This window comes from Flavobacterium aquiphilum, from assembly GCF_027111335.1.
GTDB classification, from domain to species: Bacteria; Bacteroidota; Bacteroidia; order Flavobacteriales; family Flavobacteriaceae; genus Flavobacterium; species Flavobacterium aquiphilum.
This window is the reverse complement of sequence record NZ_CP114288.1, coordinates 2,018,092-2,075,762: the sequence shown is the minus strand read 5'-3', so window position 1 is coordinate 2,075,762 and position 57,671 is coordinate 2,018,092. Positions and strand designations below refer to the sequence as shown.

Sequence of the window (57,671 nt, the reverse complement as noted above, 5' to 3'; positions counted from 1 at the left end):
AGAACCTTTTCCAATTGCAAATTGTTCTCTTGCAAATTCATGCCCTTTTTCAACTAAAGGAGTGTCATACTTCGAAAATGCATAAACATTTAAAAAATATTCTGAACCAGCATCAAACGCGCCATAATCCAGCTTAATTTCTTTTGTTTCTTCAGGATTGACATCCAAATTAAACTCGCCTTCTTTTACCTTCAACCCATTTTTAATCAATTCCCATTTAAAAGTATAATTAGAAAGATTGGTGAATCTAAAATAATTTTTAATCAATAAATCCGTCTCATTTTTTAACTCAAATTGAATATCCTGATATACTTTTTTAACTTCCAACAAACCTGGATGAGGAATCCTATTAGCGGACACCAAACCATTAGCACAGAAATTTTCGTCATTGTGCAAATGGGCACCTCCTAAATCTCCTCCGTAAGCCCAAAATTCAACTCCTTTTTCATTTTTAGTTTTTATTCCCTGATCCACCCAATCCCAGATGAACCCGCCTTGCATGTGTTTACTGCTATTGATAATGTCCCAATACTCCTGAAAATTTCCGCTGCTATTCCCCATCGCATGCGCATATTCACACATAATGTATGGACGCTTTTTATCAGCATTTGCATAATCCTTCATGCTTTTAATACCTGGATACATCGGACAAACAATATCCGTATTTCTATTTTCCCCTGCTTGCTCAAATTGAACAAATCGCGTCGAATCCATCTGTTTTAGCCAATCGTAGGCATCGTAGAAAACAGGGCCATTTCCACACTCATTTCCCATTGACCAAATTATAATCGAAGGATGATTTTTATCAAATGCAAACATTCTTTTTATTCGATCAAGATGCGCAGGAGCCCATTCCGGTAAATATGCCGGATGCTTTGACTGATCAAACCAATTCTGCCATTCGGCTCCCATTCCATGTGATTCAATATTCGCTTCGTCAACCACATAAAAACCGTATTCATCACACAAATCATAAAATTGAGTATCATGTGGATAATGGCACATGCGAATTGCATTAATATTAAACTCCTTCATTAACTGAAGATCTTTTAACATTAATTCTTTATTTGGTACGTGTCCGTTTACATCATCATGTTCATGAATATTCACCCCTTTTACCAAAACTGCCTTGCCATTAACCAACAATTGAGCATCTCTAATTTCTACTTTTCTAAACCCTGTTTTTTTAGAAACAATTTCAACAATTTTTCCTTTATTGTCCAATAATGTAATGGTATAGCGGTACAAATTAGGAGTTTCGTTATTCCATTGTTTTACATTGTCAATTGTTTTTGAAAAACTGATTTTTGGGTCTTTGTCGTTTACCTTTTTGTTTTCAGAATAAACTACTTTTCCTTCTTTGTCAAATAATTCCACTTTGACAACAGGGCTTTTTATTTTGTTATTTTCAAAATATTTTAAAGTAACATCAAGGTTAAAAATCCCATTTTTATATTGATTATCTAGTTCGCTTTTTACAAAATAATCCCAAATAGTAACCTTAGGCATTGCCTGCAAATAAACATCACGCTCGATACCACTTAAGCGCCAAAAATCCTGATCTTCTAAATAACTTCCGTCATGCCAGCGAAATACCTGAACCGCAATTAAATTATCACCTTTCTTTAAAAAAGAAGTAATATTAAATTCGGCTGCTGTTTTTGAAGCTTTTGTCATTCCCACTTCTTTTCCGTTCAGGAATACTCTGGCATAACCAGAAATAGAACCAAAATGAAGTATAATTTCTTTGTCATTCCAAGAATCGGCTACTGAAAAATGACGTCTATAAGTAGCTACAGGATTATAATCACCATTTATGAAAGGAGGATTTTTAGGAAATGGATAGGTTATATTTGTATAAATAGGAATATCATATCCCTGCAACTCCCAGTTAGAAGGCACTTGGATATTTTTCCAATTAGCATCATCCAAGTTTGTTGTATAAAAATCCATTGATCTTTGAGAAGGGTTTTTAACAATGTTGAATTTCCAGCTTCCATTCAAACTTTGATACAATTCTGATTTTTGAGGATTATTGTTCTTTAGCTCAGCTTCATTACTAAATAATAAAAAGGAACTTCTGCCCGCCTCTTTTCCCCGATCAAGTATTTGAGGATTTTCCCATTCATTGGACTGAGCATAATTTATCTGTGCTCCTAAAAACAAAGCAACTGCTAAAACAATTTTCTTCATATAATTATTTTTGATTTTCTAATTTTAATTCTAGTCAAAAAATTGTCATCCCAAATTAGCTTAATGAAGTACACTTATAAAAAACCATTAAACAAACCATCCTAAATAGTAGCCAAAAAATAAAAATAGCTTTAAATAAGGAATGACAAAATTTTATATTACAAATTTAGATTTCGCTATAAAAGACATGAGGGGCATAATCGCAAAAAAGAAGGGGCATATCAATATACCCCTAAAAAAACGCAGCTTAAATCAGCTTACATTCATCTAATTTCAACATTCTTTAATTCAAAAAGAGGAAGAAAAGGAAAGTTGTTTTTTACCAAAATCAAAAACTATTTATAGTAACATATCTAAATTCTGTTTAACTTTATTTGGAAATAGCTATCAAAATGTATTTTTTTAGTACCAATTTTGTATTTGTATTTCGGTTATATTTTCCACTTCGCAAAACAGAGGTTTGCACCTATAAATATAATATAGAAAAAATCAGGGTGAATTGAAAAATTTCAATTCACCCTGATTGCAATAGATTTTTAAAAATTCGTAAGCAGAATAATTTCTTCATTCCAGAAATTACTGCCAAACTATCTCATCTCAGAAAATTATATTTTAAGCAAAATTATACTCCACTGTAAATAGTAAATCCTCCGTCAACAGTTACTTTTGAACCTGTAACAAATTTTGAAGCATCGCTCAACAACCAAACCAAAGCTCCATTCAATTCTTCTGGTTTACCAAAACGTCTGAATGGCGTATTTTGAATAACCGAATCTCCTCTTGATGTTAAACTTCCATCGGGGTTCGTCAACAAAGTCCTATTTTGTTCTGTAAGAAAGAAGCCTGGAACGATTGAATTCATACGAATCTTATCGCCATATCGGTTGCAAAGCTCTACCGCAAACCATTTGGTGTAGGAATCGATTGATGCTTTAGCCAAACTATATCCTAAAACTTTGGTCATTGCCTGTACCGTTGCCACAGATGAAATATTAACAATACTGCCACCTTCTGTATTGTTTTTCATCACTGCACCAAAAACTTGCGTTGGTAAAATAGTTCCAAATAAATTCAAGTTCATCACCTGTTGTAAAGCTTCCATATTCAATTGAAAAACATCCTGTTCCGGCTGAATAACAGCATCTGGGATATTTCCTCCTGCTGCATTTACCAATCCGTCAATTCTTCCATATTTGTCAAGAACCAAATCACGGGCTTTAACCAAATCGGCCTCATTCGTCACATCAGCTATCAAAGCAATGGCTTCTCCTCCTTGTTCGTTGATTAAATTAACTCGTTCATTGGCTACTTTTTCATTTCGGCCCAATAGACATACTATTCCGCCGGCTGCGGCAATTGCCTCCACAAAGGCTCCTCCTATTATTCCTGTTGCTCCAGTGACAACAATAACTTTTTTTTCTAGTGTAAAATCGATCTTCAAATTTGTAGTTTTAGTTTTTTTTGTCTATTCCATTAAAAATACTACTAAACCTCGCGCTCCATGTGCCCCCAATACAAGGGATTGTTCGATGTCAGCAGTTTTTGATGGCCCGGCAATAAAAGTTCCAAAACCATATTCTTGACTACCTATCCGATCATAAGCTTGATGCATAGTAGCTACAATATTATGCTTATTTACGACAATAGCCAAATATTGTGGTATAAACGCTGAAACTCTTTGACCCAAAATAGCGTCGGTTACCCAAAGTGCCGAATTTTCGGCAACGCCAAAATGTGCCTTAACCAAAGTCAATTCTACATCTTCCAAAGAATGTGGATCGACATCCAACCAATCTGTCTTTGCAATTTCGGACAGTTCCGGTATAGTCGTGATTATTCTTTTATCTACGGCGTAATTTTTCTTTACAAAGTCAATTATATCGTGATAATCTCTGACTTCAACAAAATCACCACCAATACCCTTTAAAACCGTTTTATATTTTTCGAGTATGTCAAAACTTTCAGAACCCAAAACATTCAAATCTGGCAATTCACTAACAAATGCTGGCTGATTTTGCTTTACTTTTCGTAATATTTCAACTTTACTACTCATTGTTTTTCCCTTTTGATTCTCTTGAATTTTTCTTATACCAATCTCTAAATGATTCTTCCGGTACTTCGGGCATTTCCCTGTTATCATACCATTTGTTTAAACCATTATTAACCATGATAGGTGCATTTTTCATTACAAATTTCCCCATTTTACCTGCCAAATTAAATACGGTAGGACTTGCCAAAACGGTTGCCATTGTATTCATGGCAATTGTTTTTGCTGTTGGGGTATGCCCTTCTTTTACCAACACCTGTCGCCATTTGTACAATTGATCATGGATATCAATTTTTACAGGACATACATTGGTACAAGAACCACAAAGCGTACTTGCAAACGGTAAATCGGCATTTTTGCTCATATCCAAATTAGGAGCCAAAATAGAACCAATAGGACCTGCAACCGCGTTATGGTAACTATGTCCACCACTGCGTCTATAAACCGGACAAGTATTCATACAGGCTCCACAACGGATACATTTCAAAGAATTCCTGAAATCTTCTCTTCCCAATTGTGTTGTTCTGCCGTTATCCACAATAACAATGTGCATTTCCTGCCCTTCTCTCGGCTTTTTAAAATGACTGGAAAAAGTGGTTATTGGTTGTCCTGTAGCACTTCTAGCTAATAATCTAAGAAAAACACCAAGATGTTTGCGCTGCGGAATCAATTTTTCAAATCCCATACAAGCGATATGCACATCGGCAAGATGAGCTCCCATATCAGCATTTCCTTCATTGGTACAAACCACAAACTCACCGGTTTCTGCAACAGCAAAATTCACCCCTGTTAAAGCCACTTTCCTCGTTAAAAAAGTATCCCTCAGGTGCAATCTTGCGGCTTCGGTTAAATATTGCGGATTGTTGTTCCCTTTCTCTGTTCCTAAATGCTCGTGAAAAGTTTCGCTTACATCTTCTTTTTTAAGGTGAATAGCGGGTAAAACAATATGGCTGGGCGGTTCATTTCTAAGTTGAACAATACGTTCTCCCAAATCGGTATCGATTACATCAATCCCTTTTTCGGTTAAATATTCATTCAGATGACATTCTTCGGTAAGCATCGATTTGGATTTAACCATCTGCTTAACACCATGCTTTGCAATTATAGAATGTACAATTTCATTGTGTTCTTTTCCGTCGGCAGCCCAATGAACGATAACACCATTTTTAAGAGCGTTCTCTTCAAATTCCACCAGATAATCATGAATATTCGAAAGAACATTATTCTTAATCTTAGACGCTGTTTCTCTCAGTAATTCCCAATCCGGAATTTGATGAGCTGCTTTATCACGTTTCTCCCGAACGAACCAAAGTGTTTCATCATGCCAATCTACCCGTTTCCCATCCTTGTTAAAACGAGCGGCAGCTTCACTGTGTTCTACTATTTTTGTTGAAGACATCTTTTTGTTATTTACAAATTAAAAAAATAGAAATCTTGACTATTCTTTTTTGACGTTATTCTTTTTTAATTATTTACAAAATTCAAGAGATTTTCATGAATATTGTCCTTCTCTTTAATTTCTGTTGCTTTAACATTTTTAAGAAATACATTTTCTACCGGAAGCTCTTTTTGTCCCAAAACTCTAGATATAAACTTTACATTGGTAGCGCTTACATTTTCGAGATGTATATTTTTTATCGGAGTGAACCTGCGTTCAATAGTTGGAACCAAATCCCTCCATTGATACAACACATCGGTTTCGATTCCTAATATTCCTTGATCAATTTTACCTGAAGTCACATTGCTCATGTAAATATTGCTTACATATCCACCTCTGCGTTCATTGGTTTTTATGAACAATAAGTGATTCAATTTTGCTCCGTCAACAACATTGCAGTTATCGATAAATACATTTTCAACTCCGCCAGACAATTCACTTCCGATTGCCACTAATTGATGCCCATTTTTGACCGTACAATTGCGAATGACAATATTCTTTGATGGTGTATTCAATTTCCAAGCATTTTTTCCACAACCCGATTTTATCGCAATTGCATCATCTCCTTGGTCAAAAACACAATTTTCGATTAATACATTCTGGCTCATTTCCGGATCAACACCATCGTTGTTATGGCCATGCGCGTAAACTTTAAGATTTCGGAGTACAACATCTTTGGACAAAAAAGGATGGATTGACCAAAAAGGGCTATTGGTAATCGAAATTCCGTCCATCAAAATATTGGTACAACGATTAAACTGAATGAATTGAGGACGAAGATGCGCGGTATCGTTAACCATCATCCTCTCTTTCATCGGTTTATCATAAGAGGCAAGGTAATATAATCGCTTAAGGCTTTCCATGTGAGGCTTTGGGCGTTTGAACCATTCTGTCCAAACATCCATTTTGGCTTTCAATTCACCTTCACCAGTAATAGCAATATTTTTGCATTGATAGGCATAAACCAATGGCGAATAATTAAGACATTCGTAACCTTCCCAAGTGCTGTTTACGGCAGGCAAATAATCTTTTGGATCTTCGGAAAAAAGTAAAACAGCACCTTTTTCCAAATGCAAATTCACATTACTTTTAAAATGAATTTTACCCGTTAACCATTCCCCTTTAGGGATAACGACAATTCCTCCACCTATTTTATTGGCTTTGTCTATTGCCTTGTTTATAGCATTGGAAATTTTAATTTTATCTCCTGAAATGGCGCCAAAATCAACGATTGAGAATTTTTTGCAATTGCTAAATTCCGGTATTTTGATAGCCGGCATCTCAAAAGGAGCCTTTACTATTACTTCTGTTAAAGGTACCGAAGCTTGATTTTTCTTAAAAGACAGAAAAATAACTGAAAGAAAAAATACCAAACCTATTGTTGTTTTTTTAATCATTGCAGTGTTTTTCAGTTTAAAAAACTAAGAGTTAAACGATTATATTTCTATTTAATTTGCTGCCGAATTTAATATTTCAGCGATATGGATTGTTTTTATTGGGCTTTTTTGCCTTTTCAAAATACCATCCAAATGCATCAAACACGACATATCAACTCCAGTTATATAGTCCACTCCTTGTCGTTCATGGTCTTTCACACGGTCTTGCCCCATCTTTACTGAAACGGCTTCTTCGGTTACACAAAAAGTTCCTCCAAAACCGCAACATTCGTCTTTTCGGGTCAAAGAAACCACATCAATCTCTTTGATTTTACTTAACAACTGTCCAGGTTTAGAGAAAAAAGGCGCATTCAATTCGGTCATTTGAGAAAGTTTCAAACCTCGTTGTCCATGACAGCTTTGGTGAATACCAACTCGAAATGGGAATTTCGCATCTATGCTTTCCACTTTCAAAACATCGGTAATAAACTCTGTCAATTCATAGACTCCTTTCCTCATTTTTGAGGCAAGTTCTTCCCTGTTTTCGTCATGTAAATGATCTTTTACATGCAACACACAACTTCCAGAAGGGCAAACTATATAATCGTATTTAGAAAAATTGTCAATAAAATTTTTATCACAACCTTTGGTTAAATGTTCATAACCACTATTGGCCATTGGTTGTCCGCAACAGGTTTGGTCAAGCGGAAACTCAACTGTACATCCCAATTTTTGTAATAATTCATAAGTAGCAATTGCTACTTTTGGATAAAATTGGTTTACATAACAAGGTATAAAAAGTCCGACTAGCATACTATTTTAATGTTTGTAAAATTTCAAATCAATTAAATCATTTTGGATAGGCTTAGGATTCCAGCTATCATGAATTGCCAACGCAGCGCCCAAAGCACTCGCCTGAGCCATCGATGCAGCATACACTTCCATGTCCGGATAAGCTTCTGCCAGCAAATTCATAAAAAGGGAATTTTTACTAAAACCACCATCCACAAAAATCTTTTTCACAGGACTATTATGAATTATCAAATTCGTTGAAGAAACCTGTTGTTCAACCAAATCAAGCATCAATTGGTGATAAGCAATTTCATAAGTTTTGAAATCGGAAAGATTTCTTATTCCAAAAGCACATTCTTTTAATATTCCTGAGCTTGCCTTTTTTGAAAAAACGATTGAATAGTTAATTGCTCTTAAGTTTGCGGCAATTTTTTTATCGTAATACACTTCTTTGTAAGTATCCAAAGGGACATTAAAGTGTTCAGCCAGTCTTTTGGTTTGTACCTCATGTACATTCCCAGAAAATAAACGAGCTGCTTTTACCGGTTTTTCAATGTATTGCAGATAACACAAACAATCAGCCTCTAATTCATCAAACGTTAATTCTTTATTATTGAAAGGGTTTAACGAAATACTCCAGGTTCCCGTTGACAACAAAACAAAAGGTTCTGTAAAGTTTGCAGTATAAGGAATAATGGCTGAAGAACTATCATGCAATCCGCCACCTACCAATAACCCATCAGCTGTTTTGATAGTATCTTTGCCGTAATGGAATGGCGGAATCTTTTCGATTATGTGCTCTTTTTTAAGCCATTTGTGATACTTCATCTTTTTGAAATTCCAAAGATTTGTATGACAACCAACACTTGTAATATCTGTAAAAAACTCTCCCGTCAAAATAGAGCTAAGATATTGTGGCAAATGCAAACAATATTTTACTTTCTCAAACAAATCAGGTTTCTCTGCTTTCAGCCTATAAATTTGCATGCCCGAATTAAGGCTTCCCAAAACCGGGGAAGCCGTTTTCAGAGCAAACTCTTGTTTTCCTTTGTACTTTTTATAAAATTCCTCTTTTAGATCTTCGGGATAATCCTTCAAATAATTATATAGAGGCGTCAAAGCATTTCCTTGGTCATCTACATAAACAAAACTAGCCCCATAAGTACTAAAATTGACTGCTTTTAAGACATAGTTCGTCAGATTTTTTATTTCTGATAATTGTTCCAGCATCCAGTTTTTTAGCAACACTATATTTTCGCAGGGAAAACCGTCTTCATCCACCGTTTCTTCAAAATTCACTGATTTTTCCCAAACAATTTTATAGTTTTCGTTGAACAAAAAAACTTTCTTGTTGGTTTTACCAATATCAAAAATTGCGACTACATTCATTATAGTATTTTTTACAAGCCTGTAGCCATAGTTTTTAATCCTCTTTCACCGATTAGATTCCCTCTAACGTCAAGACTGCGGTACAATGCTACCGGATTTAATGCTGCTCCTGCACGTAAACGGGCTTCGGCTACTAAAGCACGAACATCTGTACGGAAAGCATTTTGTAAAATTTCTTGTGCTTTTACGACGTCATTTTCTTCCTGAGCAATTTCCAATGCTTTTCTGTCCACAGAAAGTGCTTGAGCATAAGCAATCATAATTGCTTCAACAGATTGCAATAGATCTTCCATCGGATCTTTAATATTGTGAGAAGCATCAATCATCCAACCCAAATCTTTGGCATGATTCATTCCTCTTGCATCCATACCTTCAACTAATTCATTGAAAATAAGGAATAATTGATATGGTTTTAAAGCTCCGGCAGTTAAATCATCATCACCATATTTTGAATCATTAAAGTGGAATCCACCTAATTTTCCTTCCATCAATAATATAGAAACGATTTGCTCAATGTTAGCATTTGGCAAATGATGTCCTAAATCAACCAATGTTTGAGCTCTATCACCTAATTTTTTCACATAAGAATAAGATTGTCCCCAATCAGCAACTGTAGTAGAATAGAAATTTGGTTCAGCACATTTGTACTCCAAAAATAATTTCCAGTTAGAAGGCATAGCTTCGTAAATTTCTTCCAAACTTTCCAGCGTGTTTTGGTAAGCTTTACGGAAATTTAATTGTCCAGGGAAAGAAGATCCATCAGCTAACCATACAGTTAAAGACTCAGAACCCAATTCGATTCCTTGCTTAATAACCTCAATATTGTGTGCAACAGCTTGTTTACGAACCGCTTTGCTTACATTTTGCAATGAACCGAATTTATATGAATGAGCTTGGTTCGCCTGATCCTGAAAAGTATTTGAGTTAACTGCATCAAATTTCAAATTATGTTGAGCAGCCAAAGCTTTTATTGCATTTGCATCTGTTGGGATATCCCAAGGAATGTGTAATGATATTGCTCCTGATGAATTATTTAAGGCGTGTAACAAACCTACGTCTTCAATTTTTTCTTCCAAAGAACGTGGTTCACCACCTCCTGCAAAACGTCCAAATCTAGTTCCTCCTGTCCCTAAAGCCCAAGATGGAATTGCGATTTGAAAATCGACTAATTTTTTAATAATGGCTTCTGATTCTGCAATTTCTGATGCAGTAAAAACCAATTTATTTTGATGTGCCTTTAATAACTTCTCATTATGAGATTCTATATTGTTTGATCCTATTATCATGGTATTATTTTTTTATGGAGTTTAAAATCTCCTGGTTAACTTACTATTTTTACACTTCAACTTATTCGAATAAACTAAACTTTAATTTATTCTTTTTTTTATATAAAAATAAGTCATTTTTAATTTCCTCTAGTTAAATATGCCTATTTTGAAACTTACTCCTAAGAAAAATCTTGGTCTTTTATTAGCTCTAAAAAAAACCTAACGCCCGACATTACTGTCGGACGTTAGATAAACAAAAACCACTTTGTTTAACCAAAACCTAAATTATTTAAACTATCTGTAAAAGCCCATGGACACTCCGCCGTCAACATTCAGTGCGTTTCCTGTCGATTTACCCAACAGACCACCAACGAATGCGAAACAAGCGTTTGCAATGTCATCTGGCAATATAATTTCGTTCAATAAGGTGCGTTTTGCGTAGTAGGCAGGCAATTCCGCAACTGTAATACCATACGCTTTGGCACGTCCTTCTGCCCAACCTCCAGACCAAATATTCGAATCCGAGATTACCGCATCTGGGTTTACCGTGTTCACACGGATTTTGTCCGCTCCTAGTTCTGCTGCCATTAAGCGCGTCAAGTGTGCCTGAGCTGCTTTGGCCGATCCGTAACCAGGGTTGTTTGGTCCTGCAACCACCGCGTTTTTAGACACGATGTTTACGATGTCACCACCAAATCCTTGTTTACGCATTATTTCGATTCCCGCTTTAGAAACAATAAATTGTCCTTTTACCAAGATATCATACAATCTGTCCCATTCTTCCAAAGTATGGTCTGCGATTGATTTGGAGATACTGATTCCCGCGTTGTTCACGATGATATCGGCTCCACCAAAAGCAAGACAAGCTTCGTCCAATGCTTTTTCAGTGCTTTCAGTGTCTGTTACGTTCAACAATGTGCTTGAAACAGCATCTTTTCCGAACATTTTTACAAACTCGGCTGTTGCTCCTTGCAAACGCTCTTCGTTGATATCGTTGATCACCACACAAGCTCCCTCTTGGGCAAACTTTTTGGCAATTGCCTTACCAATTCCTCCTGCCGAACCGGTAATCAAGGCTACTCTTCCCGACAAGGATTTTGGTTTTGGCATACGTTGCAATTTGGCTTCTTCCAACAACCAATATTCGATATCGAAAGCTTCTTGGTGTGGCAATGAAGTATATTCTGAAACAGCCTCAGCCCCTTTCATTACGTTCACTGCATTGATATAGTATTCCGATGCCAAGCGTGCCATGGTTTTGTCTTTGGCAAACGTAAACATTCCTACTCCAGGGTATAAAATAACCACTGGGTTTGGGTCACGCATGGCTGGTGAGTTTGATTTTTTGCAGGTATTATAATAATCTTTATACATGGCTCGGTAAGCTTCGAAGGCTGGAGCCAATTTGGCTTTAACCGCAGCAACATCCGATACATCTTCGTTTGGATCCAACTCCAACACTAGCGGACTGATTTTGGTACGCAAGAAGTGGTCCGGACAAGAAGTTCCCAATGGCGCCAATTTAGTCAAATCATTAGAATTGATAAATTCCAAAACTCTTGCGTCATCGGTATAATGACCGATCATTTGACGCTCTGAAGAACAAAAACCTCTCAAGATTGGAGCCACTTTCGCAGCTTGCAATTTGCGGTCTGCTTCAGGAAGGCTGTCAATTTTCTTTCCTCCAAAAACAGGGCGTTTTTGTCCGTAATTACTTTCCAAGTATTCGGCACATTTCTCGATTACCTCAAGCGTGTTGATATAACTTTCGTAAGCAGTGTCTCCCCAGGTAAACAAACCGTGAGACCCTAACATGATACCTCTTAATTTTTTTCCGTTTTTAGCGGCTTCTTCCAAACAGCTTCTTAGTTGAAGCCCCAAGTCAAAACCTGGACGTTGCCAGCCTACCCAACCAATTTCACCGTTAAATAATTCTTCGGTGATTTTTTTTCCGTCTTTGGCCGCAGCAATCGCGATAGCCGCATCCGGGTGTAGGTGGTCAATATGTTTAAATGGCAAAAAACCGTGTAAAGGTGTGTCGATCGATGGTGCTTTGGAAGCCAAATCAAAAATACAGTGGTTGAACAATTCCACCATTTCGTCTTCAAATTCTATCCCTCTGTACACGTTTTCCAAATTGCGCAATCTCTCTAAATACAAAGCTGCACAACCTGATTTGGTCAACGTCCCGATGTCCCCACCCGAACCTTTGATCCACATTACTTCTGAATCGGCTCCTGTCAAAGGATCCTTGTCTATTATTTTTACAGAGGTGTTACCTCCACCGTAATTTGTTAATCGCAAATCGGCTCCCAATAAATTCGAGCGATAAATAAAAAGAGCTACTTCATCTCCGGCCAACTCCTGTGCTTTGGCTTCATCCCAAAGGTAGCTTACATGTTGAAAAGTCATTTTTTCTGTGTTACTATTTGACATCGTTTTTTTTGTTTTTTTTGTTTTTCCTCTCCCCAACCCTCTCCACACGAGCGGCAGCGAACTGGCGAAGCAAAGGAGAGGGGGACAGATCGTGCTATTTTAATATTTTCTAAATTTTATTATAAGGAATTTCCAATCCCAACCAATACTATCGACAACATAATCAAGCCTATTCCCAAAAGGAAAGTACTGAATGTTTTTTTGGAAACTCCTGTCCATTCTTTCAAATAAAAGCCCCAGAAATTGGCAGTTAGAATGATAGTTGACATATGTAAAATCCATGAACTTGCTCCGTTACCCAATTTACTTTCTCCCATTCCATAGAAGAAAAACTGCAAGAACCACATCGTTCCCGCAATGGCAGAAAACATAACATTCTTAGCAATTGGAGTATTGGTATTTGTATAATCCTTGAAAGTTTTATTTCTAAAATTAAGGTACATACACCATATAAAATTGGTAGTTAATCCTCCCCAAAGTACTACTATATAAGTAACATTATTTTGAAACAATGGATTACATCCTTGAACAATTGCAGCTTCAGCCATTGGTTTTCCAGCTTCGATTCCAAAATTGAAAAACGAACTCAAAATACCAGACACAACGGCAATAATAAGCCCTTTTACCAAACTGAATTCTTGCTCGTTATTACCATCTTCAATTCCAAAATCCTTTTCTTTTAAAATCCCTGCTCTTCCTGAAAAGGCTATTCCAATAACACAAACCAAAACACCTACCAATACAAGTCGCCCACCTGTAGAAGCAAGCATATCGGTAAAGGAAACTTTACCTTCGGTTGGATAAAAATTATAGTAAATAGAAGGTACCAAAGCACCAAAAGTAGAACAGAATCCTAAAACGATTGAATTTCCTAATGACATTCCCAAGTAACGAACTCCCAATCCATAAGTCAAACCTCCAATACCCCAGATGAGCCCCATTAAATAAACAACAGTTTTTATTGTAGATGAAGAAGCGCTAATTATTTCCGGAAAATTTGGTATGGTCAAATAAGCCGCCAAAGGAGGTACAATTAGCCAGGAGAAAAAACCTCCTACCAGCCAATAGCTTTCCCATGCCCAATCTTTCACTTTCTTGAAAGGCATATAAAAACTCCCTGAGGAAAACCCTCCTATAGAGTGAAAAATAATTCCCAGTAATGATTCCATTTAGTTATTTAATTTTTAGGTTAGTTTAATAGTTAATCAGCTTTGTAAAATAATAGAAAGTAGAAAAGAAAACTATCCTGTACTGTCCTTTTCTGAATTAAGATTTATCTTAATCTTAGAAAAATATCGAAAGAAGTATCAAATTTTAATGAAAAAATAAATTTAAAATCTTTATTTTAGCAATCTATTAGCAAACGATTTCGTCTTTTTTACGATCTTTTTCATTATATAAAAAAAAGAGTACAAAACGTAGAAACTTACTTGATCGAACCAATACTTTTTTATTAAAAAGATTAACTACTCATTAGATTAACCATTTTATATTCAATTTGGATTTACAATAAAGATTACACATTAATATAGTGAGTATAATTCCGAAAATATGAATTTGATTAAATTAATTAAAATAGATGATGACTCCAGGGTTCCTAAATACAAGCAAATTGTAGATTCTATTCTGTACAACATCAGCAATGGTAATTTAAAAATCAATCAAAAAATTCCATCAATAAATAGCTTTAGCGAAGAGTTTTACATCTCAAGGGATACTGTTGAAAAAGCGTACAGCATCCTTAAAGAGCGAAAAATAATTTCTTCAATCAGAGGTAAAGGCTATTACATTACCCGTACAAAACTGGAATCCAAAGTAAATGTTTTATTCTTATTCAATAAATTGAGTTCGTATAAAATGAAAACATATAGTGCTTTTATAAATACTTTGGGAGCGAATGCACATACAGATTTACATATCTATCACTGTGACGAAAGCTTATTTTTAAATTTATTGGACAAATTTGAAGGAGCATATGATTATTATGTAATAACCACACATTTCAAATCAGAAGACCTAAAACATATAAGTTACACCGACAATGTTGTAAAAGCTATCCGAAAGATCCCAAAAGAAAAACTTATCATAATGGATAATACAAAAATTGGGATTGAAGGTGAAGTTATCACCATTTATCAGGATTTTGAAAACGACATTTACAATGCCTTGAAACAAGGACTTCATAAAATTGCTAAATACGAAAAACTGATCCTTGTTTATCCAGAAAAAGCGGTATATCCTTATCCCAGACGAATTTTACATGGATTTAAAAAGTTTTGTATCGAACACGAAATAAACTTTGAGATTCTAAATGAAGTTTACGAAGATATAATCTTGAGAAAGGGTGATTTATTTATTACTATTGAAGAATCCGATTTGGTTAGCTTAGTCAAACAAGTCAGGGATAAAAAGCTTGTTTTAGGGGAAGATATCGGAATTATCTCTTACAATGACACTCCATTAAAAGAACTTTTGGGAATCACCGTCGTCTCAACCGATTTTAATGTGATGGGAGAAACTGCCGCCCACATGATTCTTAACAAAGAAAAAGGACAAGTAAAAGTCCCTTTCAATTTTATAGACAGAAATTCTATTTAAAAGTTTTTAAGTTACTAAGATTCTAAGTTGCTAAGCCTCATAGAATCTTAGCAACTTAGTAACTTACCTACTTCTTCAGCGGAACCAGTACAATATTAGGTTGAGGAGCTGGCTTCATTCCATTCCCCATGTAAAAACCTGTATGCGGAGGCTGATTATAACCAATGTTTTGCCAGGCAATGCTTAAACGATATTGCGGATCATGCATCAAAGTATATTGCCTCACCGTCGTGGGTATTGTTGTAGAATAAATTCGCAATTCCTTATTATCCGAGCTTCTTAGGATCAATTCCTCTCTCCAATCTCCGAGAATATCAGCCGATAATGCCGGAGTTGATTTAGTTCCATTATTTGATGCTGCCCCGGTAGCCGTAAAGAGCCTTCCACTTCCATATTTATCAATATAATTCGAATTGAGCAATTCTCGCGAAGTATCCCCATCCCAATAAATCAAAAAGTTAGTCGAGCTTGGGGCTTTACCAATAGCCGCTCCCGTGCTGTCATGCAAGTCTGGAGAACCAGACCACCAAAATTGTGCCCCAACTCTTGTCGGGTCAATATTATCGGCAACACCACGCCCTACATCTTCATCTTCCATAGCTCTAAACAAAACTTTTCCTGTCGCCGCTGAAAACAAAACAGCTCCTGGGCCTTTAGTTCCTTCTTCGATTTCATGTACTCCAAATACTTCCAATCCTGGTACCTCTGGAACTAAATCCGAAACGTGCAAAGCATCTCCGTGTCTAAATCCCGTTGTGTATAAACCTTTGCCATTATCATCCACACACATCGAACCATAAACTATTTCATCTTTTCCGTCGCTATCTACGTCAGCAACCGAAAGCCCATGATTTCCCATTCCCGAAAACGGATTTTCACCATCTTTACTGTCAAATACCCAACGGGAAGTGAGTTTCTTATCCTTAAAATCCCAAGCTGCCAAAACAGTCCTGCCGTAATACCCACGACACATTACAACACTAGGATGCACTCCGTCCAAATAAGCGATACAGGCATTAAAACGATCTACTCTATTTCCTGAAGCATCATTTTTCCCGTTACCTCCTCTTCCGCCCCAAGCACCAATATTGCCTCGCTCAGGAATGTAATCAACTGTCGTAATCAATTTTCCAGTTTTACCGTCAAAAACAGAAAGATATTCTGGTCCTTGTATAATTTTACCAAAAGTTGGCGAACTGGAATTCAAATCCCTCCAATCTTTTGAGCCGTCCCCAACTACTGTACCCTTACTATCCGTTGTTCCGTCAGCAGTTTTACAAACAAATTCGGCAATACCATCACCATCCAAATCATACACCATAAATTGCGTATAATGCGCTCCATCTCTAATATTTTTACCCAAATTTATTTCCCACAAAAAAGTGCCGTCCAAAGAATACGCTTGAAAAATAGGTGAATCTGTAATTCCTTTAAAAGAATTATCCGCTGTTTTTCCTGCCATGTGCACCACCAAATCATATTTTCCGTCGCCATTCAAATCTCCGGTAGAAACATCATTCGGAATATACCCAACTATTTCCTTAATCGGAATAGACAAATATTCTTTATCCGGACTATCTGCTGCAATCGTAAAACTCCCTGCTTCTTCTTTTTCAATTCCTTTCAATACAGATTTCACAAACCAGGTATTGCTTTCATTGGCTTTGGCTTTTTCATCAATAAAATTGGTAGCTCCGATAATAGGTGCATCATTTACTTTCACCGCTTTATCATTCCCGCTTTTTCGATATAAATTAAAAGCCAATTGATCCGGATCGGTCCCAAAAACTCTCCATCCAACAAAAAAATATCCCTTTTCCTTAACAGCAATAACACCACGATCCAGAGTTTCCATCTGCCTCTGCCCAAACAACAGCGAGCTCGACAAATGAAGCAAGAGGAATAATATCCCGCTTCTATTCAAAAATGTATTCATAATCAATTTATGGTTTAAAAGGTTAGTTTATCTTTTTGGGCGTGCCGCGAGTGACTGCTATGAAAACAATTTATTGCTAAAATGATTATTGATTTTTCAACTTTTTGCAAACGCTAAAAAAGCAGAATATCTCTCGTTAGCCCCGATGGAAGCGGCATCTCCCGATTTAGAAAAACAAGGCTTTTTAGCCGTAGTTTTTCTAAATCGGGAATACAGCGGACAGCGGGAGAAAACTTGAAAGAAAATCAAATGTTCTGCTCCAAAAAATAATAATCGAATTCGGCTTCCTAAAACATCTTTTTGAATCCTTCACTTTTCACTTTCCAAGTACCATCTTTTGGGAAACCAGGATTCTCCTCAGTGGTACCGTCCCAACCTGCGCACATCATCGCAACAGCGGTCAAAACTCCTCCATTACCAGGTAAATATAAAGTCAATCTTTCTGCCTGATAATTGTGCCCGTTTTTCAAATAGGTATTCGTTTTAATATTCATAAACAAGGCATCTATGGCTTTGTCTGGCATTCCCAAACGTGCGGCACTCATGGCAGTCATCGGGAAATCCCAACCCCAGGTTTTATCCCAAGACCAAGTTTTCCAAACCAAATCAAATGTATTTTTCATGATTTTTTTATCCAAAAGCGAAGTCTCAGGAAGCATCCCAAAAGTTCCCAATACAGAAGGATGATCGGTTTTGAATTCTGGATTGGTATATGAATCGGTTGCACTTTCTGTAGCCAGATAAACATCGTTTTGCACAGGAAGTTTAGACAATTTTGCCAAAACATCTTCCCATTTTTTAGGCACTTCCTGATTCATTTTCTTTTTCCAGAAAATAGCGGTTTTCAAAGCCCAATTCCAATAGGCCAATTCATAAGTTGGATTGAAAGTTTCCATTGCTTTGAAACGTTCCTGAGCTGGTATAACACCTGGTCCTAATACATAACGGTCATTTTTGCTGTCATAATTGGCAAACGAAGCCATAAAATTGGCCGTTTCAAAAACACGCTCACTGTATAATTTTAAAGTAGCTTCCGTTGGTTTTGCTCTGTACATCAAATCGGCATAGGTAATAAAATGCGGTTGTTGCCAAATAAGGAATGCCCCAATAGATGATGGACTTTCATTCCCGTCCGGATCGGTCATTTTTTGCCATCTTGCCCCTTCAAAACCTTGTCTATTAGCTAATTTCTTTGCTTTGTCAAACACTTTTTGGTACCAAGGCAAACTTTTTTCCAATAATTCTGGTCGGTTCCAAAGTGCAAAATGAACACCGTGCCACCAATGCATTTCTAAATGCGGTTTCCCAAACCAACTGTTATAAGTCAAACCGGTTTCCTGTGGCGGAACTTTTCCGGTACACTGCACTTTAGTAAGGTATTGCGAAAGAATTACTCTTCGCTCCAATTCATTGGCTCTAGGATCTGTACTTCCTGAGAAATCAACAGCTGCACCGCTTTCCCAAAAATGTTTCCATCCTGCAATACTGCTGTTTTCTATGTCTAAAAATGAAGGAATCGCAACAGACTTTTTAGTTGTAAGTCCAAAAAGACAACTTAACTCAAACGTATCTGTGCCAGCTGGTTCAACAACAAAATAATTGTCTCCCTTCTTTTTCACCTGACCATTTCCATTCCATTTCAAGTGAACATCATACGAAATACTGTCCATTGGATGAGTGATAACAGCCTCGGTTTTTGATTTTTGCGCAAGCGTACTTTTGTATCCTTGAGTTCCGTCCCATTTGATTCCCATATCAGCCCAATCTCCTGTTGGGAACGGAATTCTCAAACGTACTTTGATTCGGTTTTGTTTCAATAATTCCGATTTTACACGAACTCCAATCGCATCTTTTTCCTGATGAGAAGCCGTTAACACCGTTACCGGAATTCCGTCCACTTCAAAACGGCTTTCTATTTCGCCTGTCCATAAATTCAGGGTTTGAGAAATCGATTTGATATCCTCAGGTTTTGCCAGACTTCCGTCTTTCTTGGTAATTTCAAAACCTAAATTCCCCAATTGAAGCAAATGCGGATTTTGTCTGAACCAATTCACGGCCTCGTTATTTCTTGGCGCTCCTTTTTCCTGAACGCTGTAAGTAACATCTCGTCCGTACTGTTTGTATTTTTTTAAGGTCTCTGAAAATTTGTAGCCGGAAGTATTTTTATAACTGTCCCAACCCCATTCTGACTCGGTTCCCAAAGGAATTCCTTTAGCATATTTTTCTGGAAAAGTTTGCAATCCTGTAGCATCAACTGTAAATGCAAAAGTACCGTTCCCAACAGTCAAAGACGCTAAAGTGTCTAATGCTGTGTTTTGAACATTGTGTCTGCTTACTAAAGCTTTTCTGTCTATTTTTTGCTGGGCTATCGTCGTGACAGAAAGCAGCAAAACGAAAACTGATAATAATTTTTTCATAGTTATTTGGCGGGTTAATTTTAAATTATTTAAGTTTTAAGATAGTTTAAGCGTTTAAAAGTTTAATATTAAATCAAAAACATTTAGATCTAGATTGACATTGTCATTGATATTGATATTGTTTCTTATCTGACCAAAGTCGCACTCATCAATCCAATAACCACATCGTTGGCAATTGCTTTTAAAGTGAGGTTTTTCAATTTTTTGTTTTTATCCAATGGTAAATCCAAAATCGTAGCTGCTCCACCATCAATTCCGTAATTCGTCAGTCCTTTTATCGTAATAAAATCTTTAAATGTTCTGGAAATCTCTCCCGATTTCAGATATACTCTGATTGGTTTAGGAGCATCGGTTGTAAATGCCAAGCCATCCGTAAAATAATCTTGCTCGATTGGCCACCAATTTTCAGGGTTTTTCAACAATAGAACGGCTGAAGTTCCATCGGTATAATTCACCTTAATTTCACCATTTACAATTCGGCTTTGCATTGGATTTGTTGTGCCTGCAACCATCAAATACAGATGCGATGCTTTGCCTTGCAACGGAACATCTACGCTCTTTGGATAATTATCCCACAATGAAGTAAAGACAATATTTTTTTGATTTACATCAGAAGGAGTTTGAAAAATAATTCCTTCGGGAGTTGTAATTTGTCCATTTGTTTTGGCTTTTTCACGCAATCCTTTATCATCGATAGAAACCGATAAATTAGGATAACACCAGTTTCCTATTCCTTGTTTCGGAAGTTGCAAAGTTGGCACTTTTGGCCTTGGTGACAAATATTCGTTATTGAAAACATCTGTGACTTTGGCATTAAAAAGTGAAGAAAGCGAAACGGTTTCTAAACGTTTTTCTTTTCCAAGAGGAATATCCCAATTGGTTACGGCAATTTTCTGCACCGAGTCGGTAGCTGTTTTCAGAGTAAAACTATTCGTTCCCGGAACCAAATCTTGCAACGGAATCTGAATTGTTTTTTCTTCGTTTTTATTCAAATTGATTTGCTGTTTGTCTTTTGCGGAAGCGCCAAAAATCAATTTTCCATCAACGCTTTTTTCAGCATTGTTTTTCAGGGAAACTTCCAGATTGTCATTTTTAAACGCGACAATTTGTGATTCCATTTTTGGTTTTACCACAAATTCAATTGGGCTCCACCAAGACAAATCGCCTTGTTTTAGTTGAACAAAAAAGCATTTATTGGCATTGCCTTTTACATTTGCTTTTAGCGTTTTATCCGTTTTCAAAATGTTATCCAAAGAAGACTGCGGGTCATAAACCTTCAAAATTGAAGCATTTTTTGTGTTTATCTCCAAAAAATCCCCTGAAGCATAATCATTTGCAACAGCTATTTGCTCCAAAGCGTTTCCATCCCAGGAAATCACAATATCATTGGTCGCATTGTACGGAACCTGAACCGTCAATTGAGGGCTTCCAATGCTTTCTGACGAAACAGTCCAAGCTGTGTTTACTCCATTTACAGTAACACTTTTTATTTTTTCAAACGGAATATTGACCGTAAATTTCAAAGACATATTTTTAGAAAAACGATTTTCGATATGATAAACATCGTTATTGTTTTCTCTTTTGAAAGAATAGGAAATATCAGGAATTGTCAGCGCGGCATTATCCCATTTTGCAGGAAAACCAGGTTGAATAGTTAAAATTCCTTTCAAAGCGTCGGGCTGAATTCCAAAAAGTCCTTCGACCAATGTTCGCGCCGCCATCCCGATTGGGTCGGCAAAATCACGATAGAGTTCCCCTCTCATCGCGTCCTGAAATGTCAATTGCTCGAATCCTCCGGGAGAAGCTCCTAAATACATACTCTCGATTAATGCGCTTTCCCACATATTGTATGCTGTTTCAGAGCGTCCGCCTTGCCAAAAAGCCAAAGAAGTGTGCAATTGCTCCGCCAATGCCACATTATTTATTGACCAAGTATAAGGCTGCCAATTGGTTGTACTAATCATATACAAATCCTTTTTGTCCAATCCATCAACTGAAATTGGGATATGCGGAATTTGTTTATCAACATACTGAAGCATTTGATAGCTTTCGAAAGGATTTGATAATTCCGAATCAATAGTATGATAAATACTCCAGATTCCCGGTGAGTCATGTAACAATTGATTTCCAAGCATATCCTTGTACTCGGCAAAAATTCCTTTTTTCGGAATCCAAAGTTTGCTATTCACCGCTTTCAAAATCTTATCCGATTCTTTCTGATAAGGAAGCGCATCTTGTTGCAACTTTCCGGCTATTTCGCCAACCAATTTGTTAGCATAATAATTATACGCTGATGAATGAATCACGCCGCCACCGCTGTATTGCAAGGCATCGCTTGCCCAAATTGTGGCATAAGCATCATAAAGTCCGTCATCATCGACATCAAAATTTCTTTTCTCCCAGTTGAGATGCCTTCCAATTACCGGCCACATTTCTTTCATAAATTCGGTGTCGCCCGTCCATTTAAAATGACGCAACATTTGGTCGAAAAAAACCAAATTCATGTCGTAATGATGAGCAACTGTATTCTTGTCAGGATTTCTGCTAATGTAGCCACTGCTAAACATTGAAGTTCCCATTTCTTCTTTTTGTCGTGCCAAATTTCTTTCGGCATCAAATACAACCGGACCGCTTGCGGGTTCTGTCACCTGCGAATGGCTGTAACTTGTAAAATGCGTTTTTGCTCTGTCGTGCCAGCCCAAAGGATCGGCGACGTAGGCTCCTCTCCAGGCATTCAAATACATTCGCCACGCCACTGCACCATGAAGATAGGCAGGACTTTCCCAAATCCCGTCAGCAGCGAGGGAAAGTGCCGAACCAAGCGTATTGATATAAGGATCAGGAGTTGAAACTTTAACCCTATTGGCCAAAGCCTGTGTTTCCTGAACTGATTTTTGAAATAGGTTTTCCAAAGCCTTTTGTGAACCGTCAGTAATTTTTTCCTCGGTTGTCAAAAGCCAATACATTCCTGTTGGAGAAACAGCATTTATTTTTCCTGCAACAACTGCCAATGGTTCAGGAAAAGAATCATAGAGCTCCGATGGATTTTTTTGTTTTTTTGGGTTGACCAAATGCGCTTGCGATTCGGGGAAGAAACCAAAAATACGTTTGTTGTTTCCCGTTTTCTGTTTATTAACTTCGGAGCCATAATCTAAGGTAAAAGATTGTTTCTTAACCATGTATTTATTGCCAACACAATAATCAGGCTGCAAGTAAAAAACAGATTCCGGGTCGGCACCAATGTCTCCGTCCCTGCTGAACTTTTTACCTGTTGCACCTCCGTAAGCCCAAATCAATGTTGCATTATTTGGTAGATTATTGCCGTAAACTTTCAAAACAAAACCTTCTTTTTCTTTTAAAGCAACAAGTTCAATAAACAGTTCCCCTTTTTCTAAAATTGGGTCTTCAATTTTATAACGCATTGTTCCCAATACATATCGGGTATCGATTTTTGCAGCCTCAGTAATCCATTTGCTTTCTTTTCCATTGGATAAACCTAATTTAAAATTACCTCCCATTCCGGGCATATACATGGCAAATTCAGGCAAATCTCCTGCTTCTACCCTAAAACCGGTATTTGAACCATATAAGGCGCGATTGAATTTTCGGGTTCCATTTTTCAGGACAAAACTTTCACCATCAGGGGTATAATGTATTTTGCGGGAAACATTCTGTTTAGAAGTTACTTCCTGTCCAATTGCCATTGAAGTAAGCAAACAAACAAGAAAAAGGAATTGGATTTTGATTATTTTAGTTCCCATAAGGATTCTGGAAAAATTACGTTAGTTGAGTTTTTTATTGTTGCTTTCGAACCATCATTGGTTTTGATGGAAACATTTTTTAATGTCCAATTGGAACTGTATGAAATTTTCCCGGCTTTCTCTGCTTCAATATGAACATTGTCCAATGTGATGTTTTCGATCATCGATTCCTTCATTCCCTCAACATTAATAGCAGTTTCTATTTTCTTTACATGAATGTTTTTCAGTGTAATATTTTTAAAATACGGAATCCCTTTTGATGGTGGATCCACTTTAGCCAACATTTTTTTCCAATGTTCGGGCAAAGTTTCTTCAGTATAACCTTCAGGAAGTTTGGAGTAACTATAACTCGGATTCCAGTTCATTGACACCTGTAAAAAGGTGTTTATATTTTCCATCTGGATGTTTTCCATCAGAACATCTTCGACGGTTCCGCCTCTATTGGAAGCTGACTTTATATTCAAACCGTTTTTTGTTCCGTTTCCTGTAATATTTGAAGCATAAACATGACGAATCCCTCCTGATGTTTCGCTTCCTAAAGTCAATAATCCAGCTCCTTTCAAAGCGATACAATCCCTGATAACCACATATTCTGTTGGTCTGTTGACACGAAGCCCATCCCAGTCTCTTCCTGCCTTCAGACAAAAATTATCATCATTACAATCGATGTCACAATTTTGCACCAATATCCATTTGGACGAATCAATATCAATTCCATCAGTACTTGGTCCGTGTCCACCAATATTGTTTCGGATGGTAATTCCATCTACTGTTACATATTCTGAATACAACACCTGTACCGTCCAAAAACCCGCTTGTTGGATTTGAACCCCTTTTAGAAAAATATTTTTTGAATCAGAAATTAAAATGGTTCTCGGGCGTTGCGCGTCATAATCGACAATCCAGCGCAATCCTTTAGGTTCATACTCTTTTCGAAGGTTCCAATAGTAATCCCAAAACACTTTTCCCTGTCCGTTGATAATTCCTTCGCCATCAATAATGACATTTTCCTGCTTTTGAACATTAATTAAAGCGGCTGGCCATTTCATTTCAATTCCTGCCACTCGGGTATCGATTTGCTTATAATCTTTAATGTCCTGACTCCCTCGAATTTCTACCTCTTTGTCAACTCTAAAATGAATTCCTGTCTTTATAAATATAGAACCTGTTAGGTAAATTCCTTTTTTGAAAGCTACGATACCTCCTCCATTTTTGGAACAAAAATCAATTGTTTTTTGGATAGCAGTCGTATTCATGGTTTTCCCATCGGCTACTGCACCAAAATCATTCACATAATAAACTTTCTTTTTTAATAAAAATGATTTTGCTCCAACTTTATTTACCCATGAAGGAAGGTCTGGATTATTTTTAAGGACAGTTTTTTCAGTTGTTGGGCTGTTTTTTACGCTACAACACCAAAGAGGTACTGAAGTGGCCAGTAGGCAAAAAACAAAAAAATATCTCATGGAGCAATCGGTTTAAAGATGTCATGCAATTTGAGCCTTTTTAAAATTTATTCCATCCTGCTCTTTCCTGATTTAATTTAAAATCTGAAATTTTTTATTCACTTTTTTTACATTTTACATTTTTTTTTAACATCATAGTACAGGATAGTATATTAAACTGGAACTCCTAGATTTGAAAAAACTAACTAACCTAAAAACTTAATAAATTGGCACAAATCAGGACATCGTTATTGGTCGCTTTTATTTGTTTTATTATGCCTTGCAAATTCTTCGCAAATCATAATGACAGCACTTTAGAAAGACAAAAAATCACTTCTGAAAAAGCAAACAATCAAAACACTACAAAGCCTCAACTGTTTTATTTTGGCTCTGCCCAAAAATCAAATAAAGGGACTGCAATTACTACTCCTTTAATTTATAACCCGACAACAGGATATGGATTTGATCTAAATTCTGCTTCAAACGTGACGCTTTCTTCCAATGCTTTCCTTGCTGAAAAACCAAGTTATTTCTCCGTAAAACTTCCCGAAGGAAACTATCAGGTTGAAGTAACTTTGGGCAGTGAAAAAGCAGCTTCGAATGTGACTATTAAAGCTGAATCCAGAAGATTAATGCTGAAAGAACTTCCTGTCAATAAAGGAGAAAAAATCACTAAAGTATTTAATGTAAATATCCGCTCTATTAAAATTGACGAGACAAGCAGCATGAACATTAAAGATCGTGAAAAAGATGACTTAAACTGGGACGAAAAACTGACTTTGGAATTCTTAGGAAATGTTGCCGTGCAAAGCATCAAAATCACTCCTATAAATAATCTAACCGTTGTTTACCTTGCGGGAGACTCAACCGTAACAGACCAAGACATAGAGCCTTGGGCTTCCTGGGGACAATTTATCACAAATTATTTTGACCAAAATGTGGTGATTGCTAATTATGCCGTTTCCGGTTCGGCGTTGAGTTCTTTTAAGGCAACCAACAGATTAAAAAAAATTATGTCAGTAATAAAACCAGGTGATTACCTGATTGTTGAATTTGGTCACAATGACGAAAAACTAAAAGGCGAAGAAAATGGACCTTGGAAATCCTATTCTGATTTACTGACCGAATATGTTCAGTTAGCCAAAGCAAAAGGAGCTTTTCCGATTTTAGTTACGCCTACACAACGTCGCTTCTTCAATCCCGACGGATCCCTAAAAGCGACACATGGAGATTTCCCCGATGCCATGCGCGCCGTAGCTAAAAAAACGAATGTGCCTCTTATTGATATTACACTTTTAACCACTCAATTGTATGAAAAATGGGGTGACGAACCTTCGAGAAAAGCTTTTGTACAATATCCTGCCAATACCTTTCCGGGACAGGAAAAAGCATTGGATGACAACACTCACTTCAATAGTTTTGGTGCCAATGAAATTGCGCTTTGTGTGACTAAAGGTATTCGTGATTTAGACATTCCTTTGAAAAAATACTTAACCAAAGAAACTCCTCTTTACAACCCTCAAAACCCAAATTATATTGCAAACTGGACATTACCAATGAGTACTCGTTTTGAGATTGTTAAACCCGAAGGGAATTAATTCGCTTGAAAAAAATATTATGCTACCTAAAAACACTTTTCAATCTTTTATAATTGCTACGCTAGCCGTTTTTTATTCGCTAAATAGCAATGCACAACAAACCGAAAAAATATTCCTTTCGGGAAAAGATTTTGAACATCCTGTTAAATGGGATTTTTATTGCACCGAAGGAAATAACAGCAAAACCTGGACAAAAATAAACGTTCCTTCGCAATGGGAACTCGAAGGTTTTGGTGAGTACACTTATGGAAGATGGTACAAAGAGTTGAACCAAAAAGAACCAAGCAAAGAAGAAGGTCTTTACAAATATGAATTTGAGGTTCCAACTGATTATAAAGACAAAGAAGTTTTGATCACTTTTGGCGGATCTATGACCGATACTGAGGTGAAAATAAACGGAAAATTGGCCGGAGAAATTCATCAAGGCGGTTTCTATGAATTCAAATATGACATTAGTTCACTTGTAAAATTTGGAGCCAAAAACACACTGGAAGTTCATGTTTGGAAACAATCGAGCAACAATTCGGTTAACGCTGCGGAACGCAGGGCTGACTGGTGGTTGTTTGGAGGGATTTATCGTCCGGTATGGCTGGAAGTTTCTCCGAAAACTCAAATTCAGCATATTGCTGTGAATCCAAAAATGGACGGTTCAATCACTATTGATATGAACCTTAAAAACATTCCAAAAAACACAGTTATTGAGGCTTCATTAAAAGGTTCGAACGGCGAAAACTTTCAAACTTTTTCTTTTCCGATTAAAGCCAAAAGCGTGAAAGAAACCATCGCCGCACAATGGAAAGATATCAAACCGTGGAATCCTGAAAATCCGAATTTATATACTTTAGAACTGTCCTTAAAACAAAACGGAACGGTACTTCATCAATTGGATAAAAAAATAGGTTTCAGAACTTTGGAGTTCAAAAAACAGGACGGAATTTATGTAAATGGTACCAAAATCATAATGAAAGGAATCAATCGCCATTCCTTTTGGCCGGAAGGCGGACGAAGCACCAGCAAGTGCATCAGTATTTTGGACGGACAGTTGTTGAAAGACATGAACATGAATGCCGTGCGAGGCCACTACCCTCCTGACGATCATTTCATGGATGTTTGTGATTCTTTGGGGTTGTTTGTTTTGAATGAATTGGCCGGTTGGCAAAATTCGTATGACACCAAAACCGGAACAAAACTCGCCACCGAGATGATTACCCGTGATGTTAATCACCCATCGTTAATCATTTGGGACAATGGAAACGAAGGTGGATGGAATTATGATGTGGATAAAGTATTTGCTGAAAACGACCCTCAAAAAAGAATCGTTATTCACCCTTGGTCTGATTTCAATGGTTGGGACACACATCACTATCCAACTTATTTGACAGGTATGCACCGATTCAACAGCGGTGAAAACGTATTTTTCCCAACGGAATTCATGCACGGAACCTACGATAATGGTCACGGAGCCGCGCTAGAAGATTTTTGGACCCGCTACAAACAAAGCCCTCTGTTTGCCGGAGGATTTATGTGGGCGATGTTAGACGAAGCCGTATTTCGTTCGGACTGGAAAGGAGATGCTAAATTTGACTCTAAAGGTTCTTTGGCAGCTGACGGAATTCTTGGCCCTCATCGTGAAAGAGAAGGTAGTTATTATACCGTAAAAGAAGTTTGGGCTCCTATACAATTTCATCCAAAACAGGTAACAGAAACTTTTGACGGTACATTTTTAATCTCAAATGATTATCTGTTCAGCAATTTGAATTCCTGCACAATGGAATATAAAATAATGAAATCGGATGCCGATGTTCTTTATACCGATGCTGTCGCAAAAAATATCAATTCAGGTAAAATCGAAATTCCAAGTATTGAACCGGGTGAAACACGCAAAATACAATTTGCTATTCCTTCCAACTTTTTAGAAGGAGATGTTTTGTCGATTACTGCAAAAGACCAATTCGGGAAAGAAATTTACACTTGGACTTGGCCAATTCATAAACCAAAATTTTATGCTTCTAAATTTTTAATTTCAAAAGCAACAAAAGCAAAAGCTACTGTGACCCGCAACGGAAATCAAGTTGTATTAGCAGGAGATAATGTTACTGTGACTTTGGACAGCACAACCGGAGAAATTTCGACAATCAAAAATGCTACGTCTATTATTCCGTTAACAAACGGCCCTCGCCCGATTGGGATGAAAGCCAAATTAAAAGATATTCAAATTTCGCAAGAAGGAGAAAATGCGGTTTGTACAGTCTCTTATTCCGGTGGGTTAAACAACATCAAATGGATAATGTGCCCGGACGGAAGGTTTAAAATGGAAGTTCTTGCCTTGAAAAATGCCGAAAATGCAGGTGGTTTTGACGGTGCTTATTTTGAAGATAAAATCAATTCGTTCGGAATCACTTTCAGTTTCCCTGAAAAAGAAGTTACAGGCATTAAATGGTTTGGAAGAGGCCCTTACCATGTTTGGAAAAACCGAATCAAAGGAACTACTTATGGCGTTTGGGAAAAGAATTACAACACAACTATCACGGGAGAAAGTTTCGAGAATTTAATTTACCCTGAATTCAAAGGTTATCACGCCAATTTGTTGGGTGCTAACCTAAAAGCAGGAGCATCGTCATTTAAAGTTTTCAGCGAATCTGATAATTTGTTCTTGCGATTATTTACTCCCGATTTGCCTAAAAATGGATTCCCAGGAAGTAATCCGCAGCCTGATTTTCCAGCAGGTGACATCTCTTTCATGTATGAAATTCCGGCTATGAGGGATTTCAAACCTTTGGAACAACAAGGCCCTGAAAGCCAGCCAACCAACATCCGTATCAAAAAAGGAGATGACGGAATATCAATGAATTTATGGTTTGATTTTAGAACATTTACTGAAAAATAATTTTTATAAAACCTACATATGAAATTAATCAAAATATTTTCTGCCCTTTGTTTGGCGCTATTGTTAGTTAATTTTACAGAAAAACAAAAAGAAATCCCTACCGTTTATACTGTTGGAGATTCTACCGTAAAAAATGGAAGCGGAAAAGGCGATGGTGGACTTTGGGGCTGGGGCGATTATATCGGTCAGTTTTTGGATTCCGACAAAATAAAAGTCGAGAACCACGCTTTAGGAGGAACCAGCAGCCGTACCTTTCAAGATAAAGGCTTATGGGAAGCTGTACATAAAAAACTTAAAAAAGGTGATTACGTAATAATTCAGTTCGGGCACAACGATGATGGGCCTTTGAATGACACGCTTCGCGCAAGAGGAACCATCAAAGGAATTGGAAACGAAACGCAGGAAATTGATAATTTGCTGACAAAAAAACATGAAGTCGTTCACAGTTACGGTTGGTACATTCAAAAAGTAGTTCGAGAAGCAAAAGAAAAAGGAGCAATCCCAATCATTTGCTCCCCTATTCCAAGAAACGACTGGAAAGAAGGGAAAGTGCCGAGAAACGATAAATCATATGGATTGTGGGCAAAACAAATTGCCGAAAAGGAAAACGTAACTTTTATCGAACTCAACAATAATATGGCCATCGAAATGGAAAAGTTGGGTGAAGCTAAAGTAACCGGAAACTATTTCTATAAAAAAGACCATACACATACCTCTGCAAAAGGTGCTGTTCTTTCGGCTTCGGTGATTATTTCTGAATTAAAAAAAAGCAACAATTCGTTAAAAAATTATATTCTGAAAAGTCCAAAAATTACACTTCCTGCCAAAAAGAGAATTTTCCTGATTGGTGATTCGACAATGGCTGATAACAAAAATGAAAATGCCGTGGGTTGGGGAGTTGCGTTTCCAACTTATTGCGATACAACCCGAGTTATCGTGCTCAATAAAGCTAGAGGAGGCAGAAGCACCAGAACTTTTACCAAAGAAGGATTGTGGGATGCTGTCAAAAATCAGATACAGCCGGGAGATTTTATTTTGATCCAATTTGGACATAATGATGCCGGAGCGGTTGATAAAGAGAAATTCAGAGGTTCGCTAAAAGGGAATGGTGATGAAACCCAACAAGTGGTTCGCGACAGTTTGACCGAAACGGTTCATACATTTGGTTGGTACATGGAAAAATTCATTAAAGAATCGAAAGAAAAAGGAGCTGTACCAATTGTTTTAAGCCAAACGCCAAGAAACGAATGGCCGAACGACAAAGTAGAACGAAGAGCTGACACTTATGGCCAATGGTCTAAAGTAGCAGCTGATAAAGCAGGTGCTTTCTATATTGACTTAAACGAAATTGTGGCTTTGAAATATGAAGCTTTGGGCAAAGAAAAAGTAAAAGAGTTTTTCCCGAAAGACCATACCCACACCGGCGCTGAAGGAGCTAATTTGAATGCACTTACGGTTGCTGAAAGCATTAAAAAATTAAAAGACTGCGGACTGAAGGATTATATTGAAATTCCGAAATAATTAAATAATTAAACTTCTAAAAAACTCTCTAAACGAGAGTTTTTTTTATTTGTAAAACTGAATTCTACAATTAAACTTTTGATTTGGAATAATATCTAATAAACAAATTGTTGGCTTTTAGCCCTGATGGAAGCGGCATCTCCCGATTTAGAAAAACAAGGCTTTTTAGCCGTAGTTATTCTAAATCGGGAATACAGCGGACAGCAGGAACAATGCTTCCAAAAAAACTACATGCTTCTGCTCCAAAAAATAAGCAAACTCGAGTCTATTACTAAACCCAAAAACTGATTGCACATGAAATCCAAAATTTTACTTTTTGCCTTTTTCCTAAGTTGCTTTTTTTCTTTTTCGGCCGAATATTATGTTGCTCCAAATGGAAACGACAATAATCCTGGCACTAAAAACAGTCCGGTTGAAACTATCAAAAAAGCTCAAGAGCTGGCGAGTTCAGGAGATACGGTTTATATCAGAGGCGGCCTTTACATGATGCGGGAAGAACAGATTGCCCAGTATTATAAAATTTGGGCTTATGTTACCAAACTCGACAAAAACGGCATTAACTATTTGGCTTTCCCTAATGAAACTCCTGTTTTTAATTATGGCAACATTAAACCCGAAAACCGTCGTGTAATCGCTTTTTTAGTGAGTGGAAATAATATCAAAATTAAAGGGATTGAAGTTACTGCTGTTCAGGTTACGATAAAAACACATACTCAATCGGAATGTTTTGAGGTGCAGGGAAATCGCAATACTCTGGAACAACTGAAATTGCACGATGGCATGGCGATTGGAGTTTACATTACGAAAGGTTCTAACAACTTGATTCTGAATTGCGATGCTTATCAAAATTGGGATTCGGTTTCCGAAAATGGTGTAGGTGGAAATACAGATGGTTTTGGTTGCCACGCCCCGAAAGGGAATAAAAACAATGTCTTTAGAGGTTGCCGCTCTTGGTTTAACAGTGACGACGGATTTGATTTAATCAACTCTGCCGAGCCTGTTTTAATTGATCATTGCTGGGCTTTTTATAATGGTTACACTTCCGATTTTAAAAGGCGTGCCGACGGAAATGGTTTCAAATCCGGTGGCTATGCCAGTGCTCCTTTGGAACAATTGCCTAACCCAATACCGCGAAATACGATTCAGTTTTGTCTTGCTGTGGGAAATAAGGCAGCGGGCTTTTATGCCAATCATCATTTAAACGGCAACAATTGGTACAACAATTCTGCTTACAAGAATAGGGCAAACTATGATATGCTGAACCGAAAAGCCCAAAAACCTGTAGATTATCTTAAAGACACCCAAGGTTGGGGACATGTGCTGAGTAATAATTTAGGTTATGCCGCAACGGGCAGGGAATTAGTCAATATCGATAAATCAAATTGTACTTTAAAAAACAATTATTTCGACTTAGGTTTAACTATTAAAGATTCTGATTTTCTAAGTTTAGACGAATCATTTTTGACTGTTCCAAGACAAGCCGACGGAAGTCTTCCTGATAATAATTTTATGAGATTGAATCCGTCAAGTTCTTTAATTGACGCTGGAACGGATATTGGTTACCCATTCAAAGGAAAAGCACCTGATTTGGGGTGTTTTGAAATAGGAGGAAATTAAAACACCACAGTTATTTATTCAAACTATTTATAACAAAAAATCCTCGGTTTCCGAGGATTTTTCACTTTCATTTTTATTAGTTCATTTTCTCAGAAACAACCTCAACTATTATTGTTCCTCCTTCCAAACCTTCGGCGCTGGCTTTAATTTCTATTTTTCCAGTATCTTGAGTGGCTCTTATGATAGCAATTGCTTTTCCGCTGAAAGCTCTTTTTTCAGGAGAAAGATAGTCTTCATGACTGATAATATTACCATTGTCCGTAGCAATTATTTTACCAGCCCCAGAAACCGAAAACTTAATTAAATTGTCAGCATTGGCACATCGTACACCTTTATCATCGACTATAGTTGCAGTAATAAAAGAGACGTCATCCCAATTGTTTGAAAGCGCAGGATTGCTTTTTGAAATCACAATTTTTGCTGGTTTTCCCGCTGATTCAAATTCTTCCTGAGCGACAACTTTGCCATTATTTTTGCCAATTGCTTTTATCGTTCCTTTTTCAAAAGTAACATTCCATTCTCTTGGTGAATCATCTGCCGGTTTTTTTACAGTCCCCAATGATTTTTCGTTAAGGAAAAGCTCCACTTCGTCACAATTGCTGTACACATTGACTTTTGCATTGTCATAGGTATCAAAATCATTTGGCGTCCAATCGCCTACCCAATTTCCTTCGCCTGCATTTTCGGACTTTCTCACAATATGCACAACAGGTTCAGGTGACCACCAACTGTCTCTTTGCAACGATTGTTGTTTCCAATTCCCTGCTCTGTCAAACAAACCTTGATTATTTGTTGTTTCTGGCCAATCGGCTTCGCCTAAATAATCATAACCTGTCCATAAAAATTGTCCCGCCATGTACGGTTTGTCTCGTAAAGCAAGCCACTGGCTTATAACATGCGTGTTTTCGGTTCCAATAACTTTCCAGTTTGGATGTGCTTCATGTGCGGCGATTAATTCATTTTCACGATAATTTTGTCCAACAACATCCATGTGCTCTGCAAAACCGCTAAGATAAACTTTGGAATTTGCCGGTCTGAAAAGAGCCATCGTCACAGGTCTGGTTTCATCATATTTCTTTACAACATCTTCCTGCATTTTGTAGGCTTTGTATCCTTCAGGGTAACTTAAATCATCATGGATTTCATTTCCGATACTGTAAATAACAATCGAAGGATGATTTCTGTCTCTCAAAACCATATCCCTTGTATCTTGTTCCCACCAATCTTTAAAGTATAAATTATAGCCTTGCTCTCCATTGTGTTTGGCTGCTGTCCAGGTGTCAAAAGTTTCGTCCATTACCATAAACCCCAATTGGTCACATAAATCCAAAAACTCAGGAGCAACAGGATTATGCGAAGTACGAATGGCATTTACCCCCACCTCTTTCAGTTTTTTAAAACGTTCTTTCCATACACCCAAAGGCACGGCCGCTCCTACTGCCCCTCCGTCGTGATGCAAGCAAATTCCTTTTAATTTTATATTTTTTTCATTTAACCAAAAACCGGATTCAGCTTTAAAATCCGCTTTTTTAATTCCGAAAGAAATGGTTTGATTGTCAATCAGTGTTTTTCCCGAATATAATTTGGTTACAGCGCTGTATAGATTTGGTTCCTCAACATTCCATAATTTTGGGTTCGTGATTTCAATATCCTGTGCAAACGAAACACTTCCATTAGCCCCAATATTCTTTTGGCTTTCGACCGTTTTGACAATCTTTCCTTTACTGTCAATAATATCGATTTGTAATTTATAATCGCCTGCAGTTCCTTTATTTTCCACTTCGGATTTAATGTTAATTATTCCTTTAGCAGCAGTCGCAGTTGGTGTTGTAACGAATGTCCCCCAATGCTTAAAATGTGTTGGACTAACCGAAACCAAACGAACGTGTCGATAAATTCCTGCCCCAGTATAATAACGGGAAGCGGGCTGAATTGAATTATCAGCTCTTACAGCAATAACATTCGGCTTGTCAAAATTTAAATAAGGCGTCAAATCGTAACTAAAGCTGATGTAACCATAAGGACGTTTACCCAAATGTTTGCCATTTATCCAAACGTCGCTGTTTGCCATTATTCCGTCAAATTCAATAGAACACATTTTATTGGCATCAGCCTTACTTATTTCAAAAGTCTTGCGATACCAACCAATCCCCGAAGGCAAATAACCTCCGCCTCGACCGGAAGGATTCGCCCTGTCATAAGGTCCTTCGATACTCCAATCATGAGGAACATTGAGTGTTTGCCATTGTTTATCATTAAATGCGGGATTTTCGGCACCCGAAACATCTTCTTTTATAAACTGCCAACCATTATCAAAATTGATTATTTTGCGTGCTTGCGAAAAGGCGTTTGTGGCCAAAGCCAAAAAGAGAAACAAGAAAACAGACTGTAAATTCTGTGGTTTTTTAAGGTAAAAACATTTCATCCTTTTTATTTTAAATTGGTTATTTGTTCACTTTTTCAGCGTCTTTTTTAAATTGATTTTCAAGAGCCGTTTTCATTTGCGAAGCAATGGTTTCATTTTGCGCCCAAAGATTATTCTTTTCGCTTGGGTCTTTTTCTATATCATAAAGCTCATAATCTGTCGGGATTCCTTTTCCGTGTCGTGTTCTTATTATTTTCCAAGGACTGTTGATTAAACATTCCTGCAAATGCCCTCTGATGTAAATTTCCTGATTGGGTATCGTTTGATTTTCAGCAATTGCTGACCAAACATTTTTACCTTCAATAGATTTTGGCAAATTGGTATCTCCCGCCAAAAATAAAATACTCGGCAAAAGGTCGATAACAGAGATATAACTTGAGTTTTTATAGCTTTTCAAATGGTCTTTCCAATACACCACACAAGGCACTCTGACCGCTCCTTCATAATTAGACGTTTTCCAATCCCTAAGCGGCGAATTGTCTCCAAGCGTTGTATTTGAAGGATGAATTCCGCCGTATTCATTTCTGGAATCCCAATTTTCCATAGCGCCATTGTCACTGTAGAAAATGACCACGGTATTTTTATCCAGTTTTGCTTGTTTTAATTTTTCGAGCAATATTCCGATACTGTTGTCCAAATGACTCATTGCCGCGGCGTAATCCCTACGTGAAGGATCTTTTATGGAATTCATATAAGGATCTTTCCATTTTTGTTCTTCCTGCAAAGGAAAATGTGGAGCGCTATAAGCTACTTGCAAAAAGAAGTTTTTCTTTGGATCTCTTTTTTCCGAAATCCATTTGATGGCTTCAGTAGTGATTAAATCAGTGGCATGACCTTTTTCTTCGATAAACTCACCATTTCTATACCAACTCTTATCGCCATTTTTGTACAGATGTGTGTATTGATCGATTTGTCCGTGCAAAAAGCCATACGAATAATCAAATCCGTACGCTTTTGGGCCGTTACTAAGTTGTAATCCCAAATGCCATTTACCGATAAGGGCTGTTTGGTAATTATTTTGGTGCAATAATTTAGGCAATGTAGGAATGGAATCCGGTAATTTCGTTTGATCTTTATCGCTTATTGGCGCTACAATTCCCATGCGGCTTGACGGTCTTCCCATCAATAAACTAGCTCTCGATGGAGAACAAGTTGGACTCGCATAAAAGCGGTTCAGTTCTACTCCGTTTTTGGCTAAATTATCAATATTGGGTGTTTTGATTACTGAACCATGATAGCCGACATCATTCCATCCTGCATCATCGGCAATAATTAAAATAATGTTGGGCTTTTCTGCCGAATTGCTTTTGCTTTTTTGTCCAAAAGAGACAGAAAAACAAAGCAACAATAAAAGTAAAAACTGTATTTTTTTTCCGCTAAGACCTGTTTTCATCCGTAAAAAAATTATTAAGAGTCGGTTTTTGATTAGAATTCTATCTATAAATTGCTTTTAATATCCATATAATCGAGTACAATTCCCGTTTGATTGACCTCAATTTTGACTGTGTGTTTTCCTTTGGTATTAATGGAAACAGGCACTTTCACAATCGCGCTGTTTCGCAAAACGTTCTGTTTCCATGTATTGTCCCTGTCTTTTGTATTTATCAAAAAAGACTTTCTTTCGTTCTGATCTACTTGTACCCCAATTTCATGGTCAAATTTATTGGCATGTGTTGGAATAAAATGAACTTCTATCTCGTAGTCTCCCGTTTTTTCCACTTCAAATTCATAGGAAACAGAAGGCTTTTCACTTTTAAAATAACTATGCTTAAAAGGAAACAAGGTAACGGCATTATTGCTGTAGCCAAATCCATTTATAGCTCCCCATTTGTAGTTTTTGACTCCTCTATTTGCGACAAACTTATTCCCCTGAATCGTAATGATGGTTTTGGAAATTGGTTTTACCAATGTTTCTTGCGGAATTGCACTTGCTTTTATAGAATCAAAAACGGGTAAATTTCTTGGATGCATCGACATCATCCCATTCCATTTCCCTTTACTCATTTTGGTGTTATAATATTCGGTGAGTTCCTTAATTTTCTCGAAAGCATTCGCAGATAAATTCAAATAATTTTCCTTTTGTTTCAAATCGGTCGTCAATGCAGCTAAATTCCAATATAAAAATTTATGATTCATATACGCAGCTCCTTCAATTGGGTAAACTACCAATTGAAACCAAGCATCTTCTCTTTCGTCGGGAACAAATGGCCCAGTATCTACTCCAATAGTAGAATACAGGTCTCCAATTTTTTCAATCAAATTATCGTAAGCCTTTATTCTTTCTAAAGATTCTTCTTCAGTAAAATCAGAAGGTTTTATTTGAGTTGTAGGCTCTGTTTGGCTCCATCCCATGTATTCCGGTTTTCTGAGGAATGCCAATCGATAATATTCTTCAAATACTGCACTAAGTTCTTCTGCCATATTAGGAGAAAACTCTCTGGCTACCCAATTTTTCATATATTGATTCAACCCATCCGATTTTATGCTGTTGACATCCCAAGCCAAATCGAGAAAAAGTTCCATATCATATTCCCCCGGCTTTATGTCACCCACATTCACAATCCACATTTTCTTGGCTCCGTTTTCATAAGCTTTCATCATTTCAGACCAAATTAAGCCCGGCTGCACGGTACTCAGCCAAAGATAATCGTGAGGTCTTCCCCAATAGCTCAAATGGTAGTAAACACCGCTGCCGCCGCTGCGTTTTTGCTCTTCTTCATCACTCAAACGACGGATGTAACCATAATTGTCATCCGGCCAAACCAAAGTCACGTCATCCGGAACTTTTAGTCCGTTGTCGTACAGTTCCAAAACTTCTTTATACGGCACGAAAGCTTGCGGAATGTCTTTTAACGGTTTTTGGAAAGTCTTGGACAACATTTCGCGTTGTACACCAATTATTTTATCAACCATTACCATGGATTCCTTAACGTCTTTGGCTCCCTCCATTTTACTATCGTGAACGCCTCGCATTCCCAAAGTTATAATCGTTTGGTTATTGGCGGCTTTTAATTCGTCCAATCGGTCTTGCCAATATTTGTTTACTTTCGAACTGTTAGTGAAATAATTGTAGTCACCATAAATCTCCGGTTTCCATTCGTCCACATTATTTCGTAACATAGGTTCTGCATGAGAAGAGCCTATGCCGATATGGTATTTCTGTGCCATCTCTTTATTTCCGGCAACGGTAAAAAAGCCTTTGGTACAAGGATGCATCGCCGGCCAAATCGTATTGGCTTTCAAGCGTAATAACAACTGAAATATTTTCTCGTAAGTTTTTGGACCAATATTCCCAACTTCGGGTTCAAAAGTTTTTGCGGCCCAAGGCTCCAATCCCCAATCTTCATCGTTTAAAAAGATACCGCGGTATTGCACCGATGGTGATGAAATGATTCCGCTTTGGGGCAATTTCAGGATTAGATTTTCTTTTTTGATTGGATTGACATCAGCCCACCATTTCCAAGGGGAAACTCCCAAACGTTCGGCTATTTCAAAAACGGCATAGACAGTTCCGCGGACATCACTCCCTGCGATCAAAAGATTGTCTTTATCTTTTTTGACACTGAATTTCTCCCACTGATCTTTCAGTTCCTTTGAAACTGTTTTGGTTTGAAATAAAGCGTTTCCCGCCTCACCAATGTAAATTCCTTTTTGGGCAAATGTGTTTGTTTTGACAATTTCAGGACGCTTGCCCGTTATGTCTTTTACGTCATCGGCCAATTCGTTTACAGCCCATTCAATTAATGGATCGGTGTTATTTGAGATAAAAATTGACGCTGCCTGATTTGAATCGGCTATTGGATAATCCGATGCATTTTTATCCTGACCAAATGATATTTGGGTAAAAAAATTGGCTATGACCAAGAATATCGCAAGCGTCTTTTTATTCATTTTTATCTTTTTTAATTGAACACGAATTACACGAATTGTCACTAATTATATTTTCTGAAATTTAATTACACAAATTTTGTCTTTGTAATTTATTATTAAAACCTTTCTCACGCAGTTTTGTCATTCCGACGGAGGAGGAATCTCCGTTAGAAAATCGACAAAGATTGGGGATTTTGATTGTGGAATTACTTGCGGAGATTCCTCCCCCGTCGGAATAACAAACTAGGTGTAGAAGTTAATAGTTCTAGCATTTGTATCCAAAAAAGCTTATTGTTTGCCCTTAGCCCCGATAGAGCCGATATCCTCGCAGAGATAAAGGCGATAGCGGGACCAATGTTTACAAAAAAGCCTTTGTTTCTGCTCCTAAAAAAATTAATCCACTTTCTTGTTGTTCACATAAACATTTTTGAAAGTCACGCCTTTTATCAAGCTTTTGTCGATGTCTGTTTTAACCGATTCTACTTTTATATTTTCGAAAGTGAAATTGGTCAAACGAACATTCGGGTCTTTCTCCACTCCGTAAAAGGTGTCGCATTTTAGGGTAATATTTTTTAAGGTAACGTGGTCTCCATAAGACAACGGAACATCAGGACGGCCTTTCAAGTCAAAGAATTGTTTCCAAGCAAAAACAGCAAGTCCGGTTTTGGCTTCACCAGTAATGTTTTCAACTCTGATGTACTCGTAAAGTTGAGGCGTATCAGGTCTCATTTTTAGCCATAATAATCGTGAAGCTCCGTCGATTTTACAATTGCGCATGATTACGTTTCGATTATGGATGGCTTCGCTTCCATTGGTCAATGCCGAGTGACAGAATCCGAAATGACAGTCTTCGATAATGATATTGGTGTTTGGCCCGTTGTTTTTGTCCTGATCAGCAAAAGGTCCTTTTCCACCTTTTAGTGCAATGGCATCATCATTAACTGACATGTAACAACCTTTTACCAAAAAGTTATTGCAAATATCAATATCAATCGCATCGGTACTTGGGGCTTTGTCTTCTTTATGAGGTGAAAAAATATAAGCATCCAATATTTTTACGTTGTTGCATTTGTAAAAATGATTCGTCCAAAAACCGGAATTAATCAATTTTACGTCCTGAATTTGTACGTTGTTTGAGTTCCAAACAAACACTAATCTAGGTCTCGAAACCTCAAGATTGGTACATTTTGGGTTTTCTTTGCGTCGTGCCCAAAAAGCATCCCAATATTTTTTACCGTTTCCGTTGATGGTTCCTTTTCCCGAAATGGAGAAATTATCAACTCCATAAGCATTTACCAAAGCAGGGAAATAGTCCAAGTTTTGCCCCTCCATTCGCGAAGCCATAATTGGGAAATTGGAAATATCATCAGATCCTTTCAAAGTTGCTCCCTCTGCAACGTACAAAGTTGTTTTTGGCTTAAAAAACAAGGCTCCGCTCAAAAACACTCCTTTCGGAATCACGATAACCCCTCCTCCATTTGCAGAGGCTTTGTCAATCACATTTTGAATTTCTTTGGTTTGGATTTTGGTACTGTCAGTGCTTACGCCATGGTCAGTAATCGTGTATTTCTGCCCCAAACTTTCCAATTTAATTTTAGTGTAATCCTTAAACCAACTAGAAATTGCCGTTCCATCAGGAAAGGTTTCTGGTTGTTTTTTTTGTGAAAAAGTCATTTGCGAAAATCCGATGAGGCAAATTAACAGTCTAAAAAAGTTCTTCATTTTGCTTGTTGTTTATTATTTGTCGTTTGTTGTTTAAAATTAAAGTTGTTTTTCGAATATATGTTTTCCGGAACCGATGTTTTCTAACAGCAGATAATTACCGACAGGTTTTGCTGTTATCACTTTTCCGTTAACAGTAATTTCATTTGAAGTTGAATTACCTTTTGGAATATAAACCTCGGCAGAAACATTGTTTGGGCTGATAAGCGTCAATTGATAGATTTTTGGTTTGATTTCCCAAGCCACTTGAATGTCTCCTTTATCCGTTGGTACTGTTCCTGATACATTTGTTAATTTCCCATGAAAATCAAGTGGTTTAATCTGGATTAATTCATGTTGCGGTTTCATGGATTTCACGCCCAAAATAAATTCCTGCATCCCAATAAGTCCGCTTGTTCCCCAAGGATGACACATGCTTTGATTGGTTTCCAGTGCATCCCAAGATTCCCAGGTGGCAGTTCCTCCTTTTGAAATTGTCTTTGCCCAGCCATCCCATTCCGGATTGGTGTAAAGTTCCAGTAAATGATCTCCTTCTTCAGAAAGTCCCAATGCCTGTGGTAGAAAACGCGCCGTTACCATTCCGACACTCATTTTGCGTTCTTTTATAGCATTGATAACTGCTTTTTTATCGTTTTCAGGAACAATATCCATAGCGATCGGGAACATATTCGCGTGTTGCGACACATGCTTGCTTTGGCTACCGTCTTCGAGCAGTCCGTCGATATAAAGACCGTCGGAATTAATCAGGTTTTTGTTGATGGCTTCGCGAATCGCTATTGCTTTGGCGCGAAAAGAATCCGCATCAGATTTATTTTCTAGTACTTCGGCAATTTTGGATAAAATATCAAAATCGGTATAAGCATACGCATTAATCACAGTGCGAGCACTTGTACTCATATCGTAACCATAACGCATGGTTTCTGGCCAATCAATAATTCCATATTTGTATCCACCGCTTCCGCCAGCAAGGTTATGAATTAATCCCGTGGTTGGATTTTTATAGGAATCAACATATTCGGCAACTTTTCTAATTTTAGCATAATTAGTTTTCAGGAATTCAAGATTTCCTGTTTGCGTATAATAATCCCAAACCCAGATTAAATACTGTTGGGTAAAATCAGGTATATCACGTTTGCCATCTACGTTTGGATATACGGCATTTAGTCTTCCGTCAGGCCAATATTGGTCTTGCGAATCCAAAAACTGAAGCAAAACCCTGTGGTTAAAAACCCTGTCACCCATTACCTTCATTGCCGCCACTCCCTGACTCCATCCATCACCGAGGAATCCTCCTTTTTCGCGTGTTGGAGTATCCACAAAGCTTTCCTGTGCCCCGAGAATCAGTGAACGGGACATTAATTCCCAAACCTTGTTCAGCATAACATTTGAAGACGAAAAACGAGAACGAGTAGGGTCAAGTTCATAATGTCTTTGAATAAAAGAAACATTGTCGGTTGTTAATTTTATAGGCGAATTATTTACCTGTAAATATTGGTATCCAAAGTAAACGACCGGCTTGAAAACACAGCTTTTACCATTCAACACAAAAGAATACGAAAGATCAGTATTCTGATTAATTTTTTCCGAAACTGTACCGTTTTCGTTTAAAACAAATCCTCCCCTCATTTTTATTGTATCTCCTGATTTACCTCCATTAAAAGTAATTTCCGGTACTCCTGCATAGATTTTTCCGAGGTCAATTATATAACTGCCATTGCCCAAATCTTTTACCGAAACGGGTTTGAGTTTCTGTTCCTTCAATTCAGTAAATTCAGGTTTAAGTTCACCAACGAATGGTGCCGAAGGATGATCGCCAATTTCAACGGCATTTTCCCAAGCCGAATCATCAAAATTTGGCAAATTCCAACCTGCAATTTCTTTACGGCTGTCTATGATATCAATGTAACCAACACCCTCACCGTTTCTTTGTTTGGTATTTGGGTTAAAAGCATCTACAACATGTTGTTTCCAGCTTTTATCGGTACCGAAAACAGCTTTTGTCCCATCAGCATAAGTAACAATCATTTTTAATATAAAACGGTCGTCGCCTTTCACTCTTCCCTGACCGCCGCCATACCAATGAGTCATTGCCGAAATAGTATTGTTATTGCTTACCATTGCCGTTACATCATACGAATTGTAATAGGCAAATTGCGGATAATGATACGCCATCCCTTTTCCAACTTCTTTTCCGTTAAGATACAATTCATAGTTGTGATAAGCAGATAAGTAAAGCATCGCTTTCTTAACCGACTTGCCCGAAAGTTGTACTTTTTTGCGATAATAGGTGTAGATATTTGGATCTTTACTGTTGCGTCTGATCCAGTACGAACCTTTCCAATCTTCGGCATGGAAAAGCCCTGTATCAAAATAGGTCATTTCAGAATAAGCGCTTGCTTTTCCTTCTTTGTCCCAAGTGCGTACTTTCCAGTAATAGCGTGTTGCCGGAGAAAGTGAACTTCCTCCAAAATCAATATAGTTTTGCATACGCGACATTATTTTGCCACTGTCCCAAACATCTCCTTTTCCGGCAGCTAACAACTCTGGTTTTGAAGCCACGATTAGCTGATAGGCCGTTTGAATTTCGCTTTCTTTGGAATTACTGTTATACCAACCAAAAAATGGCTTTTGTTCAGTACCTGTTGGTTTTACCTTATCACAAGTCCGCAGATTAAAAGGACTTTGCGCAGCATTCGCATTCGCCTTAAAAAAAGGCATCAAACAAAGGAAAGTTAATATGTAAAAGTATTTCTTCATATTGTTGTCAATGTTGTAACTGAATAGAAAAATTAGACTTAGTCTTTAATTAATAGTTTATCCAAAGAAATAAAATAACCTGTACTGCCGTAATCTGTTTTCCGTTTATCGGACCAATTTGATTTTTCGCCAGTTGTTGAGACGGTTAATTTATAACTGTCTTTTTTCAAAATTGGTGATCGAAAAACGGGTGTTGATAATGGTGATTTGCTGTACATATCAATTACAGAACTTAAAAGCACCTTCCCTTTTTTATCCGATAAAACGACTTTTGCATAACCATTTTCAGTTCCTACATAACTGAATAAGGCAATTTCGCTACCACTGAATTCAACCGAAAACGAAGCCTCTTTTTCGTCACATTTACTTTCAGATGTGTTGCCATCAATCAAATGCTTCCAATTGCCTGAGTATTTAATTTGGCTATCCGTATTTTCGATGATTTTATCGGTACCATTTACGGTCGCTGCAACTCCCGTCGAAACATTTATTTTCCAAGCATCCTTATAAGTTGACATACTCAATTTTGTCCCCGAAACCGAAAGTGGTTGCCACACATAAGTTGCCGAAGATGCCTGTTTTGGGAATGACCATCTGTCACCCATAAACATATAGGTCGTTTCCTTTGTTCCCTGAATCGGCAAGACAAAAGTTGCTTGTGAATTCCAAGTCAATGAACCCTCGGGTGCGATTAGTCCCCTCGATTCCCATGGCCCTTTGACAGAATTGGAAGTGTAATAATAATTGTCATTGCGCTCCCAGCTCGTAAGATTCGAACCTATTAAATAATAAAGACCGTCTTTCTTTATCATCGTTGGGGCTTCAAATCCAGACGTCATGTTTTTGTTCACCTGCTCCACAACCGATTTATAATTGTCACCCAATTTATAAATTTCGCCTCCGTGAATAAGGATATATCCCGAGCCATCCTCGTCCTGAAAAGTCCCTATGTCCCATTTCTTAATTGGCTTTCCATCATATAGTAAAGCCCCTTTAAATTCATAAGGTCCGGTAACCGTTTTTGAAGTAGCATAACCAACAAACTGATCCTTATACGTCAGCGTATCAACATGCATGTACATGACATACTCACCTGTTTTAGGGCATTTCATCACTTTGCATCTTTCACCAACACGATTAGGCCCTAATTTGCCGCTTTTTTGTACAGGAAGTGCCACGCGTTCAAATTTCCAATTATAAAGATCTTTGGATGAATAACAATTAAATCCCTCAAATGCATTACCCTTATCGCTATGGGCTTCACCAAAAAGATAAAACTTACCATTATCCTTAATGATATTAGCACCATGAGCGCTCACAATATTTCCGTTTTGGTCAAACCAAGGTATCCCTGAATAGATTGCATCAGCTTTTCCGGGAACTTGTGCAATTGCAATAGTAATATTCATCAAAAGAAAGATGCCAATTATCTCTTTGCTTAAGAATTTAAAAATTGAATAATTATTTCGATACATTTTTAAGATTATTGCACATAATTCTCAAATTTATTTCATTCTATTTTTTTTTGTATCCTGTACTATCCGCTTTCCTCAATTCCAAAAAACAGGATTCGGCAGGATGGCATTTGATTGGCTAAAATCTATTTTTACTTTATCTAAAAATCAATAATAAGCCAACTTCATTTCCCGTTAAAGAAATTGGACACTTACTTTATTCATTATATTATGACTGTATCCAAACAAATATTCAGAAGAAATAAAGGCAATCATTCCCTTTTCATTAGACTGATTCTCTTAGTTTTTACAATAACAGTAAGTACTTTACAAACTGCAAACGCCCAAGCACTGAATATCAAAAACGATATTTTTTGGTACACCAAAAACAAACTTCCCATAAACAGTCAAGGAGGCGGAATCTTCAAATTTCCCGACCCAAAAACAGGCGAAATAAAATATTACTGGTACGGCGTATATTACAAAGAAGCCGATATCTATCGCGACAATCCATCAGTGACTCTAAAAGGAAACACATTCGAAGCGGTTACTTGCTATAGTTCGACCGATTTGGTTAATTGGACTTTTGAGGCCAATGTACTGACCAATGACGAACTCAAAAAAAGAAGCGACTACCACAAAACTTGGGTCGGTCGATTGGGTGTGGCCTATGTTCCCGAAATAAAAAAATACGCGATGTTTGTCCAACACGGCGGTGAAGTGTTGATTACCGTTTCGGACACGCCAACTGGGCAGTTCACATGGCACCAGCAAATAAGCATGAAAGAAATGATTGGAACGACCAACACTGGAGACCAAACTGTATTTACCGACGAGGACACTGGAAAATCCTATCTTATTTACAGTTACGGACAAGGTCGAAACAAAATTTACGTTTCGGAAATAGGTATCAAAAACGGAATGGTAAACCTCTTGGATTGCACCGAAATTTTCAAAGGTGAAAACCGTGAAGGAAATTGTATGTTCAAGCACAAAGGCAAATATTATATGTGCGCTTCCAATATTTATGGTTGGGATTCCTCTTTGGCGTATTACTTAGTGGCCGATAATATCCGCGGGCCATATCTTCCTTCGAAAGGGATGCTGGTCATGGACGGCTGTGCCGATGACTACGCCCACGTTACCCAAACTGGATTTTTCGTAAACGTAAAAGGCAGCAAACAGGAAACGATTGTTTATTGTGGCGACCGCTGGGCAAATTTTGCCGGAAACGGATTAGGCTATAACCAATGGTTTCCGCTGTCGTTTGATGGACATAATCCGTACTTTAATTCGCTTGGTTCCTGGAACCTGAATGCAAAAACGGGCGAATGGAACGTTGCTGCCGACAATAATTTTGTCAAAAACGGAAGCTTCGAAGCCGACCGCAGAAATGTCCCCAATCCGGTGAAACCAGTACAACAACATTTAACCGGTTGGGATACTAAAATCATTGAAGGAAATAAAACCAGTTTTGACACCATCACTTCGCCGTACCTGAACCATAATAACAGCGAAATGGACAGAAAGTCTGTCATTGGCGAAAAAAGTCTGGCGATAAGTGATAAAGTAAATTTCAAGCGCGAAGTTTGCCAAACCATTACATCTTCACCTTTTACAAAACTCGAAAAAGGAAGTTATACACTGACTGCCAAAGTCAAAAATAGCGGTAACTTTCCCAAGCTCGAAATGTACGCCTCCAGCAGCGGAAAAACCCTGACATACAGCATTACCGAAGAAAACACCGAATGGAAAACAATAAAAATCGAAAACATAAAGATCGATAATGAAAAAGTCGTAATTGGATTTTTGGCCGAGGGCTTGGCAAACGCTTTTTGTTATGTCGATGATGTGTCTCTCGTGAAAAACCATTAAGCAATTGCCCACGGATGTCACGGATCTAACGGATTAACACAGATTTTTTATTTTTTGGGAGCGGGAACAATAGGCTTTTTTGGAGGCATTGTTCCCGCTTTCCACTATATCTTTTCCTTTTTAAAGCAAAAAGGAAAAGGATGTCGCTTCACACGAGCGAAGCGAACTGACGAAGTAATCGGGGCTAAAAGGAAACATTTGGCTATTTTTATTCACAAAGTATGTCCACAAACTTGTCATTTCGACCAACGGGAGAAATCACATAACGTGATAAACTAGTGAGATTTCTCCCGTTGGTCGAAATGACAAACTCTATGAATAATCCCTTACCGAAATACTTAGCTCCTTATAACTTGTTAGTTTATATTAAAATTCTGTAGTTTTTTATTTATATTTGAATCAAACTAGTAAACTGTAAAAGCTCATGAAGAAAATACTAACGATTCTAATTTTAATCTCCAGTTTGACTTCATTTGGTCAATCGGAGACAGTCTTTGGAGATTATTCACGTAATTATAAAACTAACGATAATAACATCTTTGAATATAAATTAACTTTATCCCAAGACGGAACATTTTCCTTTCATTATTATTCAAACTTAAAGCAACGAACTCCACAGGAAGAAAATAAATCTGCAAAAGGAAAATGGGAAATAAAAGATAACGTGATTTCATTCTTTTCCGAAAAGAAAACAAACACCAATGAAAAAGACATATTGGATTTTACCAATTCCAAGGCTAGATTTTTCACAAAATCACCACGAAACAAAACAGACCAAATTATTAAAACAAGAATTCAATTCTTGAAATCTGACATTTTTTGGATGGAAAAAATTGAGATGTTTAAAATATAAAAACTATCACATCTATCTACTAAGATTTTTTAAGTTCAGTTGATCTGTCCGACATATTTATAACTTGTACAAATTCATTCAATAAAGGAAGACTATGAAAAAAACACTAAATGTTATTATCTTATTATTCGCATTTGGAAATATATTTTGTCAAACAGAAAATCTTAATCAAAATAGATATCGATTTGCAAAAAAAGTCTTTGAAAAAGAATATTTAAAAACAGCTTACAAAAAATTTCGCGGAAAAATCACAATCGTAGATGATTTTACAATTAAATATGATGAAAAAACCTTAAATATTCCAAATTCAAAGGAAGAATATAGACTAATTTTTACTAGTGGTATTTTTTATCCAAATATCGTAACGGGAAATGAAGTTGCTGAAATTAAAACAAAAAATGAATTAGATAAAATGACCAAAGACGAAAAAATATTTTATAATATAACTAGGACTGATTCAATTAGTATTGGAAGCTTTGATGAATTGACTTTTCTAAATCCAAATATTAATACCAAACGATTTCAAATTTGGATTTTTAGAAAAGGAGAAATGAATCCAACGGAATGTTATTTTGAAATTCAAAATGTAAATGCTACTAAAGAAACGAAACCGGAAGAATTTGTAAAAAAAGCAAAATTAACATTCTTTAAAAGCGGCACAATAATCATGTGATAGAGCTCCTAAGCGCATATTGCAATAGTCTTGAGCAATTTTAAAAACATTTTAAATGAGAAAACTCATCATTTTAATCATATTATTTAGTTTGTTTTCTTGTAAAAATGAAGTTGAAAAAACAGAAAGAAAGACAACTTATAAAAAAGTAACTTCTAAACCAAGTTCTCCTAAAAGGCTTTCTTATCAAGAAGTAATCGAGACGCTAAAAATCAGTAAACCCAAAAATTCAATACTGTCTAATGACATTCAATTCATAAACGATTCCGTTCTTAAAGGAAAATTTAAATTAGACATTTCAAGATATGAGTTAGAAAACTCAAAAAAGAATTGTTTCCCAACAATAGTTGAAAAGGAATATTTTTATGAATACTCTCTTGAAGCCGACAAAGTTTTTATCAAAAAATTTAAAAATTTAGGAGACTTGAATGGTGATGGAAAAAATGATTCTACTTTTATTTTACCAGGTTTAGGTTGGTGTGAAGAAGGACAATCTTATTATTTTACCGATAATAAAATTCCAAGAATAGAGTCAAATTCAAATTGTTGTCACCTTGAGGGGATTTTCAGTATTGGGGATATTGATGAAGATGGAGGAAATGAAATTGCCGAATATAATTCATCTTGCGCCAGTAACTTTAAAGTATTTAAGATTTGGACTTTGAAAAATGGTAAATGGAAACTAATTGAAAATTTTACTTTTTTTTACAATAATGGAAAGTATGAGGCTTTTAAAGACTTTCATAAACTTTACAAAAAAACTGCCAAAAACAAATTTAAATTTTTAGAGATAGCTGATATGTTAGGAAACGGAGAAATCGTAATGCAATGGAAAACTGTGACGATGAAATAATTTTTTCTGATAAAAACAATAACATTAAACAAATACCTACAAGATCAAAAACTTATAGAAACCAAAAATGAGGCCCTCAAGCCTCATTTTCTCTATCATAATAAAATCTATTTTCTATTCAACCATTCCTTCGGAACATTTACAATACAAATATTCATTGTACGGTTGTCTTCAGAAAGCATAGCCGATTGAATTTCGATTTTTGTTCCGTCCCTGTTGAAAGTTGGGTGTACATGGTCGGCGGCGGTTTCTTTATGCCCCGTAGTGAGCATCATCATTTCGTTGGTTTTTCGGTCAATCAGGTACAAACTTCTGGAAAAATCGTCACCAACAGCCCATCTCCCATCAGCCGAGCCGTGAACATGCCATAAACCGCTTCCGCTTTTGGTTTGTCCCGCAATAATCATTTCACGGGTTCTTAAATTCACGATCGCCAAACCTGTAGGTTTTTCGCGGGTTCCCGTAGCGCCCCAATTGCTTTCTTGCCCAGGATTCACCGGATTTTTGATTTCGCCGTTTTTAGCAACTTCAACGGGAGCCTCTTTCTCAATATCAATTTTTCGGTGTCCCATAATCGCCATCGCTACTTCATCTTTGCCAATCACGGCTTCATGGGTAACCCATTCATAATCAGCTTCAGGATACAGAGGACGCAAACCCGACCCATCCGACATCACTGTCCAAGTGCGTTGCGGCGACTTCCCTCCTGTTTCCCAGCAAAAAACAATTTCGCCCGCATTCCATATATTCGATTGAATGTGACCAATTTGAAAAGGCACCGAAACCACATGTTTCAACTCCCCTGTTTTCACATTCATGCTTGCAATTCCGCCCGGTCCTGCTCCCATGTTACGAGGACCAAAACTTTTCTCGATTACAACATCCGGTTTTAGATATTTAGCCGCTTCTTCTTTTCCTTCCCTAAAATATACCCATTCTTCATCGGCATCCAAAGCCATATCGCCAGCACCTCCGGTACCCGATTTTGTGATTCCGCACACTCTTTCGTAAGCTGAAACCGGTTTCAATTTACCCGCTTCACTGTCTTTAAAAACCGCATCCAGATTAACTTCCATCACCTTCATTTTATCGTCATCGGCTTTGCGCATAAAAAACAGTTTCATCGACTTTTGCGCCATGCAAAGCGTTCCGGTATAACCACCTTCGGTAACCTGAACCATCACACCTGATTTTTCATTGACCGCCATCGCTTCGCCTTTAACCCTGTTCGTCCTAAAAATTATCCATTGCCCATCAGCAGTCCATTGCGGATGAGTAGGATAGGTTTTGGAATCCCCAGCCGATTTAGTCGTCAAAAAAATCAATTCCTGCCCAGTAACCGGGTCTTTGATTATCTTTTTTTCAGATGGAAACCGTGTCCCAATCTGACTAAAAGAAATAACGGTAACCAATAAAAAAACAGTATTTAAAATTGCTTTCATACTATTTTGATTTATTGTCTTTACCTTCAATTTTCACCTGTATTGCACTATCATTTATTTGAAATTGATGGTCTTTCAACAACAAAATCACCTCAGCTCCAGCCAATAAAACAGGCCCATAACCGTGAGCCGCAAATGCATTTACAGGTCGGTAATAATAAAACGCAGGGTCAAATCCCATACCGGTTCCCACGCAAGTTCCCTCTACTTGTCCTTTGTCATTTACTTTTGTGGCAACTGCATTCCAACCCAACAATACGGCAGGGCCATAAGTCATTTTGTCAACATAGCCACGGTTGATTGCTCTTGCGATTGAATAGGTATAAATCGCCGTTGCCGAAGTCTCTAAATAAGTGTCATTTCTATCTAGCAATTGGTGCCAAAAACCGGTTCCATCCTGATATTGAACCAATCCTTTGATGTGTTTTTGCAATTGTGCCAAAACTTGCGGATATCCAGGATGGTTTTTCGGCAATACTTCCAATAATTCCACCATTGCCATTACAGCCCAACCATTGGCTCTGCCCCAGTGAAATTCAGGATGATCTTTCATCGATTCAACCCAACCGTGCATGTAAATCCCTTTTTGCTCATTAAACATTCTCGCCGAAAATTGATTTACTTGTTTTACCGCATCATCAAAATATTTCACATCGCCTGTGTAGGCACCCATTTGCGCAAGCGCAGGAACACTCATAAACATATCGTCTAACCAAATTGAATTGTCTAACGGTCTGTTTCTTGCCAAAGTTCCGTCCTTCAATCTGAATTGTTTATTGCTGATAAAATCAATGTAATTTTTAACCAAAGGGTCAACATTCGCTTTTAATCCTTCTTTTTTGGCTTTGATAAATGCGGCACAAAGCGCTCCGGCAAAATCCAATGCTTCCGGATGAAGCGTTTTAAGCATCGCCTCATCTTTAATATTTTTCTCCTGATAATTTTCAGCGATATCAGCGATTAACTGCATGCGCTTACTGTTGTAATCCGAAAAATATTTCTCACCAGTCGCTTTTGCAGCCAAAGTCATTCCGGCATAGGTAACTCCCCATTCGTAACTGGTTAACCTAAAAGCACCTGGCTCAAACATAATGTTCTCATTGCCTTTTTTATAATTGGTTACTTCAACCTTTGTATCAGCATTGATAATTTTCGAAGCCGTGTTTTTGTCCAAAAAACCATAAATCCTATCCAAAACGGCTTTTATATCCTCTTTCTGCGGAATCACATATGGAGTTGGATAATTCGGTTTCATTAAATGTAATGGCGTAGTTTGGTCATTCACTTGTGCATTCACAGAAGTAAATACTCCCAGTGAAAATAGAGCTAAAGCTGCGATATGATTTCTTTTCATTAGACAAAAATTTTAAGGTTAGTTAGTTTAAAAGTCAAGGTTGTTATTTTCCCATTGGGCATTTTTTTAAACAACATAGAAACATAGTTTTTTTTATAAGGCTTAAGAGATTTTGATAGACATCTTACTTTTTCACATATCATCTATGTGAGAAATAATCCTATTTTCTATCTATTCTAAATTAACTCATTTTAAGTCTATGCATCTATGTGGTTAAAATTATTTTTTTACAGCAACAGTAATTTTGGCTGAAAGCTGTTTAGCAAGATTGGTTACATAATTGGCAAAATAATCAGCATCATTAAAGTTTTTATCTGCGCTCAATTCCCAGCCAGCAACGGCATAATAACTGATTTCTTTATTGTTATCGATAGTCATTTTTGCCAAATACGAATCGGTTAATTGTCCTTTTTTAGGCGCTTCGATATAACCGTTGTATTCTTTTTTTGGTACCAAAATAGCCGTACCCAAAATCCATTCACGGTTGTAAGTCAGTTTATCATGTTGTATTAAGCAAACCCAATCACCCGATTCTATTACTTTTACACCTTTTTGGTTATTGATGTTTGAAAGGGCAATAAGAAAAGTTTCATTTCCTTTAAGGCCATTGATTGACACCGTGTTTTTGTAAGCATACATTCCCGGCCAAATAGAAGTTGTTTCATGAACCTGATATTTATTTCCCGAAGCGTTCCAATTGTGGTAATCATAACTCAAAACCGAATTTTCAGGCCCTTCGCTCACAATCTTAAAAGTCGTTTTTTCTACATTATTGATCGTATCAGTTACCAAAATTCCAAGGCGTTTCACTTCGTTGTTAATCAACAAAGCGTAGCCTCCTAATCCAACTGAACTCCCTACCGGAAAAATATCCCTTCCCCAATCGTACATTTGGTGATAATTATCTTCAACTGCTCCGGCGCTGTTGATCCCAACATTTTCAGGAGTAATCGCCGGGATTTTTTTCCCAAAAACATCTTTGGCGTTTCGTCCGTCCAAATAATGTCTGAAACCTACTTTGTCATTTTCCCAAGTTGGTCCATCTGTTTGGTATTTTTGGAAACCCAATGCTTTGTACACTTGGTTTGCCATGATAACTTCTTCATTTTCGGGTTTCACAGGCAAATCTTTGGCTTCTCTTTTACCAAATCGAACGCTGGTTCTAACAGTGAATTTCGGTGCTTCAGTAACCCATTTCAACTGAACGGCTTTCTTTTCATTTGGCGAAAAATCAGTAACTAAAAAAAGTTCGTCCCATTTTCCGTCTCCGTTCAAATCATTGACTTGAGAAGGAATTTGCTCATTTTTATAAGTCAAAAGCGGAAACCCTTTTGTCGTTCCGGTTTTGTCGATAGCACTTCTTTTTATTGTTACCGCTTTATCGGTCAATTTCATATCGGAACTGTTCGACAAGCTGATTTTTTGCTGTGCATTACAACTCATAATCGATAAAACTGCTACACTCACAGGCAGTAATAATCTTAATTTGTTTTTCATATTTATAATTAATAGTTATTATTTTAACGACTGTTCTCGATACAATTTTCAGAAAAAGCTATTCGCATTTTCTGAAAATTTACTCGAACTGACGTTATTTCACTGCAACATCCCAAATTTTAGACAATCTGGATTTTCCTTTTGGCCCTTCAATTGTCAGGACAACAATATATTTTCCGGCATCTTTGTACTGATGAATCAGATTTTGTTCTGAAGATGTTGTGCCGTCGCCAAAATCCCAATTCCATGACTTGATCTCCCCTTCTGATTGATCAATAAAAGCGACCAATCTTCGGTTCATGTCAACGGTGTCGAACCTCCATTTTGCCGAGATGGCTTTTTTGAATTCATTTTCCAAAGGCATTAGCTTAAAAGGTAAACTAAAATCGGCATTACCATACATCTTATGTTCTTTGGATAAATTCCAAAATCCGTTGTTGCTTTCTTTATTTACATCATCATAATCAATGATTGCCCAGCAAAGCCCTATATTTTTGTTTTCTTCCAAAATGGATTCCACCGCTCTTTTTGGATCATTTCCTGCATAATCAAAAGGCGTTATCCAAAATTCCAGAGTCAATTTCCCTGATTCACCCGGTTTAAAATTATAATGGATCGCGGCATTTGCATAAGGCAATTCCTTTATCCAAGGCTGGCTACCCCAAACCAATGTCCAATCTTTCCCTTCGGCTGGGGTGAAAATATGATAATTTTGGGCATGAACACCGTGATAAGAAAAATAAGCATCCATAGTATTTGTCAAAGCTTTATTAGGATGAAACCGATCTATAAATGGCCCACCGGATTGATCAGCATCAACAATTACTTCGAAAGTATCGTTGTGTAAACCTGGCAACGAAAAATCCCAATAATCATCATAGGCCTCATATAAAAAATACAGACGGTTCAGTCCTTTCACCCAAGCTACTTTAACACTTACATCCAGATTTTTAGGATTGGCTTTCGGTTGTTTTCCGCTGTCTTCCCATAATTCATTCATTCCTACGACATAACTTTCGGGAACCATTTTCCAGTCATCGGCGTTTCCGTCAATCGTTGGAATTTTATTGGCTGGAAATTGAAAAACTTTAAAAGTTCTTGTATCCTGCGACCATGTTTGGACTCCAAAAAACAGAAGTAAAAATAAAATGGGTACTATTTTTTTATGTGGCTTCATCTAATAATTCTTTTACATCCACTATTATTTAGGAATATCAATCGCTTTATATTTTGCGGGATTGGCAGATTCCCCTTTGAAATTAACCAATTCAATTCCTGTTGCCTCGACTGATTCAAATATATTCAATAAAAGCAGTTATAGTGTCCTGTAGCATAGGGTTGACGAAAACAACGCTTATAGAAATATCTCTTAAAAAAAATCTGCGAAAATATGCGTTATCTGCGTGCCATTTTTTTCACGCTGATTTTGCAGATTTTCGCAGACTAAATTAATTCTCGATAATTATTTTACTTCGATTCCAATGCTATTTTTCCGCTTTTTAATCCTTTTCCTGTTACAGACAATTCAATTTTTCCTACTTCGGAAGTTGATTGCACCAAAACAACCAATTTACCGCTGAATAATTTCATTGTTGGCAAGTGGAATTGTTCCAATGAAGTCGCATCACCATTGCAGGCAGCGCGATAAATTCCTTTTCCGCTTACGCTAAAGTTGAGTTGCTGTGTGGCAGTCGGACAAGGGTTTCCGTTTTTGTCCACAACCGATACGGTCACGAAAGACAAATCTTCGCCATTGGCATCAAGAGTAGTCCTGTCGGCTTCGAGCTTTATTTGATACGGTTTTTCGGCAGTATGAATTTCTTCTTCGGCAACTGCTTTTCCGTCTTTGTCGAGTGCTACCACTTTTAGCGTTCCAGGCTCGTATTTAACATCCATCCACATTAGACGGTATCTACTTTGAGGCGAGGAATTATTCTTTCTCTGAATCCCCATACTTTTTCCGTTAACGAAAAGTTCAGCGCTATCAAAATTAGTATAAACAAAAACCGGAGTTGTTTGTCCTTCTCTTCCTTCCCAATTCCAGTGAGGCAAAATATGAAGTGTTTTATCATTGGTATTCCAACGGCTTCTGTACAAATAGAATCTGTCTTTTGGCAAACCAGCCAAATCGTTCAATCCAAAATAAGAGCTTCTTGACGGCCATTTCTCATCATAAGGCGTTGGTTCGCCCAAATAATCAAAGCCCGTCCAAACAAATTCACCAATTACCCAAGGTTTGTCATCCTGCATAATAAAATCTTCCTCCGGCAAATTGGACCAACTGCAATACTCCATATCATAAGACGAAGATTGAAAATCATCATACTGTTTTGAAATTGCTTTTTCAACCGGGAATTTATAAATACCTCGTGAACTCACTGTCGATGCAGTTTCGGAGCCTAAAATAAATCCTTGCGGGAATTTCTTAAACGCTTCTTCGTATAATGGCACACGATAATTCAGTCCCGGAATATCCATCAAAGCACCAAATCCGGATTCCATTGTCGCTTTCACCTGATCCATTCCAACGGTAACTGGTCGGGTTGGGTCTTCGCGATGAAAAATTTCCTGTAACCATTTGGCACGTTTCACTCCTTCAGAACCCCATTGGTCCGGAACTTCATTCCCTGAACTCCACATCACAATTGACGGATGGTTGCGAGTAGCATGCACCAAATTGACAACATCTTTTTCAGCATCAGTTGCAAAAAAACGATTATAGCCATTTTTCACTTTTGGCTTTGCCCATTCATCAAAACTTTCGGCGAGAAACATGAATCCCATTTCGTCACACAATTCAAGTTGTTCCAATGACGGCATGTTGTGTGAACTACGAATGGCGTTACAACCCAAGTCTTTCAGAATGGTTAATTGTCTGCGCAAAGCGGCTTTATTGATAGCTGTTCCAATTGGGCCTAAATCATGATGAAGACAAACTCCCTTAAACTTTCTAATTTGTCCGTTTAAACTAAAGCCTTTGTTTGGTTCAAATTTAATAGTTCGAATACCAAAACGAGTGCTGGTTTCATCTTTAAGCACATTACCATCATATAGCTGAGAAATTGCTGTATAGAGATAAGGCGTTTCCGGACTCCACAAATGCGGATTTTTTACAGCTATATTTTGTTCAAATTCGTTTCCAAAAAGAGCAGTTGTTTCGTTTGTGGCTACTTCATTTCCACTGGCATCTTTAATTTTAGTCACAATGCGCAGGTTTTCGCCTGTAACTTTTGTTTTAACATTCACTTTTGCCAAATCATCAGCAACCATCGGAGTCGTAATAAACGTTCCCCATTGGTCGATACTTTCTTTGTCTTTTACAATCAATTTTACTTTTCGGTACAGACCGGCTCCCGGATACCAGCGGGAAGATTCCCCCATATTCGACAAATGAACAGCTAAACTGTTCTTCCCATTGGCAATAACAAAATCGGTTATATCAAAATAAAAATAGTTGTAGCCATAATTCCACTCCCCTACTTTTTTACCGTTTACAAATACTTTAGGCTCGCTCATTGCACCTTCGAAAAGGAGAATCACTTTCTTATTTTTGTCCAAATCAGGAACCGAAAACTGATTTCTATACCAAGCTTCGCCAATGTAAGGCAACGCACCTGTACGACCTGTTTTTTCGGTGGCAACTTTTTCACCATTTTGAACAATGGCGGTTGTTTGCTTGTCTACTTCCTTATCAAAAGGTCCGTAAATAGCCCAATCGTGCGGAACGGTTACCGATTGCCATTTTGTATCATTAAAATTACTTTCAAAAGCTTTTTCGTTTTGGCCTTTGGCAAATTTCCATCCTTTGGACAATTCAATTTCGACTCTTTTTTGAGCGTTAACACAGTTAATTGTAAAAAAAAGAAATAACGTGAAAAAAGCAGGCTTTTTAAAATCCATTTTTATTTAAGTTTTGATTTTCTCCTTAAAAGTAGTGAAGATATTTTAATCCATATGAAACACTTCAATCAAAGAAGTAGAACATGGCGAATTATCGGGATTGGTATCCATAATATCAGCCATGTAAGCCCACCATTTTTTTACTATAGGATGATTTGGAAGATAATCAAAATCAAAGTCGGTGCTTATTTTTTGAACAGCAAAGAGAATCATCGTTTCTTCATCAAGAAAAATGCTGTAATCTTGTATTCCGGTTTCCGAAAGCAAACTGGACAAT

Annotated in this window: 35 protein-coding genes (2 of these 35 only partly in view); 9 read left to right on the top strand and 26 right to left on the bottom strand. The window is 37.3% G+C overall.

Annotation, left to right across the window (positions count from 1 at the left end; translation table 11 throughout):
- The 10 genes from lacZ to rhaT all read right to left on the bottom strand — a co-directional run.
- A protein-coding gene (lacZ, locus tag OZP12_RS08740) for a beta-galactosidase, LacZ type (RefSeq protein ID WP_281228690.1) crosses the window boundary here: on the bottom strand, positions 1-2,193 show its 5' portion. Its footprint begins 924 nt before the window's first position; 2,193 of the gene's 3,117 nt are visible here — the first part of the coding sequence; its start codon is at positions 2,191-2,193; its stop codon lies off the left edge, out of view.
- A gap of 622 nt (positions 2,194-2,815) precedes the next feature.
- Complete coding sequence (locus OZP12_RS08735) at positions 2,816-3,634, bottom strand: SDR family oxidoreductase (RefSeq protein WP_281228689.1); 819 nt, start codon at positions 3,632-3,634, stop codon at positions 2,816-2,818.
- Between the two features lie 24 nt (positions 3,635-3,658).
- Positions 3,659-4,246, bottom strand: a complete 588-nt coding sequence (locus OZP12_RS08730; protein WP_281228688.1) for a LutC/YkgG family protein — start codon at positions 4,244-4,246, stop codon at positions 3,659-3,661.
- Positions 4,239-5,639: a lactate utilization protein B gene (locus tag OZP12_RS08725; RefSeq protein ID WP_281228687.1), complete on the bottom strand. Its 1,401-nt coding sequence runs from the start codon at positions 5,637-5,639 to the stop codon at positions 4,239-4,241. The genes OZP12_RS08730 and OZP12_RS08725 overlap by 8 nt, the downstream gene beginning before the upstream one ends.
- 65 nt (positions 5,640-5,704) lie before the next feature.
- Positions 5,705-7,075 carry a glycoside hydrolase family 28 protein gene (locus OZP12_RS08720; protein ID WP_281228686.1) on the bottom strand — a complete coding sequence of 457 codons (1,371 nt, stop codon included), beginning with the start codon at positions 7,073-7,075 and terminating at the stop codon, positions 5,705-5,707.
- A gap of 51 nt (positions 7,076-7,126) precedes the next feature.
- Positions 7,127-7,867 (bottom strand): (Fe-S)-binding protein, encoded by a 741-nt coding sequence (locus tag OZP12_RS08715; RefSeq protein ID WP_281228684.1) that lies wholly within the window; start codon positions 7,865-7,867, stop codon positions 7,127-7,129.
- Positions 7,868-7,873: 6 nt separating this feature from the next.
- Positions 7,874-9,235 (bottom strand): FGGY-family carbohydrate kinase, encoded by a 1,362-nt coding sequence (locus OZP12_RS08710; RefSeq protein ID WP_281228683.1) that lies wholly within the window; start codon positions 9,233-9,235, stop codon positions 7,874-7,876.
- A gap of 11 nt (positions 9,236-9,246) precedes the next feature.
- Complete coding sequence (locus OZP12_RS08705) at positions 9,247-10,521, bottom strand: sugar isomerase (RefSeq protein WP_281228682.1); 1,275 nt, start codon at positions 10,519-10,521, stop codon at positions 9,247-9,249.
- Positions 10,522-10,797: 276 nt separating this feature from the next.
- Complete coding sequence (locus OZP12_RS08700) at positions 10,798-12,939, bottom strand: bifunctional aldolase/short-chain dehydrogenase (protein ID WP_281228681.1); 2,142 nt, start codon at positions 12,937-12,939, stop codon at positions 10,798-10,800.
- A gap of 119 nt (positions 12,940-13,058) precedes the next feature.
- Positions 13,059-14,108 (bottom strand): L-rhamnose/proton symporter RhaT, encoded by a 1,050-nt coding sequence (rhaT, locus tag OZP12_RS08695; protein ID WP_281228679.1) that lies wholly within the window; start codon positions 14,106-14,108, stop codon positions 13,059-13,061.
- 388 nt (positions 14,109-14,496) lie between these two features.
- Between rhaT and OZP12_RS08690 the strand changes: the two genes are divergently transcribed.
- Positions 14,497-15,537 (top strand): GntR family transcriptional regulator, encoded by a 1,041-nt coding sequence (locus OZP12_RS08690; protein ID WP_281229043.1) that lies wholly within the window; start codon positions 14,497-14,499, stop codon positions 15,535-15,537.
- A 67-nt stretch (positions 15,538-15,604) separates the two neighbouring features.
- Here OZP12_RS08690 and OZP12_RS08685 read toward each other — a convergent pair whose 3' ends face one another.
- The 4 genes from OZP12_RS08685 to OZP12_RS08670 all read right to left on the bottom strand — a co-directional run bounded on the left by OZP12_RS08685 (position 15,605) and on the right by OZP12_RS08670 (position 25,117).
- Positions 15,605-17,473, bottom strand: coding sequence for a rhamnogalacturonan lyase (locus tag OZP12_RS08685; RefSeq protein ID WP_281228677.1), 1,869 nt, complete (start codon positions 17,471-17,473; stop codon positions 15,605-15,607).
- Between the two features lie 287 nt (positions 17,474-17,760).
- Positions 17,761-19,890, bottom strand: coding sequence for a hypothetical protein (locus OZP12_RS08680; protein WP_281228676.1), 2,130 nt, complete (start codon positions 19,888-19,890; stop codon positions 17,761-17,763).
- 125 nt (positions 19,891-20,015) lie between these two features.
- Positions 20,016-23,651: a DUF4450 domain-containing protein gene (locus OZP12_RS08675; protein WP_281228674.1), complete on the bottom strand. Its 3,636-nt coding sequence runs from the start codon at positions 23,649-23,651 to the stop codon at positions 20,016-20,018.
- Positions 23,636-25,117, bottom strand: coding sequence for a glycoside hydrolase family 28 protein (locus OZP12_RS08670; RefSeq protein ID WP_281228672.1), 1,482 nt, complete (start codon positions 25,115-25,117; stop codon positions 23,636-23,638). Before OZP12_RS08670 ends, OZP12_RS08675 begins: the two co-directional genes overlap by 16 nt.
- Positions 25,118-25,323: 206 nt before the next feature.
- Here OZP12_RS08670 and OZP12_RS08665 point away from each other — a divergent pair, with 206 nt between their 5' ends.
- The 4 genes from OZP12_RS08665 (at position 25,324) to OZP12_RS08650 (ending at position 32,719) form a co-directional block, all read left to right on the top strand.
- Positions 25,324-26,694 carry a rhamnogalacturonan acetylesterase gene (locus tag OZP12_RS08665; RefSeq protein ID WP_281228671.1) on the top strand — a complete coding sequence of 457 codons (1,371 nt, stop codon included), beginning with the start codon at positions 25,324-25,326 and terminating at the stop codon, positions 26,692-26,694.
- Positions 26,695-26,713: 19 nt separating this feature from the next.
- Positions 26,714-29,581, top strand: a complete 2,868-nt coding sequence (locus tag OZP12_RS08660; RefSeq protein ID WP_281228670.1) for a glycoside hydrolase family 2 protein — start codon at positions 26,714-26,716, stop codon at positions 29,579-29,581.
- Between the two features lie 18 nt (positions 29,582-29,599).
- A complete protein-coding gene (locus tag OZP12_RS08655; RefSeq protein ID WP_281228669.1) occupies positions 29,600-31,102 on the top strand; it encodes a rhamnogalacturonan acetylesterase in 1,503 nt (500 codons plus the stop codon).
- 294 nt (positions 31,103-31,396) lie between these two features.
- Complete coding sequence (locus OZP12_RS08650; RefSeq protein ID WP_281228668.1) at positions 31,397-32,719, top strand: right-handed parallel beta-helix repeat-containing protein; 1,323 nt, start codon at positions 31,397-31,399, stop codon at positions 32,717-32,719.
- A gap of 76 nt (positions 32,720-32,795) precedes the next feature.
- Here OZP12_RS08650 and OZP12_RS08645 read toward each other — a convergent pair whose 3' ends face one another.
- From OZP12_RS08645 to OZP12_RS08620, 6 genes are all read right to left on the bottom strand, one after another.
- Positions 32,796-35,144, bottom strand: a complete 2,349-nt coding sequence (locus tag OZP12_RS08645) for a glycoside hydrolase family 2 TIM barrel-domain containing protein (RefSeq protein ID WP_281228667.1) — start codon at positions 35,142-35,144, stop codon at positions 32,796-32,798.
- A gap of 19 nt (positions 35,145-35,163) precedes the next feature.
- Entirely contained in the window at positions 35,164-36,537 is a 1,374-nt protein-coding gene (locus OZP12_RS08640; protein ID WP_281228666.1) for a sulfatase-like hydrolase/transferase, read from the bottom strand.
- 44 nt (positions 36,538-36,581) lie between these two features.
- Positions 36,582-39,035, bottom strand: coding sequence for a glycosyl hydrolase 115 family protein (locus tag OZP12_RS08635; protein ID WP_281228663.1), 2,454 nt, complete (start codon positions 39,033-39,035; stop codon positions 36,582-36,584).
- Positions 39,036-39,407: 372 nt separating this feature from the next.
- On the bottom strand, positions 39,408-40,736 hold the full coding sequence (locus OZP12_RS08630; RefSeq protein WP_281228661.1) for a rhamnogalacturonidase: 1,329 nt from the start codon (positions 40,734-40,736) through the stop codon (positions 39,408-39,410).
- A 39-nt stretch (positions 40,737-40,775) separates the two neighbouring features.
- Positions 40,776-43,493, bottom strand: a complete 2,718-nt coding sequence (locus OZP12_RS08625; protein WP_281228660.1) for a family 78 glycoside hydrolase catalytic domain — start codon at positions 43,491-43,493, stop codon at positions 40,776-40,778.
- A 38-nt stretch (positions 43,494-43,531) separates the two neighbouring features.
- Entirely contained in the window at positions 43,532-44,968 is a 1,437-nt protein-coding gene (locus OZP12_RS08620) for a family 43 glycosylhydrolase (RefSeq protein ID WP_281228658.1), read from the bottom strand.
- A gap of 210 nt (positions 44,969-45,178) precedes the next feature.
- On the opposite strand from OZP12_RS08620, the gene OZP12_RS08615 reads away from it, so the two are divergent.
- From OZP12_RS08615 to OZP12_RS08600, 4 genes are all read left to right on the top strand, one after another.
- Positions 45,179-46,822: a family 43 glycosylhydrolase gene (locus tag OZP12_RS08615; RefSeq protein WP_281228657.1), complete on the top strand. Its 1,644-nt coding sequence runs from the start codon at positions 45,179-45,181 to the stop codon at positions 46,820-46,822.
- 424 nt (positions 46,823-47,246) lie between these two features.
- On the top strand, positions 47,247-47,675 hold the full coding sequence (locus OZP12_RS08610) for a hypothetical protein (RefSeq protein WP_281228655.1): 429 nt from the start codon (positions 47,247-47,249) through the stop codon (positions 47,673-47,675).
- 94 nt (positions 47,676-47,769) lie between these two features.
- Entirely contained in the window at positions 47,770-48,348 is a 579-nt protein-coding gene (locus tag OZP12_RS08605; RefSeq protein WP_281228653.1) for a hypothetical protein, read from the top strand.
- Between the two features lie 55 nt (positions 48,349-48,403).
- The gene (locus OZP12_RS08600; protein WP_281228652.1) at positions 48,404-49,201 is read left to right on the top strand and encodes a hypothetical protein; all 798 of its coding nucleotides are present in this window, start codon (positions 48,404-48,406) and stop codon (positions 49,199-49,201) included.
- Between the two features lie 107 nt (positions 49,202-49,308).
- On the opposite strand, the gene OZP12_RS08595 is transcribed toward OZP12_RS08600, so the two are convergent.
- The 6 genes from OZP12_RS08595 to rhaM form a co-directional block, all read right to left on the bottom strand.
- Entirely contained in the window at positions 49,309-50,643 is a 1,335-nt protein-coding gene (locus OZP12_RS08595; RefSeq protein ID WP_281228651.1) for a TolB-like translocation protein, read from the bottom strand.
- A 1-nt stretch (position 50,644) separates the two neighbouring features.
- Positions 50,645-51,997 (bottom strand): glycoside hydrolase family 88/105 protein, encoded by a 1,353-nt coding sequence (locus tag OZP12_RS08590; RefSeq protein ID WP_281228649.1) that lies wholly within the window; start codon positions 51,995-51,997, stop codon positions 50,645-50,647.
- A gap of 219 nt (positions 51,998-52,216) precedes the next feature.
- The gene (locus tag OZP12_RS08585) at positions 52,217-53,494 is read right to left on the bottom strand and encodes a DUF4861 domain-containing protein (RefSeq protein WP_281228647.1); all 1,278 of its coding nucleotides are present in this window, start codon (positions 53,492-53,494) and stop codon (positions 52,217-52,219) included.
- A gap of 94 nt (positions 53,495-53,588) precedes the next feature.
- Positions 53,589-54,671, bottom strand: a complete 1,083-nt coding sequence (locus OZP12_RS08580) for a PKD domain-containing protein (RefSeq protein WP_281228645.1) — start codon at positions 54,669-54,671, stop codon at positions 53,589-53,591.
- 290 nt (positions 54,672-54,961) lie between these two features.
- The gene (locus OZP12_RS08575; protein WP_281228644.1) at positions 54,962-57,394 is read right to left on the bottom strand and encodes a DUF4982 domain-containing protein; all 2,433 of its coding nucleotides are present in this window, start codon (positions 57,392-57,394) and stop codon (positions 54,962-54,964) included.
- Between the two features lie 45 nt (positions 57,395-57,439).
- Positions 57,440-57,671, bottom strand: partial view of an L-rhamnose mutarotase gene (gene rhaM, locus OZP12_RS08570; protein WP_281228642.1) — the 3' portion only. It continues 95 nt past the right edge of the window; the window shows 232 of its 327 coding nt (coding positions 96-327); the start codon falls outside the window, past its right edge; the stop codon is at positions 57,440-57,442.

What these genes read in the sequence shown, in the direction of transcription:
- OZP12_RS08730 (WP_281228688.1), bottom strand. Translation starts at nt 4,246, where the DNA reads ATGAGTAGTAAAGTTGAAATATTACGAAAAGTAAAGCAAAATCAGCCA.
- OZP12_RS08725 (WP_281228687.1), bottom strand. Translation starts at nt 5,639, where the DNA reads ATGTCTTCAACAAAAATAGTAGAACACAGTGAAGCTGCCGCTCGTTTT.
- OZP12_RS08720 (WP_281228686.1), bottom strand. Translation starts at nt 7,075, where the DNA reads ATGATTAAAAAAACAACAATAGGTTTGGTATTTTTTCTTTCAGTTATT.
- OZP12_RS08715 (WP_281228684.1), bottom strand. Translation starts at nt 7,867, where the DNA reads ATGCTAGTCGGACTTTTTATACCTTGTTATGTAAACCAATTTTATCCA.
- OZP12_RS08710 (WP_281228683.1), bottom strand. Translation starts at nt 9,235, where the DNA reads ATGAATGTAGTCGCAATTTTTGATATTGGTAAAACCAACAAGAAAGTT.
- OZP12_RS08705 (WP_281228682.1), bottom strand. Translation starts at nt 10,521, where the DNA reads ATGATAATAGGATCAAACAATATAGAATCTCATAATGAGAAGTTATTA.
- OZP12_RS08700 (WP_281228681.1), bottom strand. Translation starts at nt 12,939, where the DNA reads ATGTCAAATAGTAACACAGAAAAAATGACTTTTCAACATGTAAGCTAC.
- rhaT (WP_281228679.1), bottom strand. Translation starts at nt 14,108, where the DNA reads ATGGAATCATTACTGGGAATTATTTTTCACTCTATAGGAGGGTTTTCC.
- OZP12_RS08685 (WP_281228677.1), bottom strand. Translation starts at nt 17,473, where the DNA reads ATGAATACATTTTTGAATAGAAGCGGGATATTATTCCTCTTGCTTCAT.
- OZP12_RS08680 (WP_281228676.1), bottom strand. Translation starts at nt 19,890, where the DNA reads ATGAAAAAATTATTATCAGTTTTCGTTTTGCTGCTTTCTGTCACGACG.
- OZP12_RS08675 (WP_281228674.1), bottom strand. Translation starts at nt 23,651, where the DNA reads ATGGGAACTAAAATAATCAAAATCCAATTCCTTTTTCTTGTTTGTTTG.
- OZP12_RS08670 (WP_281228672.1), bottom strand. Translation starts at nt 25,117, where the DNA reads ATGAGATATTTTTTTGTTTTTTGCCTACTGGCCACTTCAGTACCTCTT.
- OZP12_RS08660 (WP_281228670.1), top strand. Translation starts at nt 26,714, where the DNA reads ATGCTACCTAAAAACACTTTTCAATCTTTTATAATTGCTACGCTAGCC.
- OZP12_RS08655 (WP_281228669.1), top strand. Translation starts at nt 29,600, where the DNA reads ATGAAATTAATCAAAATATTTTCTGCCCTTTGTTTGGCGCTATTGTTA.
- OZP12_RS08650 (WP_281228668.1), top strand. Translation starts at nt 31,397, where the DNA reads ATGAAATCCAAAATTTTACTTTTTGCCTTTTTCCTAAGTTGCTTTTTT.
- OZP12_RS08645 (WP_281228667.1), bottom strand. Translation starts at nt 35,144, where the DNA reads ATGAAATGTTTTTACCTTAAAAAACCACAGAATTTACAGTCTGTTTTC.
- OZP12_RS08640 (WP_281228666.1), bottom strand. Translation starts at nt 36,537, where the DNA reads ATGAAAACAGGTCTTAGCGGAAAAAAAATACAGTTTTTACTTTTATTG.
- OZP12_RS08635 (WP_281228663.1), bottom strand. Translation starts at nt 39,035, where the DNA reads ATGAATAAAAAGACGCTTGCGATATTCTTGGTCATAGCCAATTTTTTT.
- OZP12_RS08630 (WP_281228661.1), bottom strand. Translation starts at nt 40,736, where the DNA reads ATGAAGAACTTTTTTAGACTGTTAATTTGCCTCATCGGATTTTCGCAA.
- OZP12_RS08625 (WP_281228660.1), bottom strand. Translation starts at nt 43,493, where the DNA reads ATGAAGAAATACTTTTACATATTAACTTTCCTTTGTTTGATGCCTTTT.
- OZP12_RS08620 (WP_281228658.1), bottom strand. Translation starts at nt 44,968, where the DNA reads ATGTATCGAAATAATTATTCAATTTTTAAATTCTTAAGCAAAGAGATA.
- OZP12_RS08615 (WP_281228657.1), top strand. Translation starts at nt 45,179, where the DNA reads ATGACTGTATCCAAACAAATATTCAGAAGAAATAAAGGCAATCATTCC.
- OZP12_RS08610 (WP_281228655.1), top strand. Translation starts at nt 47,247, where the DNA reads ATGAAGAAAATACTAACGATTCTAATTTTAATCTCCAGTTTGACTTCA.
- OZP12_RS08605 (WP_281228653.1), top strand. Translation starts at nt 47,770, where the DNA reads ATGAAAAAAACACTAAATGTTATTATCTTATTATTCGCATTTGGAAAT.
- OZP12_RS08600 (WP_281228652.1), top strand. Translation starts at nt 48,404, where the DNA reads ATGAGAAAACTCATCATTTTAATCATATTATTTAGTTTGTTTTCTTGT.
- OZP12_RS08595 (WP_281228651.1), bottom strand. Translation starts at nt 50,643, where the DNA reads ATGAAAGCAATTTTAAATACTGTTTTTTTATTGGTTACCGTTATTTCT.
- OZP12_RS08590 (WP_281228649.1), bottom strand. Translation starts at nt 51,997, where the DNA reads ATGAAAAGAAATCATATCGCAGCTTTAGCTCTATTTTCACTGGGAGTA.
- OZP12_RS08585 (WP_281228647.1), bottom strand. Translation starts at nt 53,494, where the DNA reads ATGAAAAACAAATTAAGATTATTACTGCCTGTGAGTGTAGCAGTTTTA.
- OZP12_RS08580 (WP_281228645.1), bottom strand. Translation starts at nt 54,671, where the DNA reads ATGAAGCCACATAAAAAAATAGTACCCATTTTATTTTTACTTCTGTTT.
- OZP12_RS08575 (WP_281228644.1), bottom strand. Translation starts at nt 57,394, where the DNA reads ATGGATTTTAAAAAGCCTGCTTTTTTCACGTTATTTCTTTTTTTTACA.